This is a genomic window from Seonamhaeicola sediminis, from assembly GCF_004358095.2.
Classification (GTDB): domain Bacteria; phylum Bacteroidota; class Bacteroidia; order Flavobacteriales; family Flavobacteriaceae; genus Seonamhaeicola; species Seonamhaeicola sediminis.
Genome location: NZ_SMZJ02000001.1, coordinates 634,384 through 692,054, shown reverse-complemented (window position 1 = coordinate 692,054; position 57,671 = coordinate 634,384). Strand labels below are relative to the sequence as shown.

The window sequence follows — 57,671 nt, the reverse complement described above, 5'->3', positions numbered from 1 at the left end:
CTTTTATTACTTACTTCCTGTAAGTATTTTGATGTTGAAAAAACAACTTCTGAGGCTATTTTAAACGAGGAATTAAAAACCTTTGATTGGAACGATGTTGATACTTATCCATCGTTTTCTGAATGTGATTCTTTAATTTCTAAATCAGAAAAAAAACAGTGTTTTCAACATCATTTATCTTCTCATATTTTAAAGTTTTTGCAAGACGAAGTTATTGTTGTAACCAAAGATATTCACGATACACTTAATCTTCATTTTAAGGTGTCTGAAAAAGGTGTTTTAACACTATTGGACACAAAGGTTGATAGTTTAACAATAAAAGAAATTCCTAATATCAATGAGCTAATCAATAATAGTTTAAATTCTTTACCCACAATTTATGCTGCTATCAAACATGACCAATACGTAAAGACCGAGTTTGAACTGCCCATTGTTATAAAAGTAGAATAGAAGAAAGCTTTCTATGTTATAGGTTTAACTTATATCCAGCAGCAATATTTACTGGAAAATTATCACTATTACTGGCAAAAACAGCAAAAAGTTCATTGTAAATTAAAGATATAAAACTATTTTCTGAGACTTTTATGTCACTTCCAATTCCAAAACTAAAGGGTACCCTAAAGGCACTGTTTTTTTCATTAATAGAACGATCATTAACTTCAATCGTTTGCTTGGAAAAAGTATAAGTAGCCGCATTAAGGTTGGTATAAAGATTGAATGTTTCCTTGTTAATAAATCTGAATCTATGACCAAGAGCTAAAACAGTTGAAACAAATTTATAGTCGTTACTTTCAAGAGCATGTGAGATATTAAAAAAACCAGATTGTAAGGGCAACGGTTTTTTTTCAAAAACTTCTAACTCAACACTAAAAAAGGGTGCTTTAGTATTGTTTATGTTTTCCATAAAAGGATGATTACTTAAACCAGCAAAAACTCCCAACCTAGTTTGAGCAGTAACTTTTTCATCAGTATATGTATATCTTCTGGTGCCATTGGAGTTATAAGCTTTAATAAACTGCTTTATACTATAGCGGCCAAAACCTACATCTTCTAAAGACATACTAGAATCTTTGGTAAGTTTGCCTAATACAGTTTTGTATTCATTATTAAAGCTGTTATCATTATTTTTTGTGTTTTTTAGCTCGTGTAAGGTGTTGTTTGTACTCCTTACAAATAGCCTAAGAGAATCTTTTGTTCTATGGGAAAGAAGGTCTATTTTACCTTCTACTTCAATTTTAACAAACAATGTTTTGTTATTAATAGTTATTTGTTCTTGTGCAGTTATAATTGAAATGTAGGTTATTGAAAATAGAAGTAAAAGGAAAAAGTTTTTCATATTACTGCGGTATTGGGTATATGTAAATTTATAAAAATTATTAATACACCTATCTTTTAAATGTCCTCCCTTTCCATTTATAGTTTTTAAATAATGATAGAAAAGTGATGTAAACAGTAAAAAAAGGATACAATACAAAGGCAAATGGATAACTTAAAAGCACCTCTTTTTGATTAAAAAATGAAGCCGATTTATAAATTAAAATAAAATCAACAAGAAGCTTTATAATTATCAAATAAAGGAAGATTTTTAAATTGAAAAGACCTAAAATGGATAGTAACACTAGGGTAATTATAAGAGCGTTAGTTAATAAAACAATAAGTCCAGTAAGCTTACCAAACCAGTTATTATAAGCACTTGTTTTTGAGGCCCAACGTAGTCGCTGTTCAATTAGTAAAGTCCATGAGGACTGAGGTTTGGTATTTACAATACCATGTTCGCTTTTTAAATAATGAACATGATTAGGATAAGTTTTACTAATTTTTTCTAATAAAAAGATGTCATCGCCACTAGCAATGTTGGTATTGCCTTGAAATCCGTTTACCTTTTCAAAAACAGATTTTCTATACGCAAAATTAGCTCCATTGCATAAGAAAGCCTTTTTAATTCCAAAACCTCCAATAGTGGCGCCTTGTAAGCTTAAAAGGTCAAGTAGTTGAAATCTGTTTAAAAATGTTTTTGAATTAGAATAGGTAACTGGAGCAACAATACATTTTACTTTTTTCTGTTGGATAAACTCATCAAAATTATTAAGCCAATTTTGTGGCAGAATACAATCGGCATCTGTGGTAATTATCCAGTCATTTTTGGCCTGTTTTATAGCTGATGTTATAGCATCTTTTTTTGGTGAATTTGAAGTTCTTTCATTTTTAATTACCCTAATGTTAATTCGAGTATTTTCGTTTAACGAAAATGTATCGAGAACTTGCTTTATTACGGTAACAGAATTATCATTAGATTGGTCATCTACAAAAATAATTTCATACGAACTGTTTGGATATTCTAATTGAGATATGGATTTGAGAAGATTAGGTAAATTTTCTGCCTCATTTCTAAAGGGGATTACTATTGTAAAGGTGTTTTTTTTAGGTAAGTCTTTTAGTTTAAAAGGAGGTACTTTATCAAATCCAAAGGCAAACGTTCCAATTAAAAACAAGTAAAAGAATATTATTATAATACTTACTATTACCACTGCTTAACTATTGGTTTTGGGTAGATTAAAATTAAGCACGTAGTAGCTCCCAAACAAGCTTGGAAGAACAAAATTAAGCAGCCACATTAAGGTTGTTATGCTTAAAATAGTTAGTTCATCAACTTGAATAAAAGAGAATATAAACAGTGCTACACTTCCTTTAATAATAACATCAAAAATAAAAATAGAAGGAATAATAGATGCTAATAAATACATAGAAGTAATTAGTGTCATAGCGTTAAAATAATTTGTTTCAACTTTAAAAATTTGAAGTAAAAAATAAAATTGAAACGAAAAAGTTATATATCGTAAAACGGATAGTTTTATAGTAGTAGATGCCGTTTTTTTGGGAAACTTTACAATCGAGTTTTTAATTTTTTCAATGGAGAGTCCTTTGATAGTAAACGTACTGTTTTTTATTCTAAAAACAGCAATGGTACATACTAATAAAATAATAAATATAAAGCTTCCTATTTTGTAATAATCTAGATCAATTTTGTAATTAAAAATAAAAAATAACAGTCCTATTGTCCCAAAAAAAGTGGTAACTAACATTTGGCTCAAATTACCCAATAGATTTAAGAATATCACCTTTTTTCTAAAGTTACCTGAAAAGTAAATGGTTTTTGCAACGTATTCACCTATTCGGTTTGGAGTAAAAAGAGATGCAGTTAATGCTCCTAAATTTTGTTCTAAGGCATTTTTAAAAGATATTTTTTTAAAAATGCCTACTAATTTTTGCCATTTAAAAATTTCTAAAAACCAGTTTAAAAGAGTTAAAATGAGCAAAACAATGATGTTTTTTAATGAAAAAACATCATTGTTTGATAAGAAACTAATAAAAATACTGAAATTTAAATTTACATTATTTGTTAGTTTATTAAAGATATAATAAAAAGCTCCAGTCACAATACTTACTTTAATTAGTACAAAAAAGAATTGCTTAGTTTTGTATGTAACCAAATTATTCATGAATACAAATAAAACCATTATTTAGGTTATGAACTTAAACTTTAAAATTTTCAAGTTAGCTTTTGTCTTTCTTTCGTGTTTTTTTGTTACCAATTGTTCATTTTCTCAAGAAGGGACTAGTTTGATGAAAGCACAATTTGGGTTAGGGATTAATAGTCCTTCTAGTTCTGGGTTTGTTGGTGATTTTGAAGGAAAAGGAATTAATTTCCCAACGGTTGATTTAGGATTACAATATATGTTTAGCTCAAGTTTGGGGGCTAAGTTAGATTATAGTTTTAGCAGGGTGTCTAATAATGACAATACACCACAATTTAAATTAAACTATTCTAGGATTAATGCACAATTAATGTATGATGTAAATAATATTTTCACATTTTTACCCCCAAGGGTAGGCGTATTTTTTCATGCAGGTCCAGGTTATTCTACAGTTAAACCATTAGGAAATTATACTGAAAATAAGAAATCATTTCTTAATATTATGGCTGGTATGCAATGTCATTATGGTTTGTCGGATACGCTTTCAATTTATACTGATGTATCATATATCAACGGATTTAGAAAGGATTTTAATCCAATTTCTAGTGGATATGGATCATTTAACGGTAACATGTTAACTGTTACTTTTGGAGTTTCCATTTCTTTAAGTGGATGTTATTTTTGTGATTAATAATGATAGAAGAAAAAATAATATTAGGAATAGACCCCGGAACTACTATCATGGGTTTCGGGCTTATAAAAGTGGTTGGGAAACAAATGCAATTCATACAATTAAATGAATTGGATTTGAAAAAATATACAGATCACTATTTAAAACTTAAACTCATTTTTGAACGTACTATAGAGCTCATTGATACACACAAGCCTGATGAAATAGCTATTGAGGCGCCGTTCTTCGGGAAGAATGTGCAAAGTATGCTAAAGCTAGGTAGAGCCCAAGGGGTGGCTATGGCTGCAGGACTGAGTAGAGAAATTCCAATAACAGAATATCTGCCTAAAAAAATAAAAATGGCCATTACTGGTAACGGTAATGCCAGTAAAGAGCAAGTAGCAAAAATGCTTCAGAGTCTCTTGGGGTTAAAAACTTTACCGAAAAATTTAGATGCTACTGATGGGTTAGCTGCAGCAGTTTGCCATTTTTACAACTATGGAAAGGTAACAGTTGGTAAAAGTTATTCTGGATGGGATGCGTTTGTGAAACAAAATCCTAATAAAGTTGGATGATTTATTTAAGAATAATTTTTGTCTTACTTTTTGCATTAGAATTATATCAAACCAAATTCAAAAAGAAAACAGATAAATGGGTTTGGTTTTTAATAGTTGTGGTATTTGTAATGTATGGTTATGTTATTTATTTAGCCTATAGAAGACGGTTAGTAGTTAAAAGAAAATTTAGTCCTAAGTTTCAGCATCATTTTTCTAAAATATAAATTATCGCTGGTATATATCTACATATCCCTTTTTGCAAACAAGCCTGTTATTATTGCGATTTTCATTTTTCTACATCAATTAAAAAGAAAGATGCGTTAGTACAGTCTTTAATTAAGGAGATTGTTTTAAGAAAGAATGAGCTACAAGGAAAAGTTATTGAAACCATATACTTTGGAGGAGGGACACCTTCATTAATGACAAAAGATGAGTTGCAATTGTTGATTGATGCTATTTATAACCATTTTAAAGTTATTGAAAACCCCGAAATTACTTTAGAAGCTAATCCAGATGATTTAACGCCTGAAAAGATTTTAGATTTGTCAAAATCGGTTGTAAACCGTTTAAGTATTGGAGTTCAATCATTTTTTGAGGACGATTTAAAAATGATGAATAGAGCGCATTCATCAAACGAAGCTAAAGCATGTTTGTCTCTAGCAACGCAACATTTTGACAATATCACTATTGATTTAATTTATGGCATTCCTAATATGTCCTTAGAAAAATGGGATCAAAATTTAGAAATGACTTTTGATTTTGGAATCAATCATATTTCAAGTTATGCGCTTACTGTTGAGCCCAAAACAGCTCTAGATAGTTTCATTAAACAAGGAAAATATCCATCACTTGATGAAACTTTAGCGCTGCAACATTTTAATCATTTAGTTGAAAGGACGCAAAACAAAGGTTTTGTTCAATACGAAATTTCAAACTTTGGGAAACCTAGTTTTTTTTCAAAACACAACACTAGTTACTGGCAAGGAACCTGGTATTTGGGAATTGGTCCTTCGGCACATTCTTTTGTTGGTAATCAGCGTAGTTGGAATGTGGCAAACAATACCAAATACATCAAAGCAATTCAAAATAACGAGTTACCAAATACGGTTGAAACCCTTTCAGGAAAAGATCTGTTTAATGAGTATCTCATGACTGGTTTAAGAACCATGTGGGGGGTGTCTTTAGATAAGGTTAGAAAAGATTTTGGTATGGAATATCTTCAGTATTTAGTAAAGTCATCAGAAAAATATATAGAGCGTGGCTTAGTAGTTATTGAAAACAAAACGAAGCAATCATCTCATGAGATAGAGATAACATCCGCAGAAAACACTTATGAAGATAAAATCCTTAAAATTGCCCAAAAAGGTAAATTTTTAGTAGATGGAATAGCTTCTGAGTTGTTTATGATTTAGTTATATTTGAGAATGATTGCAACCATACAATACAATTCAAGAAAAATACAAATAGATGTGTCTAAGCCTATAGATATTTCCATAGCCATAGATATGTCAAAAAAAAATGTAAATGCTTGGTATATTAACGACCCAAATATTTTTCCTGAAAGTTTTGATAATCAAATTATTAAGGTTTCAGAAGGAGCGGTGGTTAATTTTAATAGTATTCACTTTAACCCTCACGCACATATTACGCATACCGAATGTGTTGGGCATATTACTAATAAAGTACATTCTGTAAACAAAAACATGAAACATTATTTTTTTGTTGCCGAAGTAGTAACTGTTGCTCCAGAGAAAAAAGGAAACGATTTTGTAATTTCAGAAAAGCAGTTAAAAACAGCCTTAAGAAATAAAAAGAGAGATGCCATTGTTATTAGAACACTCCCTAATTTACTGGAAAAAAAGAGTAAGCAATACGCTAATACTAATCCGCCTTATTTGCTAGAAGAAGCTGCCGATTATTTAAAAAACAAGGGTATTAAGCATTTATTGATTGATTTGCCATCAGTAGATAAGGAAAAAGACGACGGAGAACTGCTGGCTCATAATGCATTTTGGAACACCTCTGGAGACATTAGAATGGATGCTACCATAACTGAATTTATTTATGTTCCTAATTCCATTGAAGATGGAGAATATTTGCTAAACCTTATGATTGCACCTTTTGAAAATGATGCTACCCCAAGTAAGCCTATTTTGTATAAAATAATTGAATAGCATGGAAACACTTTTAGCTATTATAGTAAGTGTATTAATAACATTAGCTGCTGTTACCCTATTTAGGGCTGTTAGAAAAAAACAGCTAGTCAATACGCAATCAGTCATTCTTTTAGATAAGATTAAAAAGGTTTGTAAGTTTATTACTGTTGAAGGTGATTTTGCCGAGATTTATCATTATGAAGATGTAAAGCAGAACTTTTTAAAACTCATTTCCAGTAAAAAGAAAGCTTTGGTAGTAATTAATGCTAAAGCTCATGTGGGATATGATTTGTCTAAAATTCAATTGACTTCTGATACCAACAAAAAAACTATAATTTTAAAACATTTTCCGCAACCAGAAGTATTATCAATAGAAACCAACTTAAATTATTACGATAAATCAGACGGTCTCTTTAATAAGTTTGAAGCAGCAGATTTAACCGATTTGTATAACGAAGCTAAAAAACATATTCAGGATAAAATTCCTGAGAGTGGACTCATTCAAATTGCCCAAACCGAAGTAAAAGAAACTATTAAATTAATTGAAGCTATTGTGGAAACTATTGGCTGGAAATTAGAGTATTCATCTCTAAAAATTGAAGATGAAAATCAAAAATTGCTTCAATGAATATAGAACAAATACGTAATTATTGTCTCAGTAAAAAGGCAGCTACCGAAGAATTTCCTTTTGATGAAAACACACTAGTATTTAAAGTTTTGGGTAAAATGTTTTTAATGACACCACTAAATACATGGGAACAAGGTGAAGCTACTATTACTTTAAAATGTGATCCTGAATATACTGAAGAATTACGGAGTGAATATGAAAGTATATATGCTGGTCCTTACGTGAGTAATAAACATTGGAATACCATTGATATTTATAAAGATGAATTACAACCAAAGTTGGTTCTTAAACTTATAGATCATTCTTATGATATGGTAGTAAAAGCAATGACTAAAAAGATGCGCAACACCTTATCAGATCTTTAAATTTTTAAAAATCAATAAATTCTTCTTTTTTTATTGTATATTTATGACTGTCTCCCCCAGATGAAGGTTAATTATTAGCACAAGGATTTACCTAAATCCCTTTTTGTTTCTGCCCCATAATCTAACAAAGTAGTGTTTATTTAAATTTATATAAAAACCTTTAATTGTAAAGATTATGAAAACAACCAACCAATTTTTTTCAATTTTATTAGTGTTTCTTTTGGTATTTAGTACTTCAACTATTTTAGCACAAGACGAGGCCCCTAAAGAACCCAAGTATCTTACCGCAACCACAATGTATTGGAATAAAAATTATGAAGGCACGCCTGAAGAGTGGCGAGCAACTGAGAAAGAGTATTTGGAGAAAGTAACCAGTAAAAATGAACATATTATGTGGTCTGGTTATTTTACCCATCTTTTTACAGAAAATAGTAATGAGGTTATTTATGTACAGAACTACCCAAGTTGGGAAGCCATAGAAAAAGCTGCAGCTAGAAATGCAGAATTAGAAAAAGAAGCTTGGCCAGACGAAGAAGAGAGAGAAGCATTTTTAGATAAAATGAATTCAGCTTATTCTTATTATCATTCTGATGAGATTCATGTTATATTGCCTGGAGCTAAACATATGGAAAGTCCAATGGAAAAGGATATGATACTATATTTAAGAGTTAATAAGATGGCATTTCCTGAAGATGGATCTATGGACGAGATTAAAGGTTTTATGAAGAAAGTAAGAGAGGAAGTGATTAGTAAAAATGAGTTTATGAAAGGGTATTATCCATCTATGCATGCATGGGGCTCAGATAAACGCGATATGACAGAAGCAGTCCTTTTAGACTCAATGGCAGATTTAGATAAAATGTTTGATAGACATATGGAGTTGATGAAAGAGGCTTTTACAGAGGAGGAAGGTAAAGCTTTTGGTAAATATTTTAAAAGTCATGGAGATTATTTATATACAGCTATCAAATTGTAAATTGCTATAGTTGATAATTGATAGGAAAGGGGAGTTTTATAGCTCCCCTTTTTTTGTAATCTTTTAAGTGGTTGTTACAATTTAGTTTATTATTGCAAAAACAAAAATATGAGCGTATTAAAAACCCTAATAGAAAGAAGTAATAATACCTGCGAATTGTGTGGTTCTGTTGAAAATTTAGAGCAGTATACCATTCCACCAGCTTTAAATGAAAATGTAGAAAATGATATATTGGTTTGTAGCATCTGCAAAAATCAAATAAATGGCGATGAAGAAATGAATCCAAACCATTGGCGTTGTTTAAACGATAGTATGTGGAGTGAATTTGTTGCAGTACAAATAATGGCTTGGAGAATACTTCATAGGTTGAAAAAAGAAGGATGGCCCAAAGACCTTTTAGATATGATGTATTTGACAGATGAAGCTTTAGCTTTAGCAAGAGCAACAGGTGAAGACAAAGACCCCAGTGAGAAAATTATCCATAGAGATTCTAATGGGGTTGAATTAAAAGTAGGAGATTCAGTAGTTTTAGTAAAAGACTTGAAAGTAAAAGGATCTAGTATGGTAGCTAAACAAGGCACCGCTGTTAGAAATATTAGGCTAGACCACGAAAATGCAAAATATATAGAAGGTAAAGTAGGTGCGCAACAAATAGTTATTGTAACAGATTTTGTTAAGAAAATTTAGCTGTTATTATCATTGTTAGGGTCTTTTTTAAACCAACTAAAACCAAAGGGTAGTAATAAAAAAAGAAAAAAATAGCGACCTGTTAGTATCCCAAAAGCAGTTATTATCAATGATATTATTAAAATGATATATAGATACTCTTTTTTCATAGTAGCAAAATAAGTTGAAAATGCTGATTGTTTAAAAAGACCAGATTAAAATCCAAACTTATATCCATTTAAAAGTTGATTTTATCGATTAAATTAAAGAATTTACTTGTAATATTCTTAAGTTTATGATAGCAATCAGTAGATTGTTCTCCCTCCAGATTTATTATTAACCTTTTATATTAGCTTGTTATGGATTTAAAAATTACCAGTTTTAATACTTTTTTTGAAATTAATGGTGTCTTAAACAGAAATACTTTAAGTTTATTTCAAAAAGAATTCAACCAAATTTTTGACAGAATAGATAATCTTACCATTAGTCTTGAGGGCTTGGAGAAGATAGATCGTTACGGTGTTAAAGCTATTGCTCAATTAAATCAAGAAGCGGTTTCTAGAAATAAAAGTTTGTCTATTGTAGGTTACGGTTGTAAAGATTTGTACAATTATTTTACAAACGAATCTGCAGCTTAATTATAACGCATTTTTTTGATTTTTAAAGAAGGCATCTACATGTAATTGCATGAGTTCTCTAGCTTTGTTGCGTTTGTAATTATATAGTGCCTCTTCTTGTTCTATATCGGTATAAATTCTATCGTTAATGGCGTTATCAGTATTTAATTGCAGTTTTCTTTGATTTTTATTTTGGGTTACTACAGTTTTAATGGCTGTTTCTTGGTCTTCTAGTTTTAGATCGTACGAGCCTTTTGGAGACAATAGTTTCGCGAAAATTGGTGATGTTTCAATAGCCAAGAATAAAAGGAATATAAAAAATGAAGGCAACCATGGCAAGGTTCCTAAAGCGTTTACACGAGCCATTAAACCATCAAAATTATTAATGATTGGTTGCGAATCTAAAACCTGAGTATCGTAGTCTGCTTTAAGTTGAGCAATCTGTGTTTCAGCATCATTTATCTTCGATTTATTTTCGATTTTTAGTGCTTGTAATTCTGCTAAAAGCGCATCATGTTTCTCTCTTTTCTCTTTATAAACAGGTCCTTTTCCAACTAGTTTTGTTCCTGCTGTTCCCTCAGCTTCAGCAATATAAGTATTGTATAGCTGGTTTACTTCAGTTTCTTTGGCGTTTATTTGTTGGCGTAAAGATTCTATATCATTGTTTAATGCTTCTATTGAAGGTGTAAATTGTTCTGCTATTTGGTTTTTATTGTTGAGTGTTAATTGGTTTTTTTGCTCTAATAAAACCTGGTTTATCTCTTTTTCAAATATTTTTAATTCTAAAGGTTTAGCAATAACCACTGCTATAATGATGGCTAAAATTATTCTGGGTGTTGCTTGAATAAATTCGTCTATAATGTTTCCAGTCTTTTTGATAGTTGAAACTATATAGCGGTCAAGATTAAAGATTAGTAACCCCCAGATTAATCCAAACACAATAGCAGTGAAAAGGTTGTCAAAAACGGTAAAAAGCGCATAACTAGACGCTATAAAAGCCATTAAAGCTGTGAAAAAAACGGTAGCACCAATACCTGCATATTTATTTTGTTCGCCTTTAGAGCATTGATTTAATAAATCTGTGTCGGCTCCTGAGCAAATGATGAAGAATTGCTTTAACATGATTTGATTGTCTTTTGATTGATTGATTGACTATTAGAACGTTAAAGCAGATGTTTTGTTACATTTTTCACTAAAAAGTTAAGCTTTTTTTGATCTAACACCTTCAATAACAACTGTTACCATAATAAGAGTGCCTCCAATGAAAGTATTGAGTGTGGGAACTTCATTAAGGAAAATAAAAGCAATAACAATTCCACAAATGGGTTGAGCACTCCCTATTATACTTGCGGTACTCACAGAAAAGTATTTAAGGCTTGTTATAAATAATGAATGCCCAATAGCTGTTGTTACTAATCCTAGAAGCAATAGGTAGGGAAGTTGCGATTGAATGTTACTCGTGTCCATACTAAAGAGTACTGGTAATAATGCCAAACTTACTACTAAAGATTGCATCATCATGAGTACGGTGCCATTATAGACGTGCACATGACGCTTTAATATTAAGTTTCTTATGGCATAACACAATGCTGAAAACACTCCAAATAGAATGCCTTTCACATAGGTGCTTTTAAAATTAAATTCTGGAGCTAGAATATAGATTCCCAATAACACAAATAGGGCTAATAGAATGTGTATTGGGTTGAACTTAGATTTTGTGAATAAGGGTTCTAATAATGCTGTGATTACAGGAAATGTGAACATGGAAAGCATGCCAATGGCTACATTAGATAGTTTTAAGGCATAAAAATAAGTAACCCAATGTGTGCCCAATAACAATGAGCTTAATAACAATGACGGAACATCTCTTTTAGATCTTATTTTAAAACTGAATTTTTTATATCGACAAAAAATATAAAGAAATAGTGCAGCCAGTGCGCTTCTAAACCAGATAATTATAGGTGTTGGGAGTTCAATATACTTACCCAACGCGCCAGAAGTACTTATAAAAATAGTAGCTAATGCCAGTAAAAGAAGGTAATTGTTATGGTGGTTTTTCATTAAGATATTCTTAATTGTAGGCGCAAAAGAAACTTGTTTTTATTTATGTAGTTCTGTGAAATATTTATAAAAATAAGGTATGGTTTCTATGCCTTTAAGGTAGTTCCAAACCCCAAAATGCTCGTTTGGAGAATGAATAGCGTCACTGTCTAAACCAAACCCCATTAGGATAGTTTTGCTTTTGAGTTCTTTTTCAAATAATGCTACAATAGGAATACTACCACCACTACGTTGTGGAATTGGAACTTTACCAAAAGTTTCTGAGTAAGCTTTAGAGGCTGCTTGATAACCTAAGCTGTTTAATGGTGTAACATAACCGTTACCACCATGATGCGGTTTTACTTTAACTCTCACACCTTTTGGGGCAATACTTTCAAAATGAGACTTAAATAGTTTTGTGATTTCTTCCCAATCTTGATTTGGCACCAAACGCATGGAAATTTTAGCAAAAGCTTTGCTCGGAATAACCGTTTTAGCTCCTTCACCAATATACCCGCCCCAAATGCCATTAACATCTAAGGTAGGTCTAATAGAGTTTCTTTCGTTGGTATTGTATCCTTTTTCTCCATAAACAGATTCAATATCCAATGCTTCTTGATAGGCTTTCAAAGAAAAGGGTGCTTTTGCCATTTCTGTGCGTTCTTCTTTTGAGAGTTCTTCAACATTATCATAAAATCCAGGAATGGTAATTTGATTGTTTTCATCGTGTAATGACGCAATCATTTTGCTTAAAATATTGATAGGGTTAGCAACGGCACCACCATACAGTCCAGAATGTAAATCACGGTTAGGTCCAGTGACTTCCACTTCAACATAACTCAGACCTCTTATGCCGGTAGTAATTGAGGGTGTGTCTTTGGAAATCATTCCAGTGTCAGAAATTAAAATCACATCATTTTTTAATCTTTCGCGGTTTTCTTTTACAAAGGCTTCTAAGTTTTTACTACCAACCTCTTCTTCGCCTTCAATCATAAATTTAACATTGCAGGGTAATAGGTTGGTTGAAGTCATAAATTCCATAGCTTTTATATGCATAAATACTTGACCCTTATCATCAGAAGCTCCTCTTGCAAAAATAGCGCCTTCTGGGTGTGTTTCCGTTTTTTTGATGATGGGTTCAAACGGAGGTGAGTTCCACAAATCTAAAGGATCTGGTGGTTGTACATCGTAATGGCCATAAACTAAAATTGTAGGAAGGTTTTTGTTTAGTATTTTTTCTCCATAAACAATTGGGTAGCCTTTGGTTTTACAAATTTCAACATGTTCACATCCTGCTTTTTCTAAACTTAATTTTACCGTTTCTGCAGTTTTTAAAACATCGTTTTTAAAAGAGGAATCAGCACTGATAGAAGGCATTTTTAAAAGTTCAACTAACTCATCTAAAAAGCGTTGTTTGTTTTCTTGTATGTAATTTTTAACAGCATTCATATTGAAATATTTTGTTGTAATCAAAAGTATAAAAAAGAATGTTTTTTAAAGGTAGAAGTTTGCAATTTAAAACTATTGATTATATTTGCATCCCGATTCTGGTTAGCTATCGGGAATCAACTAGCGGATGTGGTGGAATTGGTAGACACGCTAGACTTAGGATCTAGTGCCGCGAGGCGTGGGGGTTCGACTCCCTTCATCCGCACCAATTTAAATCGTTAATGAGTTGTGAAACAGCTTTTTAGCGATTTTTTTGTTTTTTAAATCCCCTGAAATCACCCCTGAATTTTGTTTCTAATCAATTTTTGTGAAGAATAAATGCTTCTCTGGTTTCAAAATGAGCAATTGAAGTATGAGCTCCTATATTGCTAAGATAAGGAATATATAATTAACCCACCTAAGCCTATCCAGATTCAATCTTCCCACATTTTCAACAAACAAGCTTCACCTACTCAAATATTAAGTAGACTCATTTCATTGTTCAGGATAAAAGCTTAAAAAAACTCCAAGTTAAGAATAATTCATTTTAAAAAAGTCTGTGGTTTAAAAAGTTCATTTTTTCGAGATGGGGTACCCAACAAATCGTATATATTGACTGCTTTATATAAGACGGTGGGGTACCTCCTTTTCAAAAACAATTATTTTCAAAATTAGCATTCTTCAAAAAAAAATTTCTAATTTTTGCAGACCTCGGTTTTCATAGCTTGATTACATCCAATAACTAACCGCATGTCATCGCTTGTATATGTTAGTATTTTTCACTAATTCTGAAGAAATTTTCTATTATGACCATAAGGACAGACATCCAAAATAAAATCTCTCAGGTTCTAAATGAGCTTGAAGATGATATAGAAGAAACAACCAAGGAAGCCACAATTATTTTACGCTATCATAGAGGTAAGCTTATGAAGCACTTAAATAATGATACTTTGGATAGTGAAGAATTTATAGAGAGCGAAGAAAAATGGGACAATATTGACAACAAGCTTAAGTCATTGAACCAAATCAAAAAGATTCTAGTGTCTCATAAGAACAATCATGGTGTAATAGAAGATTTGGAGGCATTGGATAAAGAGCTTACAGAATATGTTGACATCGCTAACGAAAAGAAGCTTCATATCATTGAAGAAACTTTTAGATATTACGGGGATAAGTTACCTAAAGAGGATACGTCAATTGAAGACCTTATAAAGCTCAAAATCAAAGAAAGCAGCAATTCTCAATTCATAAAGGAAACCTTCTTAAAAGCCTGTCAAAACCTCGATGCATCCATATTCGAGCCACTGATTGATGAAGACCAATACTTTGAGGAATTAGACAAATACCGCTTCCTGCAATCCATGAAGGAGCAGTTTGATTACCTAAAAGAAATTGGTGTGGAGAAAGTACATATAGCTATTGGAACTTGTAAAATGTGCTATACTGGAGAGAAGGTCTATGAGTTTTATAAAGAACCTAAAAAAGGTAAACCAGCATTCGCCTATAACATCCAAGAAAAAGATGGAAATATTAAAGATATTTTCAGATGCAATTTTAGCGATGGATATGAAAGGGATGCACGAAACAATAGAGACCCTGATATTGAATACTTATTTTAAAGCATAAACTCTCAGTTAACCAATTAACTAAAATTTAATGATGATTTGAAAAGGGGCTTTTTATACCTGTTCTTGTTGCTCTTGCCATTTATTATTGTGGTTACAGTAAATGAGTTGGTTAGACCGACTATCAAAGATAAGGGGTTTGAATTAAGAGGTGTAAAAGCTATTAATACTGATGAAGCTTTAACCGATAGATGTACTTGGTACTGTTATAAAGAAACCTCCAGCCATTGTAAAGTAAATCATGCCACATTCCTAAAACCTTATTTTAAATTCATCGACCCAATATATTTCGGAATCATTAAGTCAATGCACTCTGGGGGTAACTACCAGTTTATGAACATTATTTTCCTAGTGATATTGATACCGCTATTAATATTTGTATTGATGGTTAGAGCCATAGAAATGGGCTATAGAATTAAAGCTTTAAAAAAGAACTTATAATGGATGCAGTGAATGAAATCTTTGTATATCTGACCGATTTCGTACTGAATTTTGCAAACCTATTAGGTATTTCCTACTATGAATTGAATGCCATCATTTTTTGCCTAATATACCCGCTTGCACTGTCAATTTGTCTGGTGATTTTTATTAGAAATTGGTATGTTCTCAAAAAGTTTCATTAAAGTGATTCTGTAATACGCATATACTTTAGGGCGGAATTAGGTTCAAAATAGGGCTAAAAATAGCCTTATTGACGTAGGCTTTGTTTCCGATACACACAAATAATTCACAATATCATGACAACACAATTTTCTATTAAAAGGGCTTTCTTAGACCTTCTTTTTATTAAAAGCCAAATACACAAACTTTTTGGAAATGATGAAAAGTATAAGAGCTTAGTCTCTTTGATGATGTCCAAAGATTTTCTGGAATCCAATGAACCTTTACCTACTATGAAGTCTATTGAACAGACCTTAGGGTTAAAACCTCATAAGTTGAGAAAACTTATTCATGATTTGTATGAAGAAATGTTTGGAAATGAATTGAATCATGCATTGAAATTTAACAAGCTGGAAATCTATTTCGACCTGCATTATTTCGAAGGTCAATACGGCTATTTCAAATGTAGTGATTTGGCATTTATACCCAGAGTTGGAGAAAACATGACTGTCCCATTTTTAAAAGCCAAAGTTGGCACAGACTATTTCTATGTAGATAGCATTCGGCATTCACTTGAAAACGATGTCCAGAGAATCGACATTAGATTAAACTCAGGGTTTTACAATAAATACTTTCACTATGAAAAATACAAAGCATACGAGCAGAGAAGAATAAGCTTAAGTGATTTATTCCGTAAGCATGATTTGAATTTAAAAGACAAAATGGACTTATTTTGACCTTTACCCACTAGTCAGGATAGAAATACTACATTAATTAATCTATAGGTTTTTACAATAAAGTTTTTAACTTTAGAGCCTCCCTCAATTTAATAGCAATATCTCTCAAAATTTACAACAATGTTTTATGTGACTATTGTCATAAAATACATATGTTGATTAGTTTAATTTTAATTTTTTAATAGAAAATAATATTAATTTATGGAATTTTTTCTTGGACTTGAGCTTTATATGCTAATTGTATTTGGGTTATTATTCTTGTGGATTGTATTTTCTACTTATTACGTTTTTAGGGCATATAATAAGGGGGTGGAGAAAGTGATACCATATGTTTACGATAGTATTCCATCAGTTTTCACAACAATCGGTGTTTTAGGAACATTTATAGGTATATACTTTGGATTAAGAGAGTTTGATGTAGAAAATATCACAGAAAGTATCCCACCACTATTAGAGGGACTGAAGACAGCTTTTACCACCTCTATTTTAGGTGTTTCTCTCTCTTTGATTTTTGGAAAAGTTTCTCAAGTAGTATTAAGATATTCGGAAAAAAAAATGCCTCCAAAGCCTACAGGAGAATTGGCTGCCTTTCAAGAAATTATTGAAGTTTTGAAAAATTCGCAAAAGGATATGAATAATAATTTTGAGATTTTACATTCTTCTATTGTTGATGAGAGCGAATACAGTTTATCTACACAGATAACAAAATTAAGAAATCAATTTACGGATTTGGAGAAAATAAGTAGTCAACAAAATGAAGTTTTAACTAAAGTTCATAATTCTTTAGGTGGGGATGGAGAAACTAGTTTGTTAACCCAATTTCAAAAATTGAGAGCGGAACAGAATGATTATTCTAAAAAGCAAGAAAAGAATGTTGATTTGATTGTTGAGTCAATGTATACCAATAATGAGTTGATTAGACAGAAGTTTGATGAGTTTTCTGATTTATTGGCAAAAAATAACACTGAGGCATTGGTTGAAGTAATGAAAAGAGCTACTGAACAGTTCAATGAACAAATGTCTTCTCTTATCGAAAAACTTGTGCAAGAGAATTTCAAAGAATTAAATAATAGTGTTCAAAGAATGAATGATTGGCAAATAGAGAACAAAGAAATGATAGGTGAACTAACCAATCAGTTCAAGGGAGTGTCTGAAAACTTTGCAATAGCTTCAGTTTCAATAAACGAGATAACAGAAAATACAACAAAATTAACTGATGAAAATAGTCATCTAACTAAGCTTATTGAAGAACTTCAGAAAGTGATGATTGAAGACACTAAGTACCAAGAGATAACAAGTCAATTAACTTCAGCTATTAATACTCTAAAGGATAATACAGAAGCTTTTGATGAGACCACCAATAAGCTGAACGACTGGGTTAGAAATCAGATGAACTTCTCAGATAGCGTAGCAGTTTTGTTGTCTAGACTAGAAGAAATAGATAAGATAAAAGATATTAATGAAGTATTCTGGGACGGAACCAAGAAACAGCTCAATGAGGGAGTGGCGGTAGTAGAGAGGGCTAGTAAAAGATTGTCAAATGACTTAGAGAGCATAAATGACGAATTTTATGCAAGACTAAATGACACCCTTCAAAACTTGGATACTTTGATTCAAAGAATCATTGCAAACTATAATTAATTTTGGTTATGTCTGAATTTGGAAAGAACAATAAAGATAACGTTTGGATTTCATTTTCCGATATTATGACTGGACTTATGGTAATATTCATGTTTATTGCCATTTCATATATAGTTGAAGTTCAAAAAAAACAAAAAGAGCGGGATATAATCTTTGAAGAATTTAAAGCGACCAAAGACCAACTATATTCTGAATTGAAGGAAGAGTTTAAAGATGATTTTAAGGAATGGGATGTAGAACTCGATAAGGATTTATCAATAAAGTTCACTAACCCAGATGTTCTGTTCAGCCTTGGAAAGGCGAATATTAGGAAGAAATTTAAAAAAATATTGGACGAGTTCTTGCCTAGGTATTTTGACGTTTTAATGCAAGATAAGTATGCTGATAAGATAGCCGAGATAAGAATAGAAGGACATACAGATGAAACTCCTGCTTACAATTATGATATAGACCCATATATTGGAAATATTAAGCTTTCTCAAGAGCGTTCAGCTGAAGTATTAAAGTATTTCCATAGAATGGAATACTATCAAAGCTTGGATGTGTTTGATTTAAAAAGATTAGAGTTTTGGTTAACAGCCAATGGGCTATCCTATGGAAGGACTTTGGATGCAAATAAGGAGTTGACAATATTAAGTGGTAATAAGCCAAATAACGAGATTTCAAGAAGGGTTGAGTTTAGGATTGTAACTACCAGTGAATCTCTTGTAGAAAGAGTTATAAAAGAACTTGAAAAATAATGCTTTATCAATTCAGTAAATTAAATTCTAAGCTAGATAGTTTAGGTTTTCCTAAAATTGAAGGAGGAAGTGGCTTTCAATTAATAAAGGGAGTTAACTTTGAAGAAGCTTTTCGTGCAGGAGATATTTCTTTTGAAACTAATGGTATTTATTTAGAATATGAAGGTAAAAAGTATAGAGGATACATGTTTATTGATTTGTATTATGTTAATTACAATGGTCAACCTACTAAATATCCCAAATTTCATTTAGTTAAATGTAAAACAATTCAAGATTTTATTGATAGAGGTAGATTTAATCAAAGATACATCTGGTCTAATGCCGATATGAATGACATTACAGATAAGCAATCTAGAACTGTGCATAAGGATGTAGTGTTAGACTTGTGCCACAATTGTAGTGAAAAACTTTTAACTAGTGATACTCTATTTGAGGAAGGAATCCATGAATATATAAATGACACGCATGACTTTCATGATTTATTAGATAAGTCTGAAACTGAAGGAGAACAAATTGAAGTTGATATTTTTGGTTATGTAAAGGGAAAGGAAAGGATTAGTAAGGCTTACAGAGCGAAGATGAATTATACATGTGAAAACTGTGGAATAAAAAGCAAGGGTGGAATGGATAAAAGGTGGTGGCATACTCATCATATTGATGGAGATAAAACACATAACGATGAATCTAATTTAGAGTGTCTTTGTGTGCTGTGTCACGCTAATAAGGATAGTAGGCACCAAGAAAACTTTGCCGTAAATAGAATGAAAATTGAAATAGAACATTTTATTAAAAAATATCGTAAGAACTTACAGGAATTAGGAAATCCATACTTAGTAACATAATAAATTTTAATGATGCGAAAAATCGAATTGAACATTTTTGCTTGATTAAATTATTGTTAATAGAATTTTCTTTTAAACATTTTTGATTTAATAGATTTGTGCAATAAAAAAATGACGAATGAAAATTATCATACCAATCAATATAATTAAACTGTTGTTCAATTGTTTAGCGAATAATTATACTAAAAAGGATATTGTAGAAAAAGTCACGGAGTACTACATGGTCAATTCAATTAAGCCATCGGTTAAGGTTGAAAAAAATTATATTGAAGTTGATATTAAAATAGACGAGATTAATGTTCAAAAAGATAGATTTAATCATCTTATTCGTTTATGCGAAGGAGATGAACTTGAAGATGCTTTAAAATTAGCAAAAGAATTGGTTGACGAATACCCAAGTGTTTCTGAATATAATAGATTACTTGGTCAAATTCATTCGGATATAGGAGAACAAGATGAGGCTATTAACGCACTAATTGACTCTTTGAGATGGAATCCTGAGAATGAATGGGCATTGCTTATGATGGGCAATATCTTTGTAAAATATAAGAAAGATATAGAAACAGGTTTATTATATTATGACCAAATATTAGAGTTGAATCCTGAGAATTATATTACTCTAAATAATGTTGGGGCAATATTGATACAGAATAATAAAAAATCTGAAGCTCTAAAATTTTTCGAGAAAGCATTAGAAATTAACCCTGAGTATCCTAATACCTACTTAGCCATGGGTATATTTTATGAGGGTGAAGGAGAATATTACAAAGCATTTGATTTTGGACTCAAAGCTTTGAAGTATTCAAAAAAGGGTGATGAAGTTTATGTTAATGCTGAATCTTTAGTAAATCATTCAGCTAAACAATATTCTAATGTATTTAAAACTGATAAAATAGTTAGTCAGTTTATTGAAGATTTAGTGAAAAGAGGGGGCAATAAGATAAATATTTTAAGTGATGATAGCATTAACACTGCAGCCAAAATTGAATTCGCTGAAAATTATGATAGAAATTATCACTTAGTAAAATATAACCCAAAATATGAAGCTGTTTCTCATTTGGTTCTGCATGAATTAATGCATCTAGAGTTGGTCTTGGATGCTAGGGAGGTAAACGGAAATTTTTTATTTACTACAAATGAATCTTGTAAAGCAAAGTTTAAACAGTCTTTAAAGAAGTTTTCAAGTAGCTTGCTTAAGAAGGGTATTCCTAAAGAATCAGTTGATAAATTTTTAAGTAGTTTATTTGAAGGTATTAATAACCAAGTATTCAATACTCCTATTGACTTGTTTATAGAAGACAGTATATATGCTAGATATACAAAGATTAGACCTATTCAGTACCTGTCCTTACTTAGGTTAATAAAAGAAGGTCTTGTAGGAACAACTAGAAAGGATATAGTTGATAACGTGCCAAAATCTGTATTGACTTCATCTAAAATTTATAATTTGGTTAACGCCTTTCATTTTAGAACTCTGTTTAATATTAGTCTTGTTGATGAATTTAAGGCAACAAAGCTTGAATTAAATACGGCTGAAAGTCTTTATCAGGAGTTCAATGAATATAAAAATGATAAAAAAGGGGGAGAAGAGTATGAAATTATTCAGCATTGGGCTGAAGACTTGAAACTAGATTCATATTTTAACCTGATTCCAGAAGAAGAACGAAAGAGAAAGACAGTTGATGAAGTTGTTGATGAAGTAAATGATGACCCTTACGGATTGAATGAGCAAGACCTATCTAGTGATAGGAAAATGAAAAAATTTCTAGATGAGCATTCAGGAGATAATATCAATAATGCTGTTGTAATGTACATGATTGATGCATTGAATTACTTTAAAAATTTTCAGAAAGAAGAAGTTAAGAAAATAGCATTTGAATTGGCTACTTTAGGAATGACAGGAATTGACCCAAAAAAGAAAGGGTATTCCGTACCCTCTATTCCTAATAGTAATTTTAGTGGATATAAAACACTATCTTACTACTATGTAAGTTGGGCTTTAGCAATACCCGAAATGCTTAATGGTTTAAACATGCCTTTTGATAAAGAGTACGATTTAGCAAATAAAATGATTAACTTATAATCTATGAGTGATTTAAAAGTGACAATTAAGAAGTTAATTGAGTTCAGGAATGAACGTGATTGGGAGCAGTTTCATAATTCTAAAGATTTGGCTTTAGCAATTTCTATTGAAGCAAGTGAGTTGTTGGAATTGTTTTTATGGAAGGGAAATGAGGATTTTAGAAGCGAAAAACTAGAAGATGAGTTGGCTGATATATTTTCCTTTGCTCTTTTACTGGCTGAAAAACATAATTTGGACGTTTCTGAAATCGTAGAGAAGAAAATCTTAAAGAACTCTCAAAAATACCCTGTCTCCAAAGCTAAAGGAAATGCCAAGAAGTATAATGAGTTCTAGTTCTTATGGAGGAATTGATACCTACTGATTTTGTAATTAATAAATATCTATTTGATAAACTATATATCAGCCAAATAGAGGACGACTACTATACTCAAAATTTATATCCAATAGTTTACATACTTTATGATTTAAACACTTCTATAGCTTATGTAGGAGAGTCTACAAGTGCATTAAGTAGAATGCAGAACCATTTGGCTCACCCTGAGAAGTCAAAGCTTAAATATGTTTATATAATATCTAGTAAAACCTTTAATAAGTCCGCAACATTAGATATAGAATCAAACCTTATAAAGTATATGGTTGCTGATGAGACTTTTATTCTTTTAAATGGTAATGCTGGTATTGCAGACCATAATTATTTTCAGAAAGATAAGTATTTTCAGGTGTTTGAAAATATATGGGAGAATTTAAAATTAGAAAAGGTTGTTACTAAAAACATTTTGGATATAGACAATTCAGACTTGTTTAAATACTCTCCTTATAAATCCTTAACTCAAGACCAACATTTAGCAATTCGGCAGTATTTGAATATCTTACTCAACAAAGATACTAGTACTGTATTTGTAGAGGGTAGTGCTGGAACAGGGAAAACTGTATTGGCAGTATATCTTATTAAGTTATTACTTACTAAGTTCGATTTAGATGATTATGAAGATTTGGAAGGAGACACTTTACAGGAACTTGAATTGGTTCAAACGATTCAAGCTAAAAAAGAGGAGTTAGTGATTGGTCTAGTTGTCCCTATGGTATCACTTAGAAAGACAATTAAAGAGGTTTTCAAAAATGTTAAAGGACTAAAGGCAAATATGGTTATAGGTGCGTCAGAAGTCTTAAAAAAGGATTATGATGTTTTGATTGTGGATGAAGCTCATAGACTTAGAAGACGTTTTGGTATAACAAACTATAGAAGTCATGATAAGAACAACAGAGCTTTTGGGTTAGGAGAAGAAGGAACAGAACTAGATTGGATACTTAAAAGTAGTAAACACCAACTATTGTTTTATGACCAAGCACAGTCGATTAGACCAAGTGATGTTGATAAGAATTATTTCTTAGAACTTAAGAATTTGCAAGATACTGAGATTATTAGATTAACATCTCAATTAAGGTCGAAAGGAGGTGTTGATTATATAGATTTTGTAGATGATTTGTTAAACACAAGACTTAGTAAATTAGAAGGTAAGGGTGAGTTTAAAAGTGACCAATACGACCTTAAAATATTTGACTACTTACCTGATTTGATTAATGAATTGAAGATAAAAGAGAAGGACTATGGACTGTGTAGAATGATGGCTGGATATAGTTGGAAATGGGTTTCCAAAGAATCTGACATTCCTGATGCAGTAATTGATGGTGTAGAATTAACTTGGAATAGAGTGCCTCATGATTGGATTAACAGTACGGATGACTTAAATGAAATAGGTTGTATACATACTACTCAGGGTTATGACCTTAATTATGCTGGTGTGATTTTCGGCAATGAAATTAAGTATGATAAAGATTCAGGAGAAATTATAATTGATAAGGCTGAATATTATGACTCAAAAGGAATGGTTGGGATAAGTGATATTGAAGTACTTAAAGACTACATTATAAATATATACAAAACACTCATGTATAGGGGTATAAAAGGGGTTTATATTTATATTTGTGATAAAGGTTTGAGGGACTATTTTAATAAATTTATAGGCACTCAATAATAGTCTTCAAAATAGAGTATTCAATTCAGGATAATCAACTTTAGAAATTATATCAGGTCTATTGCTTTCTTTATGAGAGTTGATGACATCATGACTTACAGAATAATATTCAAAACCTCTAGTTTGATGTACTTGTATTTCATTTTTAAAATCTTCCTCACTATTTAATTGAAAGAAGTATTCAACGTCTTGAGGTTCAAAAGCAAAGGTCATACGTTTATGAAATTGTCCGATAAAGTCATCGCTATCGGTTGTGAGCATTGAAGCTGTTAAAATGCCTCCCTGCTCCGTATAATATCCCAAAACACCAAATAATTCATCATTTGGTCTTCTTACTAACATTGGGATTTTATTCTTGTTAGAAGCAGTATAGACCTTAAACATTCCATCAACAATAAACACACACTTGTTTCCTAGTATAGCATCCTTTTTCCAATATGGCGTTCTGGCTTCAAATAGCGATTCTATTCTAGTATTGACACATCCTCCTCCAGTTTTCTTCCAATATCCCATTATGTCTTCTGAGTTTGGGGGAGCTATACTCCATGTAGCTAACTGAATTTTTTCAGGCTCTTGCTCAGTGATAACCATCATCTGGGGACGTTGGAAACCGTTTACGTGATAATAGGTTGGTATATAATCCGAATCAATAACATTAACTCCAAAATCATTTTTAATAGTTTCCCTGTTTTGTTTCTTTTGAGAAGTATGATAACACATAACAACTGGATTAGAATGTATTAAAATTACGTATTTTTGACCATTTTATCCAATGATTCTAATTGAACACCCAATGACTGAAACATTTGGGCTATACTGCTTAGTTTTAACTCTGTTTCGTCATACTCCTGAGTATTAATACAGCATGTGTACTCCCAAAGCTCTAATATATCCTTTTTGTGAACCTGATAGGGAGGATAGATAGTATTGTCAGATTGCAGGATGAAATGTTCATCGTCATCTTTATCAATTATAATTCTTTTATAAACGATTCCTTCATCATTGGTTAGTAATATATAGGTCTTACCGCTTTTTACATCATTAATGTCTTCGACAAACCTTCCAACAATGTATGAACCATCTTTTACAGGCAGCATAGAATCACCCTTTATTGGGAAGGTGCGATGTTTACCAGTTGGTAAAAAAGGGAGTTTGATTCTATCCAATTGTTCTATGTATTCTGGGTCATCATATCCTGATAAATACCCTGCTGTAGCTTTTATTGGCACAACTTCAATTGTATCCTCATTGTTATCATCTACCATGATAGGGAATAAAACCCTATTATTAGCGATTTCAATAAAGGACACATCTTTTGTTTTTCTTAAATCAACCTTTATCAAAGTATCTATAGGAATTTTGATATAATTAGAAAGCTCGACCAGTTTTTCAATAGATGGCTCTGTCCTACCAGATTCAAATGACATAACCATTGACCTAGACCATTTAAGCTCCTCTGCCAAATACTCCTGAGTATAACCTTTTCTTTCCCTTATGTAACGTGTGTTTGATGCTATAAAATTCATAATGTTTCAAAATTAAACAATAATTGTTTAAAAATGAAACTAATTTTGTAATATGATTTTGAACTCTCACTCATATTATAGTTTAAGGTACGGAACAATAAAGCCTATAGAGCTTCTTTTCCTTGCAAATAAGGGCGGTTATAGAACTTTTGTACTTACTGATATAAATAACACAACGGCTTGCTTGGAGTTCATGAGATTAGCTCCCAAACACAATATCAGACCACTTATTGGTGTGGATTTTAGAAACGGAGCTAAACAGGAGTTTGTAATGATTGCAAAAAGCAACATAGGGTTTCAGAATATTAACACCTATCTATCGAGTTTTCTGCATCATAATAATTATGAAATACCGAACAAGGCTGATGAGTTAGAGGATGTTTTTACCATTTATCCCTTCGAAAAATATTATGGTAATACTTTAAAGCAAAATGAATATTGGGGAGTTAAGACAAGTGATTTGAATACTATTAAGCTTTTGCGTTTCCAAGGGGATACAAGCAAATTGGTAATTTTAAATACAGTCTCATTTATTGATAAAAAAGGATTTAACACTCATCGACTTTTAAGGGCAATTGACAACAATACTTTACTAAGCAAACTATCTGTAAGTGAAACAGGTTCAGAAGACCATAAATTCATTTCTAAGGAACAGCTATTAAAGGTTTATCAAGATTACCCTTGTCTAATTGAAAATACTCAAAGGTTATTAGACTCCTGCAATGTAGTTTTTGACTTTAGTGGACAAATACCAAATAACCAAAGCTCGTACACTAACAATCAAGTTTTAGATTATAAGCTTTTAAAGAAACTAACTTATGAAGGATTAAAATATAGATATGAGGTTGTAAACAATAAAATACTTGACCGTATAGATAAAGAGCTTAAAATCATAAAAGAAAAATCATTTGTTTCCTATTTCTTGATTAATTGGAAAATTTTAAAGTATGCTAGAAGCAAAGGGTATTTTTATGTTGGTCGTGGCAGTGGGGCAAATAGCATTGTAGCCTATCTGCTTAGAATTACGGATGTAGACCCCATTGAACTGGATTTATATTTTGAGAGGTTTATTAATCTATATAGAACTAATCCACCAGATTTTGATTTGGATTTTAGCCATAGGGACAGGGATGATATTACCAAGTTTATATTCAAGACCTTTAAGAATACTGCTCTGATTGCTGTTTATAACACTTTCAAATACAAAGCATCAGTAAGGGAATTAGGAAAGGTTTTTGGACTCCCAAAATCTGAGATAGATATTCTTAGTTCAGGTCGTTATAACTATCAAACACTGGATAAGCTTTCCCAATTGGTTATCAAGTATAGTAAGTACATTGAAGGGTTTCCAAACTATTTAGGAATTCATGCAGGGGGTATCATTATTTCAGAAAAATCGATACACTATTACACAGCTACGTTTATGCCTCCAAAAGGGTTTCCAACGACTCAATTTGATATGGTGGTAGCTGAAGATATTGGACTTTATAAGTTTGATATACTAAGTCAAAGGGGACTTGGAAAAATAAAAGAAGCTGTTGAAATTGTCAAGTACAATCATCCAGATAAAAAGGCAATAGATATTCATGATATTAAGAGGTTTAAGCAAGATGCTAGAATTAAGTATCTATTAAAAAATGCTAAAGCAATAGGCTGTTTTTATGTGGAATCGCCTGCCATGCGTATGCTTTTAAAAAAACTTCAAGTCGATAATTATTTGGGTTTGGTGGCTGCCAGTTCCGTCATAAGACCAGGGGTTTCAAAGTCTGGGATGATGCGAGAGTATATTTTAAGATATAGATACCCAAACAGGAGAAAAGAAGCCCATCCATTTTTATTAAATATCATGCCAGATACTTATGGGGTAATGGTCTATCAGGAAGATGTGATTAAGGTTGCCCATTTTTTTGGAGGGCTTAACCTTGGTGAAGCTGATATGCTAAGACGAGGCATGTCAGGTAAGTTTAGGTCAAGGGAGGAGTTTTTAAAGGTTAAAGAGCAATTCTTTATTAATTGTAAAACAAGCGGAAAGGACGAAGCCCTTACAAAAGAAATATGGCGACAAATTGAGAGTTTTGCGGGTTACGCCTTTGCAAAGGGGCATTCAGCGAGTTATGCTGTAGAGAGCTATCAGAGCTTATTTCTTAAGGCTTATTATCCTCTGGAATATATGGTTGCTACCCTTAACAATGGAGGCGGGTTTTATAGTAGGGAATTATATATACACGAAGCCAGAATGAATGGAGCTATTATTCAAGCTCCCTGTGTTAACAAAAGTTTTGGTCAGGCGGTTATATATGATAAGGATATTTATATAGGCTTTTTGTTCCTACAATCATTTGAATCCAAGAACTCTAAAAGCATTATCGAAGAGCGTTTAAAAAATGGGGAGTTTAAGTCGTTGGATGACTTTATTGATAGAGTACCTATTTCAATGGAGCAAGTAGCGATACTAATAAAAATCAATGCCTTTAGGTTTACTAGAATAAATAAAAGGGAACTCTTATGGGAAGCTTATACGAAGATTAATAATATCACATTTGAAGAGCATAGAATCACATTATTTAAAGCAGAAAGAATTAACTATAAAACCCCAGAATTACCATCAACTAAATTGGAGGACGCATTTGATGAATTAGAGCTTCTTGGCTATCCATTATGTAATCCATTTAAACTGCTCTTAAAGCCTCTTAAAATGATTCTGAGAGCAAATAAATTACCTCAGTTTGTAAACTATGTTATTGAGGTCGTTGGTTATCTAGTTACAACTAAAAGAACCACAACTTTAAATGGTAAATCCATGTATTTTGGAACTTTTTTGGATTACTATGGTGATTTTATTGATACCGTTCATTTTCCACCTATTGCATCAAAATTCCCATTTAGAGGTAAGGGCATTTATAAAATCAAAGGAAAGGTTTTGGAAGAGTTCGATTGTATAAATATTGAAGTCGTAGAAATGCATAGACTAGCCATCATTGAAGACCCTAGGTATTCTGATATTGAAACCAATCAAAAGGCATCATGAACCATGAACGCTCTATAGTACATATGGATTTGGACACTTTTTTTGTGTCCTGTGAAAGGCTATTGGATAGTAAACTTATTGGCAAGCCTGTACTTATAGGAGGCACATCCGATAGAGGGGTCGTAGCTTCGTGTAGTTATGAAGCAAGACGTTTTGGGATTCATTCGGCAATGCCTATGAGGATGGCAAAACAGCTTTGTCCAGAAGCCATTACATTAAGAGGCAATTCGGGGATTTATACAAAGTTCTCTAACATGGTTACTGAGGTTATAAAAGAAAGTGTACCGCTTTATGAAAAAGCTTCTGTTGATGAGTTTTATATTGACCTCACAGGAATGGACAAATTCTTTGGTTGCCATAAACTAGCATCAGAAATCAGACAACGAATCATCAAAGAAACTGGACTACCTATTTCGTTTGGCTTATCTATTAACAAAACCGTTTCTAAAATAGCCACTGGCGAAGCAAAACCCAATAACCAGATTCAAATACTAAAAGGCACTGAGAAACCTTTTTTATCTCCATTATCAGTTAGAAAAATACCTATGGTTGGAGAAGTAACCTATAAATCATTATGTGATTTGGGAATAAAAAGGATTAGAACTGTACAGGAAATGCCAATGGAAATGATGCATAGGGTTTTAGGCAAAAACGGATTGAGTATATGGAAAAAAGCAAATGGAATAGATAATACTCCAGTAATTCAATATCATGAAAGAAAATCTATATCTGTAGAACGCACATTTGATAAAGACACAACTGATGTTAGAAAACTAGAAAGCATTATAACTGCAATGGCTGAAAATTTAGTTTACAAGCTAAGACAAGGAAATAAACTAACAGCTTGTATAACTTTTAAAATTAGATACACTGATTTTCAAACCTATACCATGCAAAAAAGAATCCCTTTCAGTTCAGCCGACCATAAAATAATCCCTGTTGTCATGGAATTATATAAGAAGTTGTATCAAAGGAGATTGTTGGTTCGTTTGATAGGGGTAAAATTTAGTCATTTGGTGGAAGGTGGTTATCAAATTGATATTTTTGATGATAATGAGAAGGTGATTAACCTTTATCAAGCCATGGATAAAATGAGAGAACGTTATGGGGATAGGGCTGTTATAAGGGCAAACGGAATGGAAGCAAAAAGCATAGGTAGGTGGAACCCTTTTAATGGAGAACCACCTCCTTTGTTGGCTAATAGGAGGAGGTAAAATGTCTTCTGTACTTATTGGAGAGGGTAAACTAAGCTTGTTATCCACATCCTAAAATTGGAACAATTTTAATAAAAGGCAGGAAAGGCAACTCAAATTTATAAGTTTAGTATGGTAAATAGCTTTGTTATTCTTTATTAAAAGTATAGTTATTTACTAATTTAAGTTACTCTTCTTACCTCTCTACAGTAATAAAGCGTTCCAATAAAATAAGTATAAACTGACAATAATCATTTAACAGATAAAATCTTACAACTACTTTAGGAGCTTAGAACTTAAGTTAGACTATGGGTAAAATAATAAATAGTTATCAGTGCATCGGCATTGCAGGGAACTAAAGTGGTAAATTCTTATTATATATATTTACCAGTAATTTGGACGAAACTATGAATATAGAACAAAAATTAATTTTGAGAGTTGACGAACTAATCAAAAAAGCTGATTATGTTTTAGCAAGCACTTCTTCAGGCGGAGGCTCAATTTCAATTTCGACTGTAAACAACGAAAGATTTAGCGAATTTAGAAATGCATCATTATCTTTTATTGTTAATTTATATGGAGAAAATCATCCATATTTTAAAGACTTTAATAATAGATGTGCAAGAACATATCCAAGCGAAACCAGAACTGGACGTGGAATTCTGAATGCAATAAAATCAGAAATAGAACAAGGTTGGGTGAATTCATTACGAAATTTGATTTCGGCAGAAATATTTACCGATTTTATGGAGATGGCTGAATATTTGTTGGAAGAAAATTATAAAGACCCAGCAGCGGTTATGATTGGAAGCGTACTGGAAGAGCACTTAAGGCAACTATGCAATAAAAACGGGATTGATATTACAGTAGTAAAAAACGGAAAGGAGGTGCATAAGAAAGCTGATTTACTAAATTCAGAACTCACTAAATCTGAAGTTTATAACAAATTAGACCAAAAAAATGTTACAGCCCTATTGGACTTAAGGAATAAAGCTGCACATGGGCAGTATTCGGAATATACTAGGGAACAAGTTGAACTCATGCTGCGAAACGTGATGGACTTTATGTCAAGAAATGAAATTTAAAAAACTACTGAAAGCAATGTATCCGAGGAGAAAAATAAAATTAACATTACTTTGTATGTTATTAGTTACAAGTGTCTTTGCGCAAAAGGTAATTGAAATGGAAAAATTAAATGGAGTATATCAGATTCCATGCAAAGTAAACGGCATACCGATGAAATTTATTTTTGACACTGGAGCATCTGATGTATCCATATCCTATATTGAAGCAGGTTTTTTACTGAAACAAGGATTGTTGAAAGAGGACGATGTTTTAGGCAGTGTTAACTATAAAATGGCAAACGGTGAAATTCGTGAAGGAACGAAAATCAACTTAAAGTCTATAGATATTGGAGGAACACTTTTAAGTGACATAAATGCGACAATAGTTCATAATTTGGAAGCACCTCTGTTGTTGGGTCAAACTGCGATTGATAAGTTAGGCGCATATACCATTAAGGAAAATCTACTAATTTTTAATGACAACAATGAAGAATTATCTCTGGAGGAAAATGATAAAGGCTATTCAAGATTGATGAACTTTTTGGTTAAAGAAAATTTAATCGAATTTGTGCCAACATCAGAATTAAAAGATAATCATGATATTAAAAATTTGGTAAAAAAATTAGATTCGTTAACTACATTAAAAAATAAAGACAACCCTATTACACAATACGAGTTAGGTGCTTCTTATATGAAACTGTATCATGAAATCGTTCAAGTAATTGATAAATCAAAGGCAAAAGAAGTGTTTTATAAAAGTGTTTATCTGCTAGAACAGGCATGTAATAATAAAAGTGAGGATGCTTGTTATGAACTTGGTGAAAATTATAGATTTGCTGTTGTTGAAAATGGTACAATAGACAGTAAAAAATCAATATATTGGTATAAAAAAGGAGCTAATTTAGGAAACTCTCTTACAAGTTCGGCATGTTCTCATTCACTTGGACGTTATTACAAAAATTCAGGTAAAGATGATGAGGCTTTTTATTGGTTCCATAAAGCTGCCGTTGCTGGACAAAATGACTCGTACAGTGAATTAGGTGATTGTTATTATTATGGTGAAGGGGTTTCAAAAGATTATGAAAAGGCACTATATTGGTATGAAAAAGGAGTTTTGCCAAACTATAAAAAAATGGGAGATATATTTTATTATGGTGGTTATGGGATAACAATGGATTTTGGAAAAGCAGTAGAATATTATGAGAAAGGTGCTGCTAATCGATACTATGGTTCTAATACAATGTTGGGACAGATGTATTATTTAGGAGAACATTTTAAAGTAGATAAAAGAAAAGCTTTCTTGCATTACGAAATTGACGCTAAAAAAAATGGACATGACCATGCATATTATATGATGGGTCTCATGACTTATAACGGTGAAGGAATATTAACCGATAGAAAAAAAGGTTTCAAGTATTATTACGAAGCAGCTTATAGAGGACATTCAGCGGCTCAATATCAAGTTGGTGTTTCTTATTACTATGGATATGGCACAAATATAGATAAAGCAAAATCTGCATCTTGGATTGAAAAATCATTTGAGAATGGGTATGAAAGAGCTAAGGAATTTTGGGATAATAAGCAGTTATGGATATATAAAGAAGATTAAAAACGTGTGGCAACAACTCGTTCTATTTAAAGGACAAGTAATGTTCAAATAATTTTATATTTATTGAAAATTAAAGCACAGAAAGAGAAGACAGGATAAGTTTTTTATTTGCTCTTTTTAAGCAGTCTTTTTTAATTCATTATTTTTAAATTCTCCGCTCCAGAATTCCTTTTTCAGTCTTGGACAGATTACAAAGAAGTTTTTCAAGCACACATAAAATTCCTCTTCTAAGATTTCAACATAATCTTCAGTGGTCAAAATACTATCATGAGTAGTAAATAAAGGTATTTCAGGGTGTTTTAAGGCTATTTCTTTGGTGCAATAGTCTAAGACAAACGCAGCTTCAATATTCTGCATTAGAATAGGGAATTTAGATTTATCTTTAGACTTTAACTTCTTTAATATTTCTCCTACTTCTGGATAAGTTTCATTAAATACTTGAACAATTTTTTCATTGTTCCCTGATGAACTATATAATATCCGCATTATGGCTTTTTTAGCAGCATCCCTTCTGCTCTCAAAACCTTTGGTTGAACCTTTCTCCAATAGATAAATATCATCTACATTAGAGTACAGCAAACCCGATTTATAGAGGACATCACCAAAGGAGCTATAGAACTCTCCCGATAAAACTTTATTTATAAAACCTTCCAAACCCCTAGCATTATCATTTGGGTTGAACATTATAGAGGAAGAAAAGCTAGGTGATTTTTCAAGTAAATGGGAGGCATTAGCTTGGTGATTTATTAATCTGTAGATTATGGATGCCAAGATGAAGGGCTGACTTGAAGTTATGTCTAGTGAGATTAATGGTTTGTCGTTGTATTTTATGAAGGGTCTTAGGTCTCTTGATATAGAGGTTAGTAAGCTGTGTAGCCTGTTGTCTTTGCCTTCCCTGCTGTATATCATGTTGTTGTCGTTTATTTTATCAATTATCATCTGACGGCAATTTCGCTCCTCAATTTTGGAGCCAGTGTAAGCTTTCTTTATGTAGTTTTCCGCACTTTGAACATCAATTTCAAATAAATCGGACTTGTCCAGCCAATTAGTTAGATGCCCTGTACTTTCTTTGGCATTTTCCATTCTCTTTAGATAAAACTCAGCTCTTTTTTTGCAAAAATCTTTGTTGGCAGGAATAGTAAAACGTTGTGCTACTTGTTTTCTGTATTTTTCTGTCAATCGGTACTGTTTGCAGTAGTGAAGGTCAGGACTATAACTTGGATTCTCTTCGAAAAACTTAAAATCGACCAGAAAGTCCATGTATTTTTCGTTCTGACCAATAGGTTTAATTAAATCTGAGCAAATCGGCACCCAGCCATTGTGATATTCATCTTTTCTTTTACTGTGAATATATGTTGGTAGATTGGCAAAATATGAGGCTACAGGAAGACTTAATTTTTTTCTGCATAAGATAGTTTTATTATAGACCTCCAATTTCTCCTTTAAATCTGTCATCATCCCTTTTGAAAGCCAAACGTGAATTTCTTTGTCATTTATATTAACTATCATAAGATTAAGTATTTAGTATTAATGATTTCATTTTGGTAGTAGATTTTTTTTGTTTTAAAAAATTAGCCTTTGGATGTGCTGATATATACCTTATACTTGTTAAAACGACTTTACTTAAGTCTGTTTTTGGCATAATGCTTCTGGTTGCTATACTCGAACAAATTACTGTACCGCTGTTTGTCTATTGAAACTAGTATTTCTTTTAGAAGTAATATTCTAGAACTGCTTTTTAGGTGTAATTCTCTATATGATGTTTCATTATTTTTAAAATTGAGTTTATCATTATATGGATTTACCTCAATCAGACCTATTTCAATTAAGTTAGTTAGGCATTCCTTCCAATCAGGCAAAAAATTGTCCAATACTACTTCGTCTAGGTTAAACCAATCAAGCCCATTTGTTTGTTTAAGCTGCCAAGCCTTTAATAATATCATTAGCTCTAAACATTTTACTCTAAATGAATTCCACTTCTTAAATTTTCGATTAAACATTTTTTTTGTTAAACGATACTCTGGCATAATTAGATTTAGTGATTTCTTGGGCAAACGTTCTTTTTTGTGTATTTTCTTTTTACTTTCCATTATTGTTATGTGTATAAATAAGACATAAGTGATGCTGGGTAATGTAAAAACACTACTTATGTCTTGTGATTAATAAAATTTGAAATTGTGGCTAAAGAGCCTTCGGGTTATTGATTTGGGGTATGATAATAATTTATTTCAATAGCACTCTAGTCTAGAAAAAGCCTTTTCCTTTAATTCCTCTTATGAAACTATCAAAACTTAGTCCCACTCTTTGACGTAGGAATAGAAGAGAGTTGTATTCATTTTGCTGTTCCGTTGTAAGGTTGTCATGAAATAACTTTGCTTTTCTTGCAGAATTTTTAATCTCATTATCCCTGTATTCTTCCGACTCATAAAACGTATTTAAAACTATATAACTATTTCTTTTGTCTAATTTTCCCAATACGAATCCGTCATCTATGCGTTGCACTATTTGGTTGTTGTCACTGATAGCCATATTAGCCTTATTTGGATTTCTAACAAAGAGTTCCTTCATTATATCCTTATGATTAGTAAACCTATCATTGCAAATGCGTTCATTGTATCTGTCCAGAAGGTGCTGAGAATAAACAATTGGAGTTCCGCTTGGGGCAATTCTTATAAACTCAACATAAGGAGCATCAATTGGTGAAGCATCAAATACAATATCAATTCCTTTGTTTTTCGTAATGATATTGTACACCAGAATTCCTTTGAATCTGACTAACTTAACTACGTTAAGCTTATTATCTTTTCTGTTTCCATATAGACGCATCTTTTGCTTTCTAGCTAGTTCTTGTTCCAAGGTGGAAAATATCATTAAGAAATGGTTATTGGACATCATTTCAGAGTATAATTTATAGACTAGATTGCAACGTTCTTTACGTGTTATTGATTTAGTAATAGTGTATTTCTTCATGGTCTAAAGTTTTTATGTAAATTATTGTTTCTGATAATTAGGCAGCTTTTTGGTTAGAGTCTAAAAAGCCACCATTTAAAAAGTCTTCTACATCCTGTCTTAAGTATAGAGGCTTTTTACCTGCTCTTCTTTTAGGAACAAGTTTGCCTTTTTGCTCCCAGTTCCAAAGGGTAGTAGGAGATTTTATTTTACAAACTTCAAGAACTTCCTTCTTGGTTAAATGGTCTCCAAATTTGTCTTCGAGAATAATTTTGTTTTTTTCAGTTTTATTGTGCTTTATAATAGCCTCCTCAATAATTACTGTAAAAATCTGAACTAATTCATCTACTGGGATTGATGTTAAAAGTACTTGGTTCATAATAGTTGTTTTTTATTGTTAAACTCTTAACAAAGAGACGAATAAAAAACATAATGTATAGTACTCTAATATTAAACTAAGAGTGTTTTAAAAGCTATAAAATGATGCCATTAGGTGTATTAATGTGTTTGAAGCTTTGAATTAGCTAATTCAGGAATATTTATTTCTAACTAAGAGTTTTAAACTAATGCTTTAACAAAGGATTCTAAATGTTTTCTTTTTACCTTATTCATAGTTTCTTTTTGATTAAGAAAATCTTTTGGTAGCAGCGATTCTCCTTTCAATAAAAAGAATTCGGAGGCTACTTCCCAATGTCTGTTTTTTGGGTTTTTTATTGCGTTGTATTGAAGAAGAAGCTTAATAAAATAATAAAGAGTGGACTTTCTGTCAATCCAGTTTATTTTGTTTTCTAGTTGCCTAGCCTCAAACAAGGACTTAAATGTCGCAAAGTTGGTTAATTGAGATATAAACCCCTTTTTAATCAATTTCTCGTTATATAATCTCTCAAATCTTCTGTCTTCTGGGTATTTGTTTAGGCGAAAAGAAACGACAGCTTTTTTTAAGTAAAACCATTTAGACAAAGTTTCTCTATTGGAATTATTAAGTTCTAGATGGTAAGCAATAAAAATTGATTGCAGAATTTCTTTGACTGAATTTATAAGAAGATGAATTACAATGTGTATGGGTTTGTGTTTGTTTAAAATCTCTTTCCTCTTTAATTGTCTTAAGTCTTTTTGGGTTTTTAAAAGTCTATTAACGATTTGATTTAGGTACATTATCCTATTCTCTTGAAGGAGGTTTAGTTCCAGTTCAAAACAATTGTAAGCGGCTTTTTGGTAGTCTTTAATATCGTTAAAGATTATCTGAGCTTTTTCAAAAGTATTTAGATAGGGATATGTGTTTAAATTATCCATGTAGCTTTCGATAAATATAAACGGATGTTCTATTTTGTCCTTTAAATCTTCTTTTTTAACCCAAGGATTAAAATTGAAAAAATAGAATTGGCTAAAATCTTTTTGCTTCAACATAATTAACTATTAACAAATTCATTTACATCTATCTTCTCCCAATAGGTTTTAAGCTTTTCTGCATATTCTTTTGGAGTTATTTTAATATACGATAGGAACTGTGATTCGAGCTTGTGTCCCGTAACTTTCATTATTGTAAGAGTGTCTAATTTTCCATAATGATTAGTAGCAAAACTTCTTCGGCATATATGTGATGATATTAATTGATACTTTGGGTAGTTGCCGACTCTTTTTCTATGTATTTTGACCTTCTTTCCATCTTTGGTCATTTTGATTTCAACAATTTTTGCTCCTTTTATTTTTTCAGTTAGCCCCACTTCTTTGCAAATCTTTTTGATGTACTTATTAAAGTTTTGGTCGCTTATTTTTCTTGGAAAGTTTCCGTTTCTTTTATTTAAAATCTGTTTTACGTGATTATGTTTAGGGATAATTACAGGGAAATTAGTTTTTAGAGTGTCTTTTTTTATAAAGTCTCCATCTATGTTTGATTTTGTCAGACTTAGTAGGTCGGAAACTCTTAGTCCAGTCCAGACTCCTATAATCAACCAGTCTCTAGCATTATCCAGATAGTCCAACTCAAATTTTTGATTATATATCTTATGAATCTCCTCTAAATTTAGGTAAGTGTCAAGGGTTTCATTAGACGGTGTATAAAAATCAGAACTCTCATATTCGTTGTTCACATCTAGTCCTTTTAGTTTAGCTTTTCGGCACACTTGTCTTATAACATCGATGTAACCTCCCACAGTATTTGGATTGAGGTTTTGTTCCAATTCTAAGTATTCGATAAACTTGTCATGAAAATGAAGGTTTATATCTTTTATCTTTAAGGTTTTTCCTTTGTGTTCCTCAAATGCTTCAACTTTTCTTTTTGTTGTTTTATAGTGTTCAACCGTTCTTTTTTTGATTGGTCTTATAGGGTGGTCTATTCTTTTTTCTGCCTCTTTTATAAAATCTTCTAGAAAAGGGATGAAAAAATGCTTGCTATTAATCTTATTGCTTTTAGTCTTTTTATTCAAAAATGCATGTACATTATTTCTAAGCCATTTGTTGTCAATAATTGCACCATTGACAGAATCTGTACTGTATTTGTTTGCTATATGGGTTTTTAAATTACGAAGTTTTTTGTTTAGTTCTTTAAAGTCAACTTCGTCAGTTAAGTTTATTTGTTGTTTGGAATTGCTAAACTTGCCTTTTGGGACTTTTATTCCTGTCGATACTTCTGTGTCAAATTGATTCCCTTGCTTAAATCTAATTAAAATTGAGTTTGATTTGTTGTTGGTCTTTACTCTGTATCTGGGTGTGGGCATAATTTTTTTTGTAAAGATAATAAAAACACCCCCAAAAACACCCCTGTTTTCTCTGAATTTTAATGAATTTGGAAATATTCATTTGTATTCAATGAATTTGTTTATATCTTTAAAGTGCTGTAAAATATGGGTTTTTAAGTGAAATGTATGATTCATTTGGATTTTATTTCATTTAAGGATGTGACTCCCTTCATCCGCACCAATTTTAATGAAAAGCTTCTCATTTTTGAGAAGCTTTTTTGCGTTTAAAAGCTATTCGAAAAATAATAGATGCAGTTAATATTAAGGTTAAAAATGACTTATCCTTATTGACTACAAAATCAATTATATTAGTAGAAATATCAGTAGCCATTTGTAGAGTAAATTTAATGTATCTACCTTAAGCAGAGTTTGTGCTAAAGAAAATCATTTTAATTAGTTTCCTAGAATATGTGATACCTTTATTTAAACATTTAGCTAAAGCTAGAAGTTGTTTGTCGAAATAATAAACGTGTAAGGTTTCTATAGGTTAATTTTATCATTTGATTTTAATTAACTTTTGTTTAAATGAAATTAGACCATATCCGTTATAATAAACCAGGTACTTTTGAAGAAACACGTTATGAAAAAATCCATAATGTCATATTTGATGATTCTAAAGAACCATCTATTCTTGTTGCTCGAGAAATAGCAGATTTAATCAAAGAAAAGAATGCTAAAAATAAGCCTTGTGTTCTTGGGTTAGCTACTGGATCTTCACCAATAAAAGTATATGAAGAACTTGTGCGAATGCATAAAGAAGAAGGACTAAGTTTTGCAAACGTAACTACTTTTAATCTTGATGAGTATTATCCCATGGATAAAAGCAATATTCAAAGTTACTTTTATTTCATGCATGAACATTTATTCAATCATGTGGATATATTACCCGAAAACATTAATATTCCTGATGGAAAAGTAAGTGCAGATGATTTATATCAATACTGTATAGATTATGAAAAGAAAATAAAGTCTATTGGCGGATTAGATTTTCAACTTTTAGGAATTGGAAGAACAGGGCATATTGGATTTAATGAACCAGGGTCACATTTCAATTCAGGAACTAGAAGTATTACTTTAGATCATATTACTAGAGTTGATGCTGCTCCCTCTTTTTTAGGCATTGACAATGTTCCAAGAAAGGCCATTACCATGGGTATTGGAACAGTCATGAGCGCCAAGCGTATTGTTTTATTGGCTTGGGGTGGTAATAAGGCAGAGATTATTCAAAAGACAATAGAGGGGCATATCACTTCTGAAGTGCCAGCAACCTATTTGCAAAACCATAAGAATACTACTTTTATATTAGACGAAGGTGCTGCTACAGAACTTACTCGGGTAAAAACCCCTTGGTTGGTAACCTCTTGTGATTGGGATGAGTCACTTAAATTAAAAGCAGTAGTTTGGCTTTCTGAATTACTTAATAAATCAATATTGAAACTTACAGACTCCGATTATAATAATAACGGGATGTCTGGTTTATTAACTGAGGAGGGAACTGCTTATGATTTGAACATAAAAATGTTTAATAGGTTACAGCACACTATTACAGGATGGCCTGGAGGAAAACCCAATGCTGATGATTCTAACCGACCAGAACGTGCAGCGCCTGAACGTAAGCGTGTTATTATTTTTAGTCCTCATCCTGATGATGATGTTATTTCAATGGGAGGGACATTTGATAGGCTAGTTGAGCAAGGGCATGATGTACATGTGGCCTACCAAACTTCGGGCAATATTGCTGTTTCTGATGAAGAAGCTTTAAAATTTGCTGAAATCACCCAGTCACTTTGTCCAAATTGTGATGAGACCCAAAGTATTATCAACTTCCTAAAAATAAAAACGGATAATGATATTGATTCTAAAAAGGTAAGAAAACTCAAAGGATTGATTAGAAGAAGTGAATCTTTAGCAGCAACAAGATATTTAGGTCTAGGTGATGAAAATGTACATTTTTTAGATTTACCATTTTATGAAACCGGTACCATAAAAAAGAACAATATTAGCTCTGAGGATGTGGCTATTATGGAAAAGTTGATAGATGATATCAAACCACATCAAATTTATGCTGCTGGTGATTTAGCAGACCCTCACGGTACTCATAAAGTATGTTTAGATGCCTTGTTTACAGCTTTAGAAGCATTAAAACATAACGATTACATGAATAATTGTTGGGTTTGGCTATACCGTGGCGCCTGGCATGAATGGGAATCTTACCAAATAGAGATGGCAGTTCCTATGAGTCCAGATCAGGTGCTAAAAAAACGGCATGCTATTTTTTATCACCAATCACAAAAAGATGGTGTTATGTTTCAAGGAGACGACTCTAGAGAATTTTGGGTTAGAGCCGAAGACAGAAACCGGTTAACAGCCAAAAAATACAACGATTTAGGGTTGGCTGACTACGCGGCTATTGAAGCCTTTAAAAGATATCATTTTTAAAAAAATTAGTTGGCTTTGTGTGTAAGTATTTTTTCTTTAACCTTTTCAAGGTAAGACCTGCCTATAACATAACGAACCCCTTCAATTTCAATGCTATTGCCTTCTACAACATCTATTTTGTCTACAGCTACAGTATAGGATCTGTGAACTCTAATGAATTCATTTTCAGGTAGTAAATTTGTGAAGTCTGCCAAAGTGCTGTGAATAATATGTTTGCCTGTAGTGGTGTTTATTTTTAAGTAGTCTTTTAAGCATTCTATAACAAGAATTTCATCTAAATATACTTTCTTCATTTTCTTTTTATCAATTTTTATAAAAAGATGAGAACGCGTTTTTTGTGTTGTTTGCTGTCCTTGGTTACCTAATCTCCTGTTAACTTTATTCAGTGCCTTCATAAACCTAGGGAACTCAATGGGTTTCACTAAGTAGTCTAATACATCAAGTTCATAAGACTGAATAGCAAATTCATCATAAGCTGTAGTCACAATGAGAATAGGTGGATTTTCTAGGCTTTTAATAAAGCTAAGTCCGTCTAAAACAGGCATGTTTATATCCAAAAAAACAAGGTCTACATTGTTGTTTTTTAAGAAGTTTAAGCCGTCTACAGCGTTATTAAATGTATTTGATAATTCAAATCCTTCAATTTGATCTAAATAGTTTTTTATAACATTGATGGCTAAAGGTTCATCATCTACAATTAAACACTTAATGGTCATGATACTCTAATTTTAAGTTTTGCGTAAAATGTATTGTTAGATTCTTCAAAATTTAAGTCATAATCCCCTTTTTTATAACCTAGGGCAAGCCTTTTTCTAACATTTTTTAATCCTATACCTCCAGAATAGTTAACATGGTTTTCCTGATTAATTGATGAAGGCATTGGATTTGAGACTGTAAAGTAAAGAAAGTTTTCTTTAATTTCGAAAGATATATCTACTGTGGTATTTCCTATATTTTTGTTAACCCCATGTTTAAAAGCATTTTCAATAAAGGATAATAGCAAAATGGGTGCAATTTTTTTATCCTGAATGTCACCTGAAATAGACATGTTAACTTCAAGGGAATCATCGTGACGCACTTTTTCTAAATCTAAATAGTTTTGAATACAGAGAATTTCATTTTCTAATGTTTGTCGTTTTTGCTTTGTTTCATACAAAAGGTATCGCATAAGTTCTGATAATTTCAGTATGATTTTTGATGTTTTGTTAGATTTTTCTAAAGCTAAAGAATGAATGTTATTAAGAGTATTAAAAAAAAAGTGAGGGGAAATTTGAGTCTTTAAAAAAAGTAATTCAGTTTCTAGGTTGGCCTTTTCTAAATCTGTAACACGTTTATGTTCTTCAAGAAAGTCAAATGTTATTTTTATGGCAGCAACAAAAGTAACAACGTATAGTTCGCCAATCATCATATCAATAGCATAACTTAAGGTGAAATTGCTAGTCACAGTAGGTCCTTCTGGCCATACATTTGAACTTACTAAATAATAAGTAAGATTAAACTTTGCTATTACTGTTAAAAATATGGTAGTAAGTAGTGCTAAAAAAAAAGTAATATACTTCTTTTTAAAAATCAAATTAGGTACTAAAATATAAATAGTTAAATAACAAGTTATCATGTGTAAAGGAAAACCAATAATATTAGTTTTTAAAGAGTAGTTAAAGTCATTGAAGTATGTTCCCCATCTCCATGTGTTTAATGAGAAATAAGAAGCCCAGAAAAGAATATGATGTAACGGAGATATTTTATATCTATGATTTGAGTTGAAAGTTATCTTTTTTAAAGATTTCATGTGGGTTAAATTTTTTGGTGTTTAGCTTCGATTAGATGTTATCCGTCTAAATTTATTTGGTGAAATGATAAAATTATGAATTTTTACATTAATCCGTTTTTTTATGAAGTATATATTAACATGTTTGTTTTTAATTCTTTTGGTTTTTAATTGTGTGAATGAAAGTGAAAATTCTACAAAAAAAAATTACAAACCTGAATTGATCAGTTATGTAAACCCGTTTATAGGTACAGGGGGTCACGGGCATACCTATCCTGGTGCTACAGTGCCCTTTGGAATGCTCCAAGTAAGTCCCATAAATGGTATAAGTGCTTGGGATTGGTGTTCTGGTTACCATTATTCAGACTCTTTAGTTGTTGGTTTTAGCCATTTAAGTTTAAGCGGTACTGGTATTGGCGATTTAGCAGATATCATTTTTATGCCCGTAAACAAGTTGGTAGACGTATCTGTTACGCCAAAAAAAAACCGAGATAGTCTAAATTACATATCAAAGTACTCCCATAAAAATGAAACTGCAATACCAGGGTATTATCAATTATATTTAGATGATCATGATGTTAATGTAGAATTAACAACATCTAAAAGAACAGCGTATCACAAATATACTTTTAAAAAGGGCGATATTCAATCTGTAGTTATAGATTTAGGGTTTGAAATTAATTGGGATGCTGTTACAGAGAGTTCTTTAAATTTTGAAGATAAATACACAGTAAGCGGATATCGTTTCAGTAAAGGTTGGGCAAAAAACCAAAAAGTGTTTTTTGTTGCTAAATTCTCAAAACCTATCACAGAATCAACTCTTTATGCAGATGGCTTGTTGAAGGAAACAATAAACGCTAAAGGCGCCAAAGTGGCATCACAAATATTTTTTGATACACAAAACAATGAAGAATTATTTGTTAAGGTAGCATTATCTTCAGTAAGTATTGAAAATGCAAAAGACAATTTAAGAGCGGGAGGTTTCGAATTTGAAGATGTTAAAAATGATGCAGATTCTATATGGAAAAATGCTCTAAAAACTATAGAAGTAGAAACAGATGTTGATTCACTTAAAACAATGTTTTATACAGCTATGTACCATGCGCAATTAGCTCCTGTAGCGTTTAGTGATAAAAATGGGGAATTTAGAAAAGAGAACGACACTATTATTTCTGCAAAAGATTATACAGCCTATTCTACGCTCTCACTATGGGATACTTTTAGAGCTGAAAACCCATTATTAACTTTTATTGCTCCTGATAAAGTTTCAGATATCATTAATTCTATGATGGCATATTATGAAACCAAAAATATATTACCAGTTTGGACACTATATGCCAATGAAACTAATACCATGACAGGGTATCATTCTATTCCTGTTATTGTTGATGCTTACTTAAAGGGAATTCGTGGGTTTAATGCCGAAAATGCTTATGAAGCAATGAAAACCACCATGCTGCAAGATGAAAGAGGCTTAAATCATTACAAAACCTATGGTTATATTCCTTATGAATTGTTAGATGAATCGGTAACTATTACGCTAGAATATGCCTATAACGATTGGTGTGTGGCGCAAATGGCCAAAGCCTTAGGTAAAGAAGAAGACTATAAGTTTTTCTTAGAACGCTCAAAAGCCTACCAATACCTGTTTGATAAAGACACAGGGTTTATGCGAGGAAAATCTAAAACTGGTAATTCTTGGAATGAACCTTTTGATCCCAAACATTCCAACCATAGAGAACATACTGATTATACCGAAGGTAATGCATGGCAACACAGCTGGTTTGTGCCCCACGATGTTGAGAATTTTATAGCGCTTCATGGAGGTGATGCTATTTTTACTAAACGTTTAAATCAACTATTTACTGAGAGTTCTGAGATTACTGGAGATAACGTTTCCGTTGATATTTCTGGTCTAATTGGTCAATATGCGCATGGTAACGAGCCAAGTCACCATATTGCGTATATGTTTAATAAAGCTAATAAGCCTTGGCTTACTCAGTATTGGGTAAATCATATTTTAAACACACAATATAACACAACACCAAATGGTTTGAGTGGAAACGAAGACTGTGGGCAAATGAGTGCTTGGTACGTTTTTAGTGCCATGGGATTCTATCCCATGAATCCGGCATCAGGAAACTATGAAATAGGAAGTCCTGTTTTCGAGAAAACTACTATCAAATTAAAAGACAATAAAATATTTGTTATTGAAGCTGAAAATGTTTCAAATAAAAACATCTATATACAATCAGCAACCTTAAATGATAAAGATTTTAATAGCACAACAATCTCTCATAAACAAATTTTAAACGGAGGCACTTTAATTTTTAAAATGGGACCAGAACCAAATAAAAGTTGGGGTGTAAAACAATAATTTATGAACGCTATTGATGTAACAATAATTGGAATTTATATAGCGCTAACGCTTGGTGTGGGTATTTGGATATCTAAAAGAGCTTCCAAAGGTTTAGACTCTTATTTTCTTGGTGGGAATAGTATAAAATGGTACTATTTAGGCTTAAGTAACGGTTCTGGAATGTTTGATGTTTCTGGAACTGCTTGGATGGTTGGTATCTTATTTTTATATGGCGTTAAAAGCTTTATGTTTATGTGGATGTGGCCCATTTTTAACCAGATTTTTGTTATGGTGTTTCTGGCTGCATGGATAAGGCGTTCAAACATAATGACAGGTTCCGAATGGATTTTAACGCGCTTTGGTGATGATAAAGCAGGCAGGGCATCTCATCTTATAGTGGCCATATTCGCCATAATTGCCTCGGTAGGTTTTATTGCCTATTTTTTTGAGGGTGTTGGGAAATTCTTAACCATCATATTACCTTGGGATTTAACGGTAATAATCAATAACTCAACGCTTTTATCATCAGATCAAAGTTATGCTCTAATTATCATATTATTAACAACGATTTATACGGTAAAAGGCGGTATGTTTTCTGTTGTGGCTACCGAAGTCTTGCAATATGGTATCATGGTGTTGGCTGGTATTTTAATAGCAACCTATACCTTTATTTCAGTATCAGATATTCAACTTGAATCTATAATTTCTAAGGAATGGGGTACTGTTTTTTTTGGTTGGGAACTAGATGGGTTTTGGGATGGTAAGTATGAGGCCTTTAATAACCTTATAGATACCCAAGGCTATAAAATGTTCGGCGCCTTTATTGGTATGTCCTTATTCAAAGGTTTTTTTGCTAGTATTGCTGGACCAACGCCAAGTTATGATATGCAACGCATACTTTCTACAAGATCGGTTAAAGAAGCAGCATACATGAGTGGATTCACTAATTTAGTACTATTTATTCCTAGATATTTACTTATAGCAGGGATTGTTATTTTAGGGCTAGTATTTATTGCACCCGAAATGTACTCGTCTAATGCGTTATCAACTAATGATTTAGAAGTAATTCTCCCTAAAGTTATAAATCATCATGTTCCAGTAGGTATAAAAGGAGTACTATTAGCTGGTTTATTAGCCGCTTTCATGTCTACCTTCTCTGCCTTTGTAAATTCAGGACCAGCCTATATAGTAAATGATATTTATAAAAAATACTTTAAACCTAAAGCATCTCCCAAGCATTATATTAAGGCAAGTCATTTAGCTTCTTTTGGTATAGTTATTTTGGGAGTTATTATGGGGTTTTTTGCAGATTCTATAAACTCCATCACATTATGGATTACCAGTGCTTTATATGGTGGTTATGTTGCCGCTAATCTTTTAAAATGGATCTGGTGGCGTTTTAACGGGTGGGGCTATTTTTGGGGAATGGCAGCTGGACTTTTTGTAGCCACAATTCAATTTATTTTAGAACAAAATCAAAATAGTTTTCAAGTGGGTTCATTTATGTACGAAGCTGCAACTTTGCCAGCTATTTATGCATTTCCTGTAATACTATCAATTTCCTTAATTGGTGCTTTTCTAGGAACTTTTTTAACACCTCCCACAGACATGAAAACATTAAAAAGTTTCTACACCAATGTAAGGCCATGGGGTTGGTGGAACCCAGTTTTTAAAAGGATTAAAGAAACCAATCCAGTTTTTAAGAAAAACAAAGATTTTCCAATTGATATGTTTAACTGTATCATTGGTATTATTTGGCAATCCAGTATGATATTATTACCAATTTACTTTATGATTAGAGATTATACCAACATGTTTTGCGTTTTGGTGCTGTTTGTAGTAACTTCTGTTATTTTAAAGTTTACATGGTTAGATAAGGTCAAAAAGTATAAAAATTAAAAGTATGAATGTTATTCCTTGGGAAGATAGACCAGCGGGGTCAAAAGATATAGTTTGGCGTTACAGTCAAAATCCAATAATTAAAAGAAATGCTATCCCAACTTCAAATAGTGTTTTTAATAGTGCTGTGGTACCTTATAAAGAGGGTTTTGCAGGTGTGTTTAGATGTGATAATAAAGCAGTACAAATGAATATTTTTGCAGGGTTTAGTGAGGATGGCATCAATTGGAAAATAAACGAAAATCCAATAGCTTTTAAAGCTGGAGATGAAGCGCAAGTTTTAGGCGATTATAAATACGATCCAAGAGTTGTTTTTCTAGAAGATCGGTATTGGATAACTTGGTGTGAAGGTCATAACGGACCAACCATAGGTATTGGTTACACCTTTGATTTTAAAGAGTTTTTTCAATGTGAAAGTGCCTTTTTACCATTTAATAGAAATGGTGTTTTACTTCCAAAAAAAATAAATGGAAAATACGCCATGATGAGTCGCCCTAGCGATAATGGGCATACACCCTTTGGAGATATTTACATGAGCTACAGCCCAGACATGAAATACTGGGGTGAACACCGGCACATGATGTCGCCTACTGCCTTTAAAGATAGTGCATGGCAATGCACAAAAATTGGAGCAGGTTCTGTGCCATTTTTAACCAATGAAGGTTGGCTTATGTTTTATCACGGTGTAATTACTACATGTAACGGATTTAGGTACGCCATGGGTTCTGCCATATTAGATAAAGAAAACCCACACATAGTAAAGTATAGAACGCAGCCTTATTTATTAACACCATCAGAATCTTACGAGCAAATTGGAGATGTACCTAATGTAATTTTTCCATGTGCATCTTTACAAGATATTGAGGCAGATAAGGTTACTATTTTTTATGGAGCTGCAGATACCGTAGTTGCATTAGCCTTTGGGTACATAAGTGAAATATTAGAATTTACTAAAAGCAATAGTATCGTTTAATAAATGGAATTAATAGTATCATTGACTTCTCTTGTTAATAAGGGCTTATATTTTATAAGCCTTTTTTTTCTATTTAGCTCTTTCTATGGTTGTGCCCAAGATATTCCAAATGCGATTATTCCAAAATCATACGTAGCAAACCACACAAAAGGGCTTATTAAAATTGATGGTTTAGGGTTAGAAGAATCATGGAAAAATGCAGAGTATTCTGATGTATTTATAGATATAGAAGGCACTAAAAAACCAAAATACAGTACACAAGTAAAGATACTTTGGGACAAAAGTTATATTTATTTTTTAGCCACTATGGAAGAGCCTCATGTATGGGGCACACTTAAACAGCGGGATACCATAATTTTTCATAATAATGATTTTGAAATTTTTATAGATCCGGATGGTGATGCTCACAATTATTATGAATTTGAATTTAACGCCTTAAATGCCTTTTGGGATTTATTCATTACAAAACCCTATCGCGAAGGCAACATAACACTAAACGATTGGGATGCTCGCGGAATAAAATCAGCAGTTTATATTGATGGTACATTAAACAACCCAAATGATATTGACAAAGGTTGGAGCATTGAAATTGCCATACCCTTAAGTGCTTTTAAAACATCATATTTTCAAAAAATCGATTTAACAGATACATTTTGGAGGATTAATTTCTCCAGAGTTAATTGGGATTTTCAACTAGATAACGGAACGTACCAAAGAAGAACCAATGAAAAAGGAGAACTTTTACATGAATATAATTGGGTATGGTCACCACAAGGTGTTATAGCGATGCACCAACCTGAAACTTGGGGGTATGTCTATTTTTCAAAAGAAAATAAAAGTTTTACCATTCCAAAGGATGAACATATTAAGTGGCTTTTATTTGAATTACATAATGCTTTAAAACACAAAACCATCGCCATTGAAGACGTAAGTCAACCAAAGCAAATACTAACTAAAACCATTACACCTCATTACGATAATCATAAAACAGGTCATAATATTTGGATTGATAGTCCATTTACCGGAGATAAAATCATCATAAATCAAAATGGTCAAATCATTATAAAATAATTCAAAATGAAACATAACATATACCTTATAATCATCACTTTGCTATTCGTAGTTTCATGTACTCAGCAAAAAAAGGAAACAATTACCCAAACAGATAATCCTGTAGTAGAAGCACCATTTAAATATTGGGCTTGGTATGGTGCTGGAGCTAATGTTGCAGATAGTATTCATCGTAATCAATTCAAAAAATATGCAAGTGCAGGTATTGATGCGGTACTTATTGATACGCGGGCTGATGCCGATTATTTATCTAAAGTAGCACCGTTGGCCATCAAAGAAGGTCTAGAAGTGCATGCTTGGATGTTTACCATGAACAGGCCCGGTGATACTATCGCTCTAAAACACCCCGACTGGTACATGGTAAGCCGAAGCGGAAAATCATGCTTTGATGACCGTCCCTATGTAGATTACTACCAGTGGTTATCTCCAAGTCATCCAGAAGCCCGTAAACATATTTGGAGTCTTGTGGAAGGTTTAGCAAAGGTTGAAGGTATTAAAAGCGTACATTTAGATTATATAAGATATCCAGATGTTTTTTTACCTGTGGGCTTGTTGCCAAAATACAACTTAGTGCAAAATGAAGAACTTCCCGATTTTGATTTTGATTATTCTATGGCTTCCGTAGATAAGTTTAAAAAACTATTTGGAAAAGATATAACCCAAGCCGAAGTCCCCGCCATAGATATTGAATGGAAACAATTTAGACTCAACGAAATTAAAGCGCTGGTAGATGGTGCTTATGATATTGCCCATAAACACGGTAAGGACCTAACCGCTGCGGTATTTCCCTATCCTGAAATGGCAGACCACATGGTTCGCCAACGTTGGGACAAATGGAATATTGATGCCGTATTACCCATGATATATAACAATTTTTACAATGAAGGTTTAGATTGGGTAGAATTTGCCACAAAGCAAGGCCTTACCGATTTAAAAGCTAAACAAACCCAATTACATACAGGTTTATATTTACCTGAAATGACAGACGACGAACTCTCAAAAGCTATAGCTATTGTAAAAAAGACTGGAGCATCAGGTGTTGCATTTTTTGATATTCAGGAATCACATTTTGAAGTTATTAAAGCTTCTCACTAATACTTATTTATGAATAAGATTTATATATATATATTATTATTATTGATTATATCGTTTTCTTGTCAACCTAAAACCGACGAAAAAGAAAACACTAGACCTCTGGTGGATTATGTGAATCTGTTTATTGGTACCGATGGTCCTGGCAATACTTATCCAGGTGCGAGCGAACCCTTTGGTATGGTGCAATTAAGTCCTGATATAGGTATTCCAGGTTGGGATAGAATTGCAGGTTATTTTTATCAAGATTCTATAATTACAGGATTTTCTCATACGCATTTATCAGGCACCGGAGCTGGCGATTTGTACGATATCCTAGTCATGCCAACCAATGGCAGATTCAGTAAGCGTATAGAAGCCAATAACTTTAAGCCCTATTCCACGTTCAGTCATAAAAATGAAAAAGCATTTCCGGGGTATTATTCTGTAGATTTATTAGATTATGGTATAAGAGCAGAATTAACGGCAACAAAACGAGTAGGCATCCATCGATACACCTTTCCTAAAGATGGCGATACTCAAATACATATAGATTTAGGCTATGCCTTGAACTGGGATAAGCCAACAGAAACTTATATTGAAAAAGTTAATGATTCCACCATACAAGGCTATCGTATGTCTACAGGCTGGGCAAGAAATCAAAAAGTATATTTTCAAATGCAGTTTTCAAAACCTTTTGATACGCATCATTACTATAAAAACGACACTCTTAAAATTTACCCAATGAAGGGTAATACCAAAATGGTGTTGAAATATCAAACCCTAGAAAATGACCAAATTATCATAAAAACAGGACTGTCTTCCACTAGTTGTGAGGCGGCTGCGCATGCCATAAAAATGGAAACTGTTGGTTTTGATTTTGATTATCAACAGGAAAAAACGACGTTGGTTTGGGAAAATCAACTTCAAAAAATAAAAATAGAAACGCCCGACGAGGATAAAAAAAGCATTTTTTATACCATGATGTATCAAAATATGCTAACACCTAATTTATTTAGCGATTATGGAGGCACCTACAAAACAGCTAATGATGAGAACGGACAACTAAAAAAGGGAATTAACCCTATATCAAAAGCTGAGGGTTTCAATAGATACGATACCTTTTCGCTATGGGATACCTTTAGAGCCGCCCACCCATTACATACTATACTTCAACCAAATTTGGTACCTTACTTTATTAAATCATTATTAGCACATTATAACGAAACAGGAGAATTACCCGTATGGTCTATGCAAGGTAGTGAAACCAATATGATGATAGGTTATCATGCTGTACCCGTTATTGTGGATGCCTATTTTAAAGGGTTTGAATTTGATGCTGAATTGGCTTTTAAAGCCTGCAAAGAAAGTGCCATGGTTTCTGATAGGCAAATAGATATTTATATGGAAAAAGGCTATATACCAGTAGATAAACATCATGAAAATTGGTCTGTTTCCAGAACCATGGAATATGCTTACGACGATTGGTGTATTGCCATGTTTGCAAGGTCACTTGGTAAGTTGGAAGATTATAATTATTTTTTGCAACGTTCTAAAAACTGGCAAAATTTATATAACGATAAAAACACATGGTTTCAACCCAAAAACAAAGATGGCAACTTTATAGAACCTTTTACACCAAAAAATTATAGTCCATATTTTTGTGAAAGTAATGCATGGCACTATTACTGGTTTGTACCGCATGATTTGGAAACCCTTGTTAAAAAAACGGGAGGTACAGAGCGTTTTGAACAAAAGCTAGATTCTATGTTTTCTTATTATCCTGAACCAACAGATAAATTGCCTTTATTTAGCACAGGTATGATTGGGCAATACGCACATGGTAACGAACCAAGCCACCATGTAGCGTATTTGTATAATTTTATAGACAAACCTTGGAAGGCACAGAAATATATACGTCAAATTTTAGAAACACAATATAAAAACGAACCTAACGGGCATTGTGGTAATGAAGATTGTGGACAAATGAGTGCTTGGTATATATTTAATGCTTTAGGCTTCTACCCGGTAAACCCAGCTCAAAATGCTTATGCTTTGGGATCGCCACTTTTTGATTCGGCAAGTATTGCGCTCCCAGATAATAAACGGTTCAATATTATAGTTCAGAATAATTCAAAAGATAATATTTATGTGAAATCAATATGGCTTAATGATGAGCTTCTTGATAGGGATTACATTACCCATAAAGAGATTTTAGCTGGTGGAACCTTAAAGTTCGAAATGAGTAATACACCTAGTGTGAACAAAATAGCAGAAAAGCTAAATTCAGCCAAGGTTTATAGTTATTTTCCATAATAATGCATTAAAGTTCCACGTGTAGTCTAATACTTTATAAGTATTTTTAGTAAACAAAAATGTTAAAGGTGGTAAATACAAATAACCATTTAGAAGATCTACCAAAACGATATAAATTTAACATGCGATTTTTAAAAAACATACTAATTTTTAACATCATTTTTAGTGCTATGGGATGCCAAAACTCCAGCTCTAAAGAAGTGGTTAAACATGAAATAATAAAACCAGTTGTTATCTCTACTTGGAATCATGGCCTTGAAGCAAATATTGAAGCTTGGAAAATATTAGTTAATGGAGGAAATGCACTCGATGCTGTTGAGGTTGGTGTAAAAACGGCCGAAGCAAATCCAAATGTACAAACGGTGGGCTTAGGTGGTTTTCCAGACAGAGAAGGCAAAGTAACCCTAGATGCTTGTATTATGGACCATCATAGCAATTGTGGCTCGGTAGCATTTCTACAACATATAAAACATCCCATATCTGTGGCACGAAAAGTCATGGAAGAAACGCCACATGTGATGTTAGTAGGAGAAGGTGCGCTACAATTTGCTTTAGAACAAGGATTTAAAAAAGAAAATTTATTAACCAAAAAATCTAAAAAAGCTTACGAAGCATGGTTGCAAAACTCCAACTACAAACCCATAATTAATATAGAAAACCACGATACCATTAGTATGTTGGCATTAGATGAAAACGGTAACCTTTCTGGGGCGTGTACAACAAGTGGTGCATCATGGAAAATGCACGGACGTGTAGGCGATTCGCCAATTATTGGAGCAGGATTATTTTTAGATAACGACGTTGGTGCCGCAGCAGCCACAGGCATGGGAGAAGCGATGATAAAAACAGCAGGAAGTGCCATGGTAGTAGAATTAATGCGGCATGGAACATCGCCAGAAGATGCCTGTAGGGAAGTCGTAGAACGTATTTATACAATCTATCAAAACACATCAGATTTAGAATGGTTGCAAGTAGGGTTTATAGCTTTAAATAAAAATGGCGAATATGGCTCGTATTGTTTAAGACCTGGTTTTAATTACGCAGTACAAACCAAGTCTATGGAAAATCAATTGATTAACGGTAAATATCTTTTACCTTAGAAGAAAAAATATTCAACTTTAATAAAATATAATTTAATATAAAAATGAATTTATACCCCTTAAAATTTACGCCACTTTTTAAATATAGAATATGGGGTGGCGAAAAATTAAAAACAGTACTAAACAAAGAGTATTCAGACAGTAACATAGGAGAATCTTGGGAGATTTCGGGTGTTGAAAACGATGAAACTTTAGTGGCAGATGGTGCTTTAAAAGGCAAAAGCCTTGAGCAACTCATCAATACTTTTAAAGGCGATATGGTTGGAAATAATGTCTATCAAAAATTTGGAGACACTTTTCCCTTACTCATTAAATTTATCGATGCCAAAACACCGTTATCCATTCAAGTACATCCCAGTAACGACATAGCAAAAGAACGTCATAATTCTTTCGGAAAAAATGAAATGTGGTACGTTATGGAAGCTGATGATGATGCAGAGTTAATTGTTGGTTTTGATAAAAAAATTACTCAAGAAGAATATAAAGCACACCTAAATAACAATACTATCTTAGAAGTAATGCATCATGAAAATGTAAACCCTGGAGATACATTTTATATTCCAACAGGAAGGGTACATGCCATAGGTGCCGGTGTAATGTTAGCAGAAATTCAGCAGACCTCCGATATTACTTATAGAATTTATGACTACGATAGAGTAGATGCTAAAACAGGTAGTAAACGAGAGTTACATAACGATTTAGCAGTTGATGTTATTGATTATGAAGTGCATGATTCTTATAAAACACAATACCAGCTAAACAAAAATACTTCGAACACCTTGGTGCATTCGCCATATTTTAAAACTAATATCATAGCTATAGATGGCGAGATATCTAAGGATTACAGTAGTATAGATTCGTTTGTAATTTATATATGTGTGGAAGGTAGTTTGAGTATCCATTGTAACGGCGCTGAGTACAGCCTAAAAACAGGAGAAACCATTTTAGTGCCAGCAAGTTTAAATACCCTTAAACTACAATCTGAAGGTGCTAAAGTATTAGAAGTCTATTACCAGTAAGTAGCTATGAAATTACCGTTAACCTTTTTCGTTTTCTTTATTTTTATTGCAACTTCATGTAAGCAAAATAAAGAGTACATTCAGGGAAATGAGGTTTTTAATAATGCGCATATCTTTTATTACAACTGGTATGGTTCTCAAAAAAAAGATGGGGAATATAGGCATTGGGCACACGAGGTAATCCCACATTGGTCAGACTCTACATGGAATAATGTAAAAGGATTTTCTGGCGGAGATGATATTGGCGCTAATTTTTATCCGGCATTGGGGTGCTATAGCTCTAATGATAAAAACATTATTTCAGAACATTTTAAGCTCATAAAAAGTGCAGGTATTGGTGTTTGCGTGATGTCATGGTGGGGAAAAAATAGTTTTGAAGATAAATCACTATTGACTTATCTAGAACTAGCAGAAACCTATAACATTAAAATAGCATTTCATGTAGAACCATTCTACAAAAGTATAGAAGCGTTTAAAGACGCAATAAATTATTTGAATACTACCTATGGAAATCACAATGCCATCTTTAGAATTCAAGGAAAGCCTTTATTTTATGTTTATGATAGCTATAAATTAGATAAAGATGCATGGAGTAGTCTACTCAAAACAAATGGTAAGATAAGTATTAGAAACACAAAAAATGATGGCGTTTTTATAGGGTTATGGGTGCATGAAAATGAAGAAGATTTCTTTACAGATTCTGGTTTTGATGGTTTTTACACCTATTTTGCTAGTGATGGTTTTGTATATGGGAGTACCACCTCAAATTGGTCTTATCTTTCAAAATTTGCTAAGAAAAATGGTTTGTTGTTTATTCCATCTGTAGGACCTGGCTACTTGGATACGAGAATTCGTCCATGGAATGATGTAAACACGAAACATCGTAACAACGGAAGCTACTATAAAGATATGTTTAGGAAAGCCATAGCACAAAATCCAGAATTTATATCCATAACTTCTTTTAACGAATGGCATGAAGGTACTCAAATTGAGCCTGCTATATCTAAGCGTATTTTAGATTTTACATATGCAGACTATGGAGAAAATCCCAATTATTACATTAACCTTACTAATCATTTGATTTCAGAATATCAAAGTAAAATCAAATAGAAACAATTAAATAAGAATGAGAAAAATAGTATATATAGCAATCTTTATTTTAATATCCTGTAATGACAAAATTAAAAAAGAGGAGGCCTGCAATTTGGTATCGGCGAATACTAATCTTGTGGATTTTGTAAACCCGCTAATGGGTACAGATTCTTCTTTTGAATTATCTAACGGAAACACCTACCCTGCTATTGCAACACCTTGGGGTATGAATTTCTGGACACCAATGACTTCTAAAATGGGCGATGGTTGGACATACAAATACGACGAAAATAAAATTAGAGGTATAAAACAAACCCATCAACCCAGTCCTTGGATAAATGACTATGCAGCCTTTTCGTTAATGGCTGTTACAGGCAATTTGAAGTTTCAAGAAGACGAGCGTCAATCTTGGTTTTCGCATAAAGCTGAAACCGTTACTCCTTACCACTATAGTGTCTATTTAGCAGATTATGATGTGACTGCTGAAGTTGCTCCAACGGAGCGGTCAGCACATTTTAAATTTACCTTTCCCAAAAATCAATCTTATATTTTATTAGACGGTTTTTTTAAAGGTTCTATGGTTAAAATCATACCCGAAGAACGAAAAATTATAGGCTACTGCCGAAATAATAGTGGTGGTGTTCCAGATAATTTCCATAATTACTTCGTGGCAGAATTCGATAAAGATTTTGAACTTACCCATACGTGGGGCGACAAATGGACACTCCAAGAAAATAGTAAAGAAAATAAAGGCGAGCATGTGGGTGCCATAGTAGGTTTTAAAACTAAACGCGCAGAAGCAGTACACGTAAAAGTGGCATCATCTTTTATTAGTTTACAGCAGGCACAACTTAATTTGGATAGGGAAATTGGAGCCGATAGTTTTGAAACTACAAAAACAAAAGCCAAAACTGCTTGGGAAAAAGAATTGGGCAAAATTAAAATTGAAGACGACAATATTGATAACATTCGCACCTTTTATTCCTGTCTTTACAGAGTATTATTGTTTCCAAGGCAATTGCACGAAATAGATGCGCAAAATCAAACGGTTCATTACAGCCCTTATAATGGCGAAGTGTTGCCTGGTTATATGTTTACCGACAATGGATTTTGGGACACGTTTAGGGCGGTTTTCCCCTTTTTCAATTTGATGTATCCAGAACTTAACGCACAAATCATGGAAGGGTTGGCCAATACCTACAAAGAATCTGGTTGGTTGCCAGAATGGGCAAGTCCTGGTCATAGAGATTGTATGGTAGGTTCTAATTCGGCACCCAATATTGCAGATGCATTCTTAAAAGGCGTAGCTATGAAAGATACTGACGTTTTGCTTGAAGCAATGCTTAAAAACGCTACGACTTCAGACGGCAGACCCGTTTCATCTGGAGGTAGTCCTCTTAAATCCGTTGGGCGTGAAGGTATTGAATATTACAACAAATTGGGCTACGTGCCTTATGATGTTGGCATTAATGAAAACGCGGCCCGAACACTAGAGTATGCTTACGCCGATTTTACAATTGCTAAAATGGCAGAAAAATTGGGGAAAGAAGACATAGCTGAGTCGTTTTACAAACGCTCTTTAAATTATAAGAATTTGTTTGATTCTGAAACAGGCTGGATGCGAGGTAAAAATGAAGACGGTACGTTTCAAAGTCCGTTTAACCCTTTAAAATGGGGCGATGCCTTTACCGAAGGCAACAGTCTACATTACACATGGTCGGTTTTTCATGATATCAATGGACTCATGGAACTCATGGGTGGTAAAAAAGCATTTGAAAATAAATTAGACGAGGTGTTTAATATGCCTCCCGATTTTGATAATTCGTATTACGGCTTTACTATTCACGAAATTCGAGAAATGCAAATCATGAATATGGGAAATTATGCCCATGGCAATCAGCCCATTCAACACATGATTTATTTGTATAACTATGCAAATGCTTCACATAAAGCACAAGAAAAAGTTAGAGAAGTACTTACTAAATTATATTCGCCAACGCCAGATGGCTATTGTGGCGATGAGGATAACGGACAAACTTCAGCATGGTACGTATTTAGTGCTTTAGGGTTTTATCCTGTAACCCCAGCAGTAAATGAGTATGTTATTGGAAGTCCGCTATTTAAAAAAGCGATGTTGCATTTAGAGAATGGTAATACTTTTGAAATTTTAGCGCCTAATAATTCGAGTGAAAACCTATATATAAATTCAGCCACACTAAATGATAATCCTCATGACAAAAGCTATTTAAATTTTGAAGACATTCAAAATGGAGGCGAGTTGTATTTTGAAATGAATAAAACACCAAATAAAAATTGGGCAAGCGATGCAGATGCTGTTCCGTACTCTTTGAGTTCACACTTAAAACAATGATGAGCATGAAATCTTTTTCAATAGTATTTTCTCGATTACTAATAGTTGTTTTTGTGTCTTTTTTAGGATGTAAAAATGATACTTCAAAAGATATTACAACAAATGAAGCAGTTGAGGTGTTAAAAGATTTTACACAGTATGTAAATCCGTTTATAGGAACTTCCAATTTTGGAACCACCAACCCTGGACCTATTGCAGTTCGA

At 32.5% G+C, this 57,671-nt stretch carries 51 protein-coding genes and 1 tRNA gene (2 of these 52 only partly in view); 36 read left to right on the top strand and 16 right to left on the bottom strand.

Annotated features, from left to right (window positions below; genetic code table 11):
* Positions 1-450: the 3' portion of a hypothetical protein gene (locus E1J38_RS02470; protein WP_133354238.1), read on the top strand. It extends 27 nt beyond the left edge of the window; only the last 450 of its 477 coding nucleotides appear in the window; its start codon lies off the left edge, out of view; its stop codon occupies positions 448-450.
* A gap of 16 nt (positions 451-466) precedes the next feature.
* Here the strand turns inward: E1J38_RS02470 and E1J38_RS02465 are convergent, their stop codons facing one another.
* The 3 genes from E1J38_RS02465 to E1J38_RS02455 are packed head-to-tail and all read right to left on the bottom strand — an operon-like array spanning position 467 to position 3,518.
* On the bottom strand, positions 467-1,336 hold the full coding sequence (locus tag E1J38_RS02465) for a hypothetical protein (RefSeq protein ID WP_133354240.1): 870 nt from the start codon (positions 1,334-1,336) through the stop codon (positions 467-469).
* 49 nt (positions 1,337-1,385) lie between these two features.
* Positions 1,386-2,528, bottom strand: a complete 1,143-nt coding sequence (locus E1J38_RS02460; RefSeq protein ID WP_133354242.1) for a glycosyltransferase family 2 protein — start codon at positions 2,526-2,528, stop codon at positions 1,386-1,388.
* 3 nt (positions 2,529-2,531) lie between these two features.
* Positions 2,532-3,518 (bottom strand): lysylphosphatidylglycerol synthase domain-containing protein, encoded by a 987-nt coding sequence (locus tag E1J38_RS02455; protein WP_255449759.1) that lies wholly within the window; start codon positions 3,516-3,518, stop codon positions 2,532-2,534.
* 10 nt (positions 3,519-3,528) lie between these two features.
* Here E1J38_RS02455 and E1J38_RS02450 point away from each other — a divergent pair, with 10 nt between their 5' ends.
* From E1J38_RS02450 to E1J38_RS02410, 9 genes are all read left to right on the top strand, one after another.
* Complete coding sequence (locus E1J38_RS02450; protein ID WP_133354244.1) at positions 3,529-4,167, top strand: outer membrane beta-barrel protein; 639 nt, start codon at positions 3,529-3,531, stop codon at positions 4,165-4,167.
* Positions 4,168-4,169: 2 nt separating this feature from the next.
* A complete protein-coding gene (gene ruvC / locus E1J38_RS02445; RefSeq protein ID WP_133354246.1) occupies positions 4,170-4,721 on the top strand; it encodes a crossover junction endodeoxyribonuclease RuvC in 552 nt (183 codons plus the stop codon).
* 209 nt (positions 4,722-4,930) lie between these two features.
* A complete protein-coding gene (hemW, locus tag E1J38_RS02440) occupies positions 4,931-6,115 on the top strand; it encodes a radical SAM family heme chaperone HemW (protein ID WP_133354248.1) in 1,185 nt (394 codons plus the stop codon).
* A gap of 12 nt (positions 6,116-6,127) precedes the next feature.
* Positions 6,128-6,877 carry a cyclase family protein gene (locus E1J38_RS02435; RefSeq protein ID WP_133354250.1) on the top strand — a complete coding sequence of 250 codons (750 nt, stop codon included), beginning with the start codon at positions 6,128-6,130 and terminating at the stop codon, positions 6,875-6,877.
* Between the two features lies 1 nt (position 6,878).
* Complete coding sequence (locus E1J38_RS02430) at positions 6,879-7,487, top strand: DUF4230 domain-containing protein (protein ID WP_133354252.1); 609 nt, start codon at positions 6,879-6,881, stop codon at positions 7,485-7,487.
* Positions 7,484-7,852 carry an MmcQ/YjbR family DNA-binding protein gene (locus tag E1J38_RS02425; protein WP_133354254.1) on the top strand — a complete coding sequence of 123 codons (369 nt, stop codon included), beginning with the start codon at positions 7,484-7,486 and terminating at the stop codon, positions 7,850-7,852. Before E1J38_RS02430 ends, E1J38_RS02425 begins: the two co-directional genes overlap by 4 nt.
* Positions 7,853-8,027: 175 nt before the next feature.
* Positions 8,028-8,828: a hypothetical protein gene (locus E1J38_RS02420; RefSeq protein WP_133354256.1), complete on the top strand. Its 801-nt coding sequence runs from the start codon at positions 8,028-8,030 to the stop codon at positions 8,826-8,828.
* Positions 8,829-8,936: 108 nt separating this feature from the next.
* Entirely contained in the window at positions 8,937-9,515 is a 579-nt protein-coding gene (locus tag E1J38_RS02415; protein ID WP_133354258.1) for a PhnA domain-containing protein, read from the top strand.
* A 338-nt stretch (positions 9,516-9,853) separates the two neighbouring features.
* Entirely contained in the window at positions 9,854-10,132 is a 279-nt protein-coding gene (locus tag E1J38_RS02410) for an STAS domain-containing protein (protein WP_133354260.1), read from the top strand.
* Here the strand turns inward: E1J38_RS02410 and E1J38_RS02405 are convergent, their stop codons facing one another.
* From E1J38_RS02405 to E1J38_RS02395, 3 genes are all read right to left on the bottom strand, one after another.
* A complete protein-coding gene (locus E1J38_RS02405) occupies positions 10,133-11,233 on the bottom strand; it encodes a DUF4407 domain-containing protein (RefSeq protein WP_133354262.1) in 1,101 nt (366 codons plus the stop codon).
* A 78-nt stretch (positions 11,234-11,311) separates the two neighbouring features.
* Positions 11,312-12,172, bottom strand: coding sequence for a DMT family transporter (locus E1J38_RS02400; RefSeq protein ID WP_133354264.1), 861 nt, complete (start codon positions 12,170-12,172; stop codon positions 11,312-11,314).
* A gap of 39 nt (positions 12,173-12,211) precedes the next feature.
* The gene (locus tag E1J38_RS02395; protein ID WP_133354266.1) at positions 12,212-13,600 is read right to left on the bottom strand and encodes a dipeptidase; all 1,389 of its coding nucleotides are present in this window, start codon (positions 13,598-13,600) and stop codon (positions 12,212-12,214) included.
* Positions 13,601-13,723: 123 nt separating this feature from the next.
* Here E1J38_RS02395 and E1J38_RS02390 point away from each other — a divergent pair.
* The 10 genes from E1J38_RS02390 to E1J38_RS02345 all read left to right on the top strand — a co-directional run bounded on the left by E1J38_RS02390 (position 13,724) and on the right by E1J38_RS02345 (position 23,883).
* A tRNA-Leu gene (locus E1J38_RS02390) sits at positions 13,724-13,808 on the top strand.
* 577 nt (positions 13,809-14,385) lie between these two features.
* Entirely contained in the window at positions 14,386-15,198 is an 813-nt protein-coding gene (locus E1J38_RS02385; protein ID WP_133354268.1) for a hypothetical protein, read from the top strand.
* 45 nt (positions 15,199-15,243) lie between these two features.
* Positions 15,244-15,645 (top strand): hypothetical protein, encoded by a 402-nt coding sequence (locus E1J38_RS02380; protein WP_133354270.1) that lies wholly within the window; start codon positions 15,244-15,246, stop codon positions 15,643-15,645.
* 296 nt (positions 15,646-15,941) lie between these two features.
* A complete protein-coding gene (locus E1J38_RS02375; protein WP_133354272.1) occupies positions 15,942-16,541 on the top strand; it encodes a hypothetical protein in 600 nt (199 codons plus the stop codon).
* A 201-nt stretch (positions 16,542-16,742) separates the two neighbouring features.
* Entirely contained in the window at positions 16,743-18,182 is a 1,440-nt protein-coding gene (locus E1J38_RS02370; protein ID WP_133354274.1) for a hypothetical protein, read from the top strand.
* Positions 18,183-18,190: 8 nt separating this feature from the next.
* The gene (locus E1J38_RS02365; protein ID WP_133354276.1) at positions 18,191-18,922 is read left to right on the top strand and encodes an OmpA/MotB family protein; all 732 of its coding nucleotides are present in this window, start codon (positions 18,191-18,193) and stop codon (positions 18,920-18,922) included.
* The gene (locus E1J38_RS02360; protein WP_133354278.1) at positions 18,922-19,764 is read left to right on the top strand and encodes an HNH endonuclease; all 843 of its coding nucleotides are present in this window, start codon (positions 18,922-18,924) and stop codon (positions 19,762-19,764) included. The genes E1J38_RS02365 and E1J38_RS02360 overlap by 1 nt, the downstream gene beginning before the upstream one ends.
* A 118-nt stretch (positions 19,765-19,882) precedes the next feature.
* Entirely contained in the window at positions 19,883-21,847 is a 1,965-nt protein-coding gene (locus E1J38_RS02355) for a tetratricopeptide repeat protein (protein WP_133354280.1), read from the top strand.
* A 3-nt stretch (positions 21,848-21,850) separates the two neighbouring features.
* Positions 21,851-22,180: a nucleotide pyrophosphohydrolase gene (locus tag E1J38_RS02350; protein WP_133354282.1), complete on the top strand. Its 330-nt coding sequence runs from the start codon at positions 21,851-21,853 to the stop codon at positions 22,178-22,180.
* Between the two features lie 5 nt (positions 22,181-22,185).
* Positions 22,186-23,883 (top strand): DUF2075 domain-containing protein, encoded by a 1,698-nt coding sequence (locus tag E1J38_RS02345; RefSeq protein WP_133354284.1) that lies wholly within the window; start codon positions 22,186-22,188, stop codon positions 23,881-23,883.
* Positions 23,884-23,889: 6 nt separating this feature from the next.
* On the opposite strand, the gene E1J38_RS02340 is transcribed toward E1J38_RS02345, so the two are convergent.
* Together E1J38_RS02340 and E1J38_RS02335 are read right to left on the bottom strand one after the other, a co-directional pair.
* Complete coding sequence (locus E1J38_RS02340; protein ID WP_133354286.1) at positions 23,890-24,603, bottom strand: SOS response-associated peptidase family protein; 714 nt, start codon at positions 24,601-24,603, stop codon at positions 23,890-23,892.
* Between the two features lie 26 nt (positions 24,604-24,629).
* On the bottom strand, positions 24,630-25,409 hold the full coding sequence (locus tag E1J38_RS02335) for an XRE family transcriptional regulator (protein ID WP_133354288.1): 780 nt from the start codon (positions 25,407-25,409) through the stop codon (positions 24,630-24,632).
* Positions 25,410-25,461: 52 nt separating this feature from the next.
* Between E1J38_RS02335 and E1J38_RS02330 the strand changes: the two genes are divergently transcribed.
* The 4 genes from E1J38_RS02330 to E1J38_RS02315 all read left to right on the top strand — a co-directional run bounded on the left by E1J38_RS02330 (position 25,462) and on the right by E1J38_RS02315 (position 32,303).
* Positions 25,462-28,437, top strand: a complete 2,976-nt coding sequence (locus tag E1J38_RS02330; RefSeq protein WP_133354290.1) for a DNA polymerase III subunit alpha — start codon at positions 25,462-25,464, stop codon at positions 28,435-28,437.
* Positions 28,434-29,651, top strand: coding sequence for a DNA polymerase IV (dinB, locus tag E1J38_RS02325; RefSeq protein ID WP_133354292.1), 1,218 nt, complete (start codon positions 28,434-28,436; stop codon positions 29,649-29,651). Before E1J38_RS02330 ends, dinB begins: the two co-directional genes overlap by 4 nt.
* 410 nt (positions 29,652-30,061) lie before the next feature.
* Positions 30,062-30,715, top strand: a complete 654-nt coding sequence (locus E1J38_RS02320) for a hypothetical protein (RefSeq protein ID WP_222428227.1) — start codon at positions 30,062-30,064, stop codon at positions 30,713-30,715.
* On the top strand, positions 30,705-32,303 hold the full coding sequence (locus E1J38_RS02315) for a retroviral-like aspartic protease family protein (protein ID WP_133354296.1): 1,599 nt from the start codon (positions 30,705-30,707) through the stop codon (positions 32,301-32,303). The genes E1J38_RS02320 and E1J38_RS02315 overlap by 11 nt, the downstream gene beginning before the upstream one ends.
* Positions 32,304-32,420: 117 nt before the next feature.
* Here E1J38_RS02315 and E1J38_RS02310 read toward each other — a convergent pair whose 3' ends face one another.
* From E1J38_RS02310 to E1J38_RS02285, 6 genes are all read right to left on the bottom strand, one after another.
* On the bottom strand, positions 32,421-33,812 hold the full coding sequence (locus tag E1J38_RS02310; protein WP_133354298.1) for a hypothetical protein: 1,392 nt from the start codon (positions 33,810-33,812) through the stop codon (positions 32,421-32,423).
* A 110-nt stretch (positions 33,813-33,922) separates the two neighbouring features.
* Positions 33,923-34,246: a hypothetical protein gene (locus E1J38_RS02305; RefSeq protein ID WP_133354300.1), complete on the bottom strand. Its 324-nt coding sequence runs from the start codon at positions 34,244-34,246 to the stop codon at positions 33,923-33,925.
* A 301-nt stretch (positions 34,247-34,547) separates the two neighbouring features.
* On the bottom strand, positions 34,548-35,273 hold the full coding sequence (locus E1J38_RS02300) for a hypothetical protein (protein WP_133354302.1): 726 nt from the start codon (positions 35,271-35,273) through the stop codon (positions 34,548-34,550).
* 37 nt (positions 35,274-35,310) lie between these two features.
* Positions 35,311-35,631 carry a helix-turn-helix transcriptional regulator gene (locus tag E1J38_RS02295; RefSeq protein ID WP_133354304.1) on the bottom strand — a complete coding sequence of 107 codons (321 nt, stop codon included), beginning with the start codon at positions 35,629-35,631 and terminating at the stop codon, positions 35,311-35,313.
* Between the two features lie 179 nt (positions 35,632-35,810).
* Positions 35,811-36,659, bottom strand: coding sequence for a hypothetical protein (locus E1J38_RS02290; RefSeq protein WP_133354306.1), 849 nt, complete (start codon positions 36,657-36,659; stop codon positions 35,811-35,813).
* Between the two features lie 2 nt (positions 36,660-36,661).
* On the bottom strand, positions 36,662-37,969 hold the full coding sequence (locus E1J38_RS02285) for a tyrosine-type recombinase/integrase (RefSeq protein WP_133354308.1): 1,308 nt from the start codon (positions 37,967-37,969) through the stop codon (positions 36,662-36,664).
* A gap of 546 nt (positions 37,970-38,515) precedes the next feature.
* On the opposite strand from E1J38_RS02285, the gene nagB reads away from it, so the two are divergent.
* Positions 38,516-40,429, top strand: coding sequence for a glucosamine-6-phosphate deaminase (gene nagB / locus E1J38_RS02280; RefSeq protein WP_133354310.1), 1,914 nt, complete (start codon positions 38,516-38,518; stop codon positions 40,427-40,429).
* A gap of 5 nt (positions 40,430-40,434) precedes the next feature.
* Here nagB and E1J38_RS02275 read toward each other — a convergent pair whose 3' ends face one another.
* On the bottom strand, positions 40,435-41,145 hold the full coding sequence (locus E1J38_RS02275; protein ID WP_133354312.1) for a LytR/AlgR family response regulator transcription factor: 711 nt from the start codon (positions 41,143-41,145) through the stop codon (positions 40,435-40,437).
* Positions 41,142-42,218, bottom strand: a complete 1,077-nt coding sequence (locus E1J38_RS02270; RefSeq protein ID WP_133354314.1) for a sensor histidine kinase — start codon at positions 42,216-42,218, stop codon at positions 41,142-41,144. The genes E1J38_RS02275 and E1J38_RS02270 overlap by 4 nt, the downstream gene beginning before the upstream one ends.
* Positions 42,219-42,321: 103 nt before the next feature.
* On the opposite strand from E1J38_RS02270, the gene E1J38_RS02265 reads away from it, so the two are divergent.
* From E1J38_RS02265 to E1J38_RS02215, 11 genes are all read left to right on the top strand, one after another.
* Positions 42,322-44,574: a GH92 family glycosyl hydrolase gene (locus E1J38_RS02265; protein ID WP_133354316.1), complete on the top strand. Its 2,253-nt coding sequence runs from the start codon at positions 42,322-42,324 to the stop codon at positions 44,572-44,574.
* Between the two features lie 3 nt (positions 44,575-44,577).
* The gene (locus E1J38_RS02260; protein WP_133354318.1) at positions 44,578-46,455 is read left to right on the top strand and encodes a sodium:solute symporter family protein; all 1,878 of its coding nucleotides are present in this window, start codon (positions 44,578-44,580) and stop codon (positions 46,453-46,455) included.
* Between the two features lie 4 nt (positions 46,456-46,459).
* Positions 46,460-47,428, top strand: a complete 969-nt coding sequence (locus E1J38_RS02255) for a glycoside hydrolase family 130 protein (RefSeq protein WP_222428226.1) — start codon at positions 46,460-46,462, stop codon at positions 47,426-47,428.
* Between the two features lie 3 nt (positions 47,429-47,431).
* Positions 47,432-48,499 carry a carbohydrate-binding family 9-like protein gene (locus E1J38_RS02250; protein WP_133354322.1) on the top strand — a complete coding sequence of 356 codons (1,068 nt, stop codon included), beginning with the start codon at positions 47,432-47,434 and terminating at the stop codon, positions 48,497-48,499.
* A 6-nt stretch (positions 48,500-48,505) separates the two neighbouring features.
* Positions 48,506-49,594: a family 10 glycosylhydrolase gene (locus E1J38_RS02245; RefSeq protein WP_133354324.1), complete on the top strand. Its 1,089-nt coding sequence runs from the start codon at positions 48,506-48,508 to the stop codon at positions 49,592-49,594.
* 9 nt (positions 49,595-49,603) lie between these two features.
* Positions 49,604-51,886, top strand: a complete 2,283-nt coding sequence (locus tag E1J38_RS02240; protein WP_133354326.1) for a GH92 family glycosyl hydrolase — start codon at positions 49,604-49,606, stop codon at positions 51,884-51,886.
* Positions 51,887-52,056: 170 nt separating this feature from the next.
* Positions 52,057-52,986 (top strand): isoaspartyl peptidase/L-asparaginase family protein, encoded by a 930-nt coding sequence (locus E1J38_RS02235; protein WP_255449766.1) that lies wholly within the window; start codon positions 52,057-52,059, stop codon positions 52,984-52,986.
* Positions 52,987-53,030: 44 nt separating this feature from the next.
* Positions 53,031-54,005, top strand: a complete 975-nt coding sequence (locus E1J38_RS02230; RefSeq protein WP_133354330.1) for a type I phosphomannose isomerase catalytic subunit — start codon at positions 53,031-53,033, stop codon at positions 54,003-54,005.
* Between the two features lie 6 nt (positions 54,006-54,011).
* A complete protein-coding gene (locus E1J38_RS02225; protein WP_133354333.1) occupies positions 54,012-55,115 on the top strand; it encodes a glycoside hydrolase family 99 protein in 1,104 nt (367 codons plus the stop codon).
* A 16-nt stretch (positions 55,116-55,131) separates the two neighbouring features.
* Positions 55,132-57,468 (top strand): GH92 family glycosyl hydrolase, encoded by a 2,337-nt coding sequence (locus E1J38_RS02220; RefSeq protein WP_133354335.1) that lies wholly within the window; start codon positions 55,132-55,134, stop codon positions 57,466-57,468.
* A 5-nt stretch (positions 57,469-57,473) separates the two neighbouring features.
* Positions 57,474-57,671, top strand: partial view of a GH92 family glycosyl hydrolase gene (locus tag E1J38_RS02215; RefSeq protein WP_133354337.1) — the 5' portion only. Its footprint extends 2,064 nt past the window's final position; the window shows 198 of its 2,262 coding nt (coding positions 1-198); the start codon lies at positions 57,474-57,476; the stop codon falls past the right edge of the window.

Bases quoted from the DNA above. Each gene is read 5' to 3' on its own strand.
- E1J38_RS02465 (WP_133354240.1), bottom strand. From the start codon at position 1,336: ATGAAAAACTTTTTCCTTTTACTTCTATTTTCAATAACCTACATTTCA.
- E1J38_RS02455 (WP_255449759.1), bottom strand. From the start codon at position 3,518: ATGGTTTTATTTGTATTCATGAATAATTTGGTTACATACAAAACTAAG.
- E1J38_RS02450 (WP_133354244.1), top strand. From the start codon at position 3,529: ATGAACTTAAACTTTAAAATTTTCAAGTTAGCTTTTGTCTTTCTTTCG.
- ruvC (WP_133354246.1), top strand. From the start codon at position 4,170: ATGATAGAAGAAAAAATAATATTAGGAATAGACCCCGGAACTACTATC.
- E1J38_RS02435 (WP_133354250.1), top strand. From the start codon at position 6,128: ATGATTGCAACCATACAATACAATTCAAGAAAAATACAAATAGATGTG.
- E1J38_RS02430 (WP_133354252.1), top strand. From the start codon at position 6,879: ATGGAAACACTTTTAGCTATTATAGTAAGTGTATTAATAACATTAGCT.
- E1J38_RS02425 (WP_133354254.1), top strand. From the start codon at position 7,484: ATGAATATAGAACAAATACGTAATTATTGTCTCAGTAAAAAGGCAGCT.
- E1J38_RS02420 (WP_133354256.1), top strand. From the start codon at position 8,028: ATGAAAACAACCAACCAATTTTTTTCAATTTTATTAGTGTTTCTTTTG.
- E1J38_RS02415 (WP_133354258.1), top strand. From the start codon at position 8,937: ATGAGCGTATTAAAAACCCTAATAGAAAGAAGTAATAATACCTGCGAA.
- E1J38_RS02410 (WP_133354260.1), top strand. From the start codon at position 9,854: ATGGATTTAAAAATTACCAGTTTTAATACTTTTTTTGAAATTAATGGT.
- E1J38_RS02405 (WP_133354262.1), bottom strand. From the start codon at position 11,233: ATGTTAAAGCAATTCTTCATCATTTGCTCAGGAGCCGACACAGATTTA.
- E1J38_RS02400 (WP_133354264.1), bottom strand. From the start codon at position 12,172: ATGAAAAACCACCATAACAATTACCTTCTTTTACTGGCATTAGCTACT.
- E1J38_RS02395 (WP_133354266.1), bottom strand. From the start codon at position 13,600: ATGAATGCTGTTAAAAATTACATACAAGAAAACAAACAACGCTTTTTA.
- E1J38_RS02385 (WP_133354268.1), top strand. From the start codon at position 14,386: ATGACCATAAGGACAGACATCCAAAATAAAATCTCTCAGGTTCTAAAT.
- E1J38_RS02375 (WP_133354272.1), top strand. From the start codon at position 15,942: ATGACAACACAATTTTCTATTAAAAGGGCTTTCTTAGACCTTCTTTTT.
- E1J38_RS02370 (WP_133354274.1), top strand. From the start codon at position 16,743: ATGGAATTTTTTCTTGGACTTGAGCTTTATATGCTAATTGTATTTGGG.
- E1J38_RS02365 (WP_133354276.1), top strand. From the start codon at position 18,191: ATGTCTGAATTTGGAAAGAACAATAAAGATAACGTTTGGATTTCATTT.
- E1J38_RS02360 (WP_133354278.1), top strand. From the start codon at position 18,922: ATGCTTTATCAATTCAGTAAATTAAATTCTAAGCTAGATAGTTTAGGT.
- E1J38_RS02355 (WP_133354280.1), top strand. From the start codon at position 19,883: ATGAAAATTATCATACCAATCAATATAATTAAACTGTTGTTCAATTGT.
- E1J38_RS02350 (WP_133354282.1), top strand. From the start codon at position 21,851: ATGAGTGATTTAAAAGTGACAATTAAGAAGTTAATTGAGTTCAGGAAT.
- E1J38_RS02345 (WP_133354284.1), top strand. From the start codon at position 22,186: ATGGAGGAATTGATACCTACTGATTTTGTAATTAATAAATATCTATTT.
- E1J38_RS02340 (WP_133354286.1), bottom strand. From the start codon at position 24,603: ATGTGTTATCATACTTCTCAAAAGAAACAAAACAGGGAAACTATTAAA.
- E1J38_RS02335 (WP_133354288.1), bottom strand. From the start codon at position 25,409: ATGAATTTTATAGCATCAAACACACGTTACATAAGGGAAAGAAAAGGT.
- E1J38_RS02330 (WP_133354290.1), top strand. From the start codon at position 25,462: ATGATTTTGAACTCTCACTCATATTATAGTTTAAGGTACGGAACAATA.
- dinB (WP_133354292.1), top strand. From the start codon at position 28,434: ATGAACCATGAACGCTCTATAGTACATATGGATTTGGACACTTTTTTT.
- E1J38_RS02315 (WP_133354296.1), top strand. From the start codon at position 30,705: ATGAAATTTAAAAAACTACTGAAAGCAATGTATCCGAGGAGAAAAATA.
- E1J38_RS02310 (WP_133354298.1), bottom strand. From the start codon at position 33,812: ATGATAGTTAATATAAATGACAAAGAAATTCACGTTTGGCTTTCAAAA.
- E1J38_RS02305 (WP_133354300.1), bottom strand. From the start codon at position 34,246: ATGATATTATTAAAGGCTTGGCAGCTTAAACAAACAAATGGGCTTGAT.
- E1J38_RS02300 (WP_133354302.1), bottom strand. From the start codon at position 35,273: ATGAAGAAATACACTATTACTAAATCAATAACACGTAAAGAACGTTGC.
- E1J38_RS02295 (WP_133354304.1), bottom strand. From the start codon at position 35,631: ATGAACCAAGTACTTTTAACATCAATCCCAGTAGATGAATTAGTTCAG.
- E1J38_RS02290 (WP_133354306.1), bottom strand. From the start codon at position 36,659: ATGTTGAAGCAAAAAGATTTTAGCCAATTCTATTTTTTCAATTTTAAT.
- E1J38_RS02285 (WP_133354308.1), bottom strand. From the start codon at position 37,969: ATGCCCACACCCAGATACAGAGTAAAGACCAACAACAAATCAAACTCA.
- nagB (WP_133354310.1), top strand. From the start codon at position 38,516: ATGAAATTAGACCATATCCGTTATAATAAACCAGGTACTTTTGAAGAA.
- E1J38_RS02275 (WP_133354312.1), bottom strand. From the start codon at position 41,145: ATGACCATTAAGTGTTTAATTGTAGATGATGAACCTTTAGCCATCAAT.
- E1J38_RS02270 (WP_133354314.1), bottom strand. From the start codon at position 42,218: ATGAAATCTTTAAAAAAGATAACTTTCAACTCAAATCATAGATATAAA.
- E1J38_RS02265 (WP_133354316.1), top strand. From the start codon at position 42,322: ATGAAGTATATATTAACATGTTTGTTTTTAATTCTTTTGGTTTTTAAT.
- E1J38_RS02260 (WP_133354318.1), top strand. From the start codon at position 44,578: ATGAACGCTATTGATGTAACAATAATTGGAATTTATATAGCGCTAACG.
- E1J38_RS02255 (WP_222428226.1), top strand. From the start codon at position 46,460: ATGAATGTTATTCCTTGGGAAGATAGACCAGCGGGGTCAAAAGATATA.
- E1J38_RS02250 (WP_133354322.1), top strand. From the start codon at position 47,432: ATGGAATTAATAGTATCATTGACTTCTCTTGTTAATAAGGGCTTATAT.
- E1J38_RS02245 (WP_133354324.1), top strand. From the start codon at position 48,506: ATGAAACATAACATATACCTTATAATCATCACTTTGCTATTCGTAGTT.
- E1J38_RS02240 (WP_133354326.1), top strand. From the start codon at position 49,604: ATGAATAAGATTTATATATATATATTATTATTATTGATTATATCGTTT.
- E1J38_RS02235 (WP_255449766.1), top strand. From the start codon at position 52,057: ATGGGATGCCAAAACTCCAGCTCTAAAGAAGTGGTTAAACATGAAATA.
- E1J38_RS02230 (WP_133354330.1), top strand. From the start codon at position 53,031: ATGAATTTATACCCCTTAAAATTTACGCCACTTTTTAAATATAGAATA.
- E1J38_RS02225 (WP_133354333.1), top strand. From the start codon at position 54,012: ATGAAATTACCGTTAACCTTTTTCGTTTTCTTTATTTTTATTGCAACT.
- E1J38_RS02220 (WP_133354335.1), top strand. From the start codon at position 55,132: ATGAGAAAAATAGTATATATAGCAATCTTTATTTTAATATCCTGTAAT.